Source organism: Paraburkholderia sp. Tr-20389 (assembly GCF_017104565.1).
In the GTDB taxonomy this organism is placed as follows: domain Bacteria; phylum Pseudomonadota; class Gammaproteobacteria; order Burkholderiales; family Burkholderiaceae; genus Paraburkholderia.
Window position 1 is genome coordinate 1 of sequence record NZ_JAAGPD010000031.1, and the last position, 57671, is coordinate 57671.

The 57671-nt window shown below is 62.0% G+C and carries 50 protein-coding genes and 1 pseudogene (1 of these 51 running past the window's edge); 25 read left to right on the plus strand and 26 right to left on the minus strand.

Annotated features, from left to right (window positions below):
- From G3N95_RS25775 to G3N95_RS25785, 3 genes and pseudogenes are all read left to right on the plus strand, one after another.
- Nucleotides 1-143 (plus strand): annotated as a pseudogene (locus tag G3N95_RS25775) (formyl-CoA transferase); the annotation flags it as partial.
- A 79-nt stretch (nt 144-222) separates the two neighbouring features.
- Nucleotides 223-1020 (plus strand): fumarylacetoacetate hydrolase family protein, encoded by a 798-nt coding sequence (locus G3N95_RS25780; protein WP_205972907.1) that lies wholly within the window; start codon nt 223-225, stop codon nt 1018-1020.
- 158 nt (nt 1021-1178) lie between these two features.
- Nucleotides 1179-2201, plus strand: coding sequence for a 2-dehydropantoate 2-reductase (locus G3N95_RS25785; protein ID WP_205972908.1), 1023 nt, complete (start codon nt 1179-1181; stop codon nt 2199-2201).
- Between the two features lie 79 nt (nt 2202-2280).
- On the opposite strand, the gene G3N95_RS25790 is transcribed toward G3N95_RS25785, so the two are convergent.
- Together G3N95_RS25790 and G3N95_RS25795 are read right to left on the minus strand one after the other, a co-directional pair.
- A complete protein-coding gene (locus G3N95_RS25790) occupies nt 2281-2466 on the minus strand; it encodes a hypothetical protein (protein ID WP_205972909.1) in 186 nt (61 codons plus the stop codon).
- A 366-nt stretch (nt 2467-2832) separates the two neighbouring features.
- Nucleotides 2833-3945 (minus strand): porin, encoded by a 1113-nt coding sequence (locus tag G3N95_RS25795; protein ID WP_205972910.1) that lies wholly within the window; start codon nt 3943-3945, stop codon nt 2833-2835.
- 305 nt (nt 3946-4250) lie between these two features.
- Here G3N95_RS25795 and G3N95_RS25800 point away from each other — a divergent pair, with 305 nt between their 5' ends.
- Together G3N95_RS25800 and G3N95_RS25805 are read left to right on the plus strand one after the other, a co-directional pair.
- The gene (locus G3N95_RS25800) at nt 4251-5039 is read left to right on the plus strand and encodes an SDR family oxidoreductase (protein WP_205972911.1); all 789 of its coding nucleotides are present in this window, start codon (nt 4251-4253) and stop codon (nt 5037-5039) included.
- Nucleotides 5040-5156: 117 nt separating this feature from the next.
- On the plus strand, nt 5157-5975 hold the full coding sequence (locus G3N95_RS25805) for a DUF72 domain-containing protein (protein ID WP_205972912.1): 819 nt from the start codon (nt 5157-5159) through the stop codon (nt 5973-5975).
- 16 nt (nt 5976-5991) lie between these two features.
- On the opposite strand, the gene G3N95_RS25810 is transcribed toward G3N95_RS25805, so the two are convergent.
- The 4 genes from G3N95_RS25810 to G3N95_RS25825 form a co-directional block, all read right to left on the minus strand.
- On the minus strand, nt 5992-6330 hold the full coding sequence (locus G3N95_RS25810) for a hypothetical protein (RefSeq protein ID WP_205972913.1): 339 nt from the start codon (nt 6328-6330) through the stop codon (nt 5992-5994).
- Between the two features lie 390 nt (nt 6331-6720).
- Nucleotides 6721-7020, minus strand: a complete 300-nt coding sequence (locus G3N95_RS25815) for a DUF4148 domain-containing protein (protein ID WP_205972914.1) — start codon at nt 7018-7020, stop codon at nt 6721-6723.
- Between the two features lie 217 nt (nt 7021-7237).
- Nucleotides 7238-8389 carry a porin gene (locus tag G3N95_RS25820; protein WP_205972915.1) on the minus strand — a complete coding sequence of 384 codons (1152 nt, stop codon included), beginning with the start codon at nt 8387-8389 and terminating at the stop codon, nt 7238-7240.
- A 305-nt stretch (nt 8390-8694) separates the two neighbouring features.
- Nucleotides 8695-9141 (minus strand): hypothetical protein, encoded by a 447-nt coding sequence (locus G3N95_RS25825; protein WP_205972916.1) that lies wholly within the window; start codon nt 9139-9141, stop codon nt 8695-8697.
- 371 nt (nt 9142-9512) lie between these two features.
- Between G3N95_RS25825 and G3N95_RS25830 the strand changes: the two genes are divergently transcribed.
- The 4 genes from G3N95_RS25830 (at nt 9513) to G3N95_RS25845 (ending at nt 13467) form a co-directional block, all read left to right on the plus strand.
- Nucleotides 9513-10385 (plus strand): TauD/TfdA family dioxygenase, encoded by an 873-nt coding sequence (locus G3N95_RS25830; protein WP_205973009.1) that lies wholly within the window; start codon nt 9513-9515, stop codon nt 10383-10385.
- A 45-nt stretch (nt 10386-10430) separates the two neighbouring features.
- Nucleotides 10431-11483 carry an ABC transporter substrate-binding protein gene (locus tag G3N95_RS25835; protein ID WP_205972917.1) on the plus strand — a complete coding sequence of 351 codons (1053 nt, stop codon included), beginning with the start codon at nt 10431-10433 and terminating at the stop codon, nt 11481-11483.
- Nucleotides 11484-11752: 269 nt separating this feature from the next.
- Complete coding sequence (locus tag G3N95_RS25840; protein WP_205972918.1) at nt 11753-12592, plus strand: ABC transporter ATP-binding protein; 840 nt, start codon at nt 11753-11755, stop codon at nt 12590-12592.
- Nucleotides 12589-13467, plus strand: a complete 879-nt coding sequence (locus G3N95_RS25845; RefSeq protein WP_205972919.1) for an ABC transporter permease — start codon at nt 12589-12591, stop codon at nt 13465-13467. The genes G3N95_RS25840 and G3N95_RS25845 overlap by 4 nt, the downstream gene beginning before the upstream one ends.
- A gap of 59 nt (nt 13468-13526) precedes the next feature.
- On the opposite strand, the gene G3N95_RS25850 is transcribed toward G3N95_RS25845, so the two are convergent.
- Nucleotides 13527-14069, minus strand: a complete 543-nt coding sequence (locus tag G3N95_RS25850) for a cupin domain-containing protein (protein ID WP_205972920.1) — start codon at nt 14067-14069, stop codon at nt 13527-13529.
- A 257-nt stretch (nt 14070-14326) separates the two neighbouring features.
- Here G3N95_RS25850 and G3N95_RS25855 point away from each other — a divergent pair, with 257 nt between their 5' ends.
- Nucleotides 14327-17161: an EAL domain-containing protein gene (locus G3N95_RS25855; RefSeq protein ID WP_205972921.1), complete on the plus strand. Its 2835-nt coding sequence runs from the start codon at nt 14327-14329 to the stop codon at nt 17159-17161.
- An 899-nt stretch (nt 17162-18060) separates the two neighbouring features.
- Here the strand turns inward: G3N95_RS25855 and G3N95_RS25860 are convergent.
- The gene (locus G3N95_RS25860; protein ID WP_205972922.1) at nt 18061-18744 is read right to left on the minus strand and encodes a TetR family transcriptional regulator; all 684 of its coding nucleotides are present in this window, start codon (nt 18742-18744) and stop codon (nt 18061-18063) included.
- A 117-nt stretch (nt 18745-18861) separates the two neighbouring features.
- Nucleotides 18862-20139, minus strand: coding sequence for an FAD-binding oxidoreductase (locus tag G3N95_RS25865; RefSeq protein WP_205972923.1), 1278 nt, complete (start codon nt 20137-20139; stop codon nt 18862-18864).
- A gap of 341 nt (nt 20140-20480) precedes the next feature.
- Between G3N95_RS25865 and G3N95_RS25870 the strand changes: the two genes are divergently transcribed.
- Nucleotides 20481-23540, plus strand: coding sequence for a transglycosylase domain-containing protein (locus G3N95_RS25870; protein ID WP_205972924.1), 3060 nt, complete (start codon nt 20481-20483; stop codon nt 23538-23540).
- Nucleotides 23541-24338: 798 nt separating this feature from the next.
- Here G3N95_RS25870 and G3N95_RS25875 read toward each other — a convergent pair.
- From G3N95_RS25875 to G3N95_RS25890, 4 genes are all read right to left on the minus strand, one after another.
- Complete coding sequence (locus tag G3N95_RS25875; RefSeq protein WP_205973010.1) at nt 24339-25562, minus strand: ROK family transcriptional regulator; 1224 nt, start codon at nt 25560-25562, stop codon at nt 24339-24341.
- A 30-nt stretch (nt 25563-25592) separates the two neighbouring features.
- Nucleotides 25593-26393, minus strand: coding sequence for an ATP-binding cassette domain-containing protein (locus G3N95_RS25880; RefSeq protein WP_205972925.1), 801 nt, complete (start codon nt 26391-26393; stop codon nt 25593-25595).
- A 23-nt stretch (nt 26394-26416) separates the two neighbouring features.
- A complete protein-coding gene (locus G3N95_RS25885) occupies nt 26417-27406 on the minus strand; it encodes an ABC transporter permease (RefSeq protein WP_205972926.1) in 990 nt (329 codons plus the stop codon).
- Nucleotides 27407-27526: 120 nt separating this feature from the next.
- Nucleotides 27527-28555, minus strand: a complete 1029-nt coding sequence (locus tag G3N95_RS25890) for a sugar ABC transporter substrate-binding protein (protein ID WP_205972927.1) — start codon at nt 28553-28555, stop codon at nt 27527-27529.
- Nucleotides 28556-29012: 457 nt separating this feature from the next.
- Between G3N95_RS25890 and G3N95_RS25895 the strand changes: the two genes are divergently transcribed.
- The 7 genes from G3N95_RS25895 (at nt 29013) to G3N95_RS25925 (ending at nt 35951) form a co-directional block, all read left to right on the plus strand.
- Entirely contained in the window at nt 29013-29936 is a 924-nt protein-coding gene (locus tag G3N95_RS25895) for a YihY/virulence factor BrkB family protein (protein WP_205972928.1), read from the plus strand.
- A 244-nt stretch (nt 29937-30180) separates the two neighbouring features.
- Nucleotides 30181-32571 (plus strand): MCP four helix bundle domain-containing protein, encoded by a 2391-nt coding sequence (locus tag G3N95_RS25900; protein ID WP_205972929.1) that lies wholly within the window; start codon nt 30181-30183, stop codon nt 32569-32571.
- 16 nt (nt 32572-32587) lie between these two features.
- Entirely contained in the window at nt 32588-33328 is a 741-nt protein-coding gene (locus G3N95_RS25905) for a methyl-accepting chemotaxis protein (RefSeq protein ID WP_205972930.1), read from the plus strand.
- Entirely contained in the window at nt 33325-33864 is a 540-nt protein-coding gene (locus tag G3N95_RS25910) for a hypothetical protein (protein ID WP_205972931.1), read from the plus strand. The genes G3N95_RS25905 and G3N95_RS25910 overlap by 4 nt, the downstream gene beginning before the upstream one ends.
- A 92-nt stretch (nt 33865-33956) precedes the next feature.
- Nucleotides 33957-34322, plus strand: coding sequence for a response regulator (locus G3N95_RS25915; protein WP_205972932.1), 366 nt, complete (start codon nt 33957-33959; stop codon nt 34320-34322).
- 212 nt (nt 34323-34534) lie between these two features.
- The gene (locus G3N95_RS25920) at nt 34535-34843 is read left to right on the plus strand and encodes a DUF4148 domain-containing protein (RefSeq protein ID WP_205972933.1); all 309 of its coding nucleotides are present in this window, start codon (nt 34535-34537) and stop codon (nt 34841-34843) included.
- 532 nt (nt 34844-35375) lie between these two features.
- Entirely contained in the window at nt 35376-35951 is a 576-nt protein-coding gene (locus G3N95_RS25925) for an H-NS family nucleoid-associated regulatory protein (RefSeq protein ID WP_205972934.1), read from the plus strand.
- A gap of 226 nt (nt 35952-36177) precedes the next feature.
- On the opposite strand, the gene G3N95_RS25930 is transcribed toward G3N95_RS25925, so the two are convergent.
- Both G3N95_RS25930 and G3N95_RS25935 read right to left on the minus strand, forming a co-directional pair.
- Nucleotides 36178-36438, minus strand: a complete 261-nt coding sequence (locus tag G3N95_RS25930) for a DUF1488 domain-containing protein (protein WP_012402896.1) — start codon at nt 36436-36438, stop codon at nt 36178-36180.
- A gap of 219 nt (nt 36439-36657) precedes the next feature.
- Complete coding sequence (locus tag G3N95_RS25935; RefSeq protein ID WP_205972935.1) at nt 36658-37536, minus strand: LysR substrate-binding domain-containing protein; 879 nt, start codon at nt 37534-37536, stop codon at nt 36658-36660.
- Nucleotides 37537-37661: 125 nt separating this feature from the next.
- Here G3N95_RS25935 and G3N95_RS25940 point away from each other — a divergent pair, with 125 nt between their 5' ends.
- Nucleotides 37662-39191, plus strand: coding sequence for an MFS transporter (locus G3N95_RS25940; RefSeq protein WP_205972936.1), 1530 nt, complete (start codon nt 37662-37664; stop codon nt 39189-39191).
- Between the two features lie 69 nt (nt 39192-39260).
- Complete coding sequence (locus G3N95_RS25945; protein ID WP_205972937.1) at nt 39261-40682, plus strand: PLP-dependent aminotransferase family protein; 1422 nt, start codon at nt 39261-39263, stop codon at nt 40680-40682.
- Nucleotides 40683-40686: 4 nt separating this feature from the next.
- Here the strand turns inward: G3N95_RS25945 and G3N95_RS25950 are convergent, their stop codons facing one another.
- Nucleotides 40687-40875: a DUF2970 domain-containing protein gene (locus G3N95_RS25950; protein ID WP_205972938.1), complete on the minus strand. Its 189-nt coding sequence runs from the start codon at nt 40873-40875 to the stop codon at nt 40687-40689.
- 271 nt (nt 40876-41146) lie between these two features.
- Here G3N95_RS25950 and G3N95_RS25955 point away from each other — a divergent pair, with 271 nt between their 5' ends.
- Nucleotides 41147-41614, plus strand: a complete 468-nt coding sequence (locus G3N95_RS25955; protein ID WP_205972939.1) for a PRC-barrel domain-containing protein — start codon at nt 41147-41149, stop codon at nt 41612-41614.
- Nucleotides 41615-41685: 71 nt separating this feature from the next.
- On the opposite strand, the gene G3N95_RS25960 is transcribed toward G3N95_RS25955, so the two are convergent.
- A complete protein-coding gene (locus G3N95_RS25960) occupies nt 41686-42567 on the minus strand; it encodes a fructose bisphosphate aldolase (RefSeq protein ID WP_241018952.1) in 882 nt (293 codons plus the stop codon).
- Nucleotides 42568-42729: 162 nt separating this feature from the next.
- On the minus strand, nt 42730-43137 hold the full coding sequence (locus tag G3N95_RS25965) for a PPC domain-containing DNA-binding protein (RefSeq protein ID WP_205972941.1): 408 nt from the start codon (nt 43135-43137) through the stop codon (nt 42730-42732).
- A gap of 177 nt (nt 43138-43314) precedes the next feature.
- Between G3N95_RS25965 and G3N95_RS25970 the strand changes: the two genes are divergently transcribed.
- Nucleotides 43315-43851, plus strand: a complete 537-nt coding sequence (locus G3N95_RS25970; protein WP_205972942.1) for an SRPBCC family protein — start codon at nt 43315-43317, stop codon at nt 43849-43851.
- A 7-nt stretch (nt 43852-43858) separates the two neighbouring features.
- Here G3N95_RS25970 and G3N95_RS25975 read toward each other — a convergent pair whose 3' ends face one another.
- A complete protein-coding gene (locus G3N95_RS25975) occupies nt 43859-44776 on the minus strand; it encodes a DMT family transporter (protein WP_205972943.1) in 918 nt (305 codons plus the stop codon).
- 461 nt (nt 44777-45237) lie between these two features.
- On the opposite strand from G3N95_RS25975, the gene G3N95_RS25980 reads away from it, so the two are divergent.
- The 3 genes from G3N95_RS25980 (at nt 45238) to G3N95_RS25990 (ending at nt 48767) form a co-directional block, all read left to right on the plus strand.
- A complete protein-coding gene (locus G3N95_RS25980) occupies nt 45238-45507 on the plus strand; it encodes a DUF1488 family protein (protein WP_205972944.1) in 270 nt (89 codons plus the stop codon).
- A gap of 331 nt (nt 45508-45838) precedes the next feature.
- On the plus strand, nt 45839-47332 hold the full coding sequence (locus tag G3N95_RS25985) for a SulP family inorganic anion transporter (protein ID WP_205972945.1): 1494 nt from the start codon (nt 45839-45841) through the stop codon (nt 47330-47332).
- Between the two features lie 31 nt (nt 47333-47363).
- On the plus strand, nt 47364-48767 hold the full coding sequence (locus G3N95_RS25990) for an MFS transporter (protein WP_205972946.1): 1404 nt from the start codon (nt 47364-47366) through the stop codon (nt 48765-48767).
- 10 nt (nt 48768-48777) lie between these two features.
- Here G3N95_RS25990 and G3N95_RS25995 read toward each other — a convergent pair whose 3' ends face one another.
- From G3N95_RS25995 to G3N95_RS26025, 7 genes are all read right to left on the minus strand, one after another.
- Nucleotides 48778-50340 carry a GGDEF domain-containing protein gene (locus G3N95_RS25995; protein ID WP_205972947.1) on the minus strand — a complete coding sequence of 521 codons (1563 nt, stop codon included), beginning with the start codon at nt 50338-50340 and terminating at the stop codon, nt 48778-48780.
- A 154-nt stretch (nt 50341-50494) separates the two neighbouring features.
- Complete coding sequence (locus G3N95_RS26000) at nt 50495-51505, minus strand: DUF2891 domain-containing protein (protein ID WP_205972948.1); 1011 nt, start codon at nt 51503-51505, stop codon at nt 50495-50497.
- A gap of 132 nt (nt 51506-51637) precedes the next feature.
- Complete coding sequence (locus G3N95_RS26005) at nt 51638-52942, minus strand: FAD-dependent oxidoreductase (RefSeq protein WP_205972949.1); 1305 nt, start codon at nt 52940-52942, stop codon at nt 51638-51640.
- Entirely contained in the window at nt 52939-54231 is a 1293-nt protein-coding gene (locus G3N95_RS26010; RefSeq protein ID WP_205973011.1) for an FAD-binding oxidoreductase, read from the minus strand. Before G3N95_RS26010 ends, G3N95_RS26005 begins: the two co-directional genes overlap by 4 nt.
- 48 nt (nt 54232-54279) lie before the next feature.
- Complete coding sequence (locus tag G3N95_RS26015; protein ID WP_205972950.1) at nt 54280-55854, minus strand: DUF3138 family protein; 1575 nt, start codon at nt 55852-55854, stop codon at nt 54280-54282.
- Between the two features lie 38 nt (nt 55855-55892).
- Nucleotides 55893-56810, minus strand: coding sequence for an ABC transporter permease subunit (locus G3N95_RS26020; protein ID WP_205972951.1), 918 nt, complete (start codon nt 56808-56810; stop codon nt 55893-55895).
- Nucleotides 56807-57671 carry the 3' portion of an ABC transporter permease subunit gene (locus G3N95_RS26025; RefSeq protein ID WP_205972952.1) on the minus strand. Its footprint extends 113 nt past the window's final position, so only the last 865 of its 978 coding nucleotides appear in the window; its start codon lies beyond the right edge, outside the window; it ends in the stop codon at nt 56807-56809. Before G3N95_RS26025 ends, G3N95_RS26020 begins: the two co-directional genes overlap by 4 nt.

The window sequence follows — 57671 nt, forward strand, 5'->3', positions numbered from 1 at the left end:
TGGGCAACCCGATCAAGCTGTCGGACAGCCCGACGGAAGTCACACGTTCGCCGCTGCTCGGCGAACACACCGACGAAGTGATGGCCGAACTCGGCTACTCGTCCGCACAGATCGAAGCGCTCAGGACCGCCGGCGCTATCTGAAGATTTGGAAGATTCAAACTCGTGACGCGGGCGTATTCACCGTGTCGGTCGACAAAAAATCATTGTGGAGACAGTTTCGATGACATCGTGGATACGCTTCAGGCAACCGCAAGGTCATATCGGTTTCGGCGTGCTCGCTGACGGCAGCATCGAAGAATTCGAAGGCGATATGTTCGGCAGTGCCACAGCAAGCGGCAAGCAATGGAAACTCGACGACGTCGAATTGCTGAGCCCCTGCCTGCCGACCAAGGTCGTCGCGCTCTGGAACAACTTTCACGCGCTGTCGCAGAAGCTCGGCAAGGCGGCACCGTCGCATCCGCTGTTTCTGATCAAGCCGCCGATGTCCGTGATCGGTCCGGGCGCGCCCATTCGCCGCCCCAAAGGCTATAGCGGCAAGATCGCCTATGAAGGCGAACTCGGTATCGTGATCGGCAAGCGTTGCACCAACGTTTCGCCGGAAGAAGCAGATGAGTACATCTTCGGCTATACCTGTATCAACGACGTCACGGCAGTCGACCTGCTGAACGAAGATCCAAATTTCGCGCAATGGTGCCGCTCGAAGGGCTTCGATACGTTCAGCTGCATCGGCCCCGCGATCGAACAGGATTTCGACTGGCGCAATGCGAATGTCGTCACGCGCCTCGACGATGTCGAGCGGCAGAATTATCCGCTCTCCGACATGATCTTCACGCCGGCGGAGCAGGTCAGCATGATCTCGCACGACATGACACTGATGCCCGGCGACGTGATCGCGTGCGGCACGTCAGTCGGCGTCGGCTCGATCAAGGACGGCGCGACTGTCATCGTATCCATCGACGGTATCGGCGCATTGCCGAACCAGCTTGCGGTTGCGCGCCAACTCGAACCGGCCGCGTGATGTCAGCACGCTAGAGAACACGCACTGAGCATGCAAATGAGAGCCGGACGCGTCATCGCCAATGAGTCGACCATGCATCGACAATGACGATTGCGCAATGCGTCCCGGGACGCCCGGCTCGATCTCACTGATCACTTCTTGAGAATGGGAGCAGATAGATGAAGATCTGTGTTTATGGAGCGGGCGCCATCGGCGCTTATGTCGGCGCGCAACTGGCGCTTGCGGGCGCGGACGTCAGTTTCGTCGCGCGCGGTCCGCATCTGGCAGCGATGCAGAAGAACGGCGTGCGTCTGCTTATCGACGATACGGAGCGTCTCGTCAACGTGCGCTGTTCGTCGGACCCACGCGAACTGGGGCCGCAGGACTACGTGATCATCGCGTTGAAGGCGCACTCGGTACCGGGTGTCGTCGATGCAATGCAGCCGCTGCTCGGGCCGGAAACGGCCATCGTGACGGCCGTCAACGGCATTCCGTACTGGTACTTCTACAAGCATGGCGGCGAGTTCGCGAACTCGACACTGGAAAGCATCGATCCGGGCGGCACGCAGTGGAAGAAGCTCGGACCGGAACGCGCGATCGGCTGCGTGGTGTATCCCGCTGCGGAAATCGTCGAGCCGGGCGTGATCAAGCATGTGTACGGCAAGAAGTTTCCGATCGGCGAGCCGGACGGCACGCGCACGCCGCGCGTCGAAGCGCTTTCGCAGATGATGGTCGCGGCGGGGCTCGAAGCACCCATTCGCGACAACATCCGCGATGAAATCTGGCTGAAATTGTGGGGCAATCTCTGCTTCAACCCGATCAGCGCGTTGACGCATGCGACGCTCGATGTCATCACGAGTCACGTCGGCACGCGTGCCGTCGCGAAGACGATGATGCTCGAAGCGAAGTCGGTGGCCGATCGTTTCGGTGTGCATTTCCGCGTCGATGTCGAACGGCGTATCGATGGTGCGGGCGCTGTCGGCGCGCACAAGACGTCGATGCTGCAGGATCTCGAAGCGGGACGTCCGATGGAAATCGATCCGCTGCTGACCGTCGTGCAGGAAATGGGGCGTCTGGTCGGGCATGAAACGCCGACCATCGACACCGTGCTGGCGCTGATCAAGCTGCGCGAGGACATTGCGCAGCACAGGGATGTTGCGCCGGCTGCAAAACAGGCTGAGCCGAGCGCGAAAGCCGCATAAATAACGACGTTGCTGCACGAGAGCGCGCGGCCGCTGCTTCATCGATGCTTCGAAATTCGAAGCACGGCCCGCGCGCCATTCAATTATCTGCGAGACAGGCTTCTTCACCCCGGCCGACGCTGTGGCCGACCCACAGCCCGGCGTCATAGGCCGCTTCCAGCGCGGCAAGCACGCGGGGATGCTCGTTCAGATCCTCGATGCCGAGTGCTTCGCTCGCGATCAAGCCAAGCAGTTCGAGACGCTCTTCATGGACTGGGCTTTTCATGGCACCTCCTTCAAGGTTGAAATCGCTATGGCAGCCGTTGCTTTCTCATTGCCCGTATTGGACTGAACGCGGCCCGGAAGCATGCCCGTCAGCGGCAAGAGTGCGAGTGCTGCGATCGAAATCGACCTGGAGAGATGCGGTGTGCGCGCATGATCCGCGCGTGTTGATCTCTGGCTTCCGTCTCAGGTTGAATCAGTGTGTGATTCAATCTTAAGGGAGTGCGTGCTGCGACGTGCGTGGTCTGCCGTCGCATATTGAAGTACTACTCGAATGGCGTGACAACGCCGCGCATTCCGGCAATAGCATGAAGCCGATGCCAAAGTGGAATGCGAACAGGCTATTGTTCAGATGGATCGTTGGGCGCAATCAGAATACGTGCATCACACCCACATACGCGCCTGTCTGCGATTCGCCCGGCAGCGGATTCGTATTGGCGCTGCCCGTCGCATCGCGCGCGTTTGCGAGCAGCGAGAAATTCGACTGGCTGCTGTTGCGCAGATAGGCGACGGTTCCGTACAGAAACGTGCGCTGACTCAGGTGATAGGTGGAGCCGAGCACGAGCATCGTCGCGTGGCCGCCGGGATCGTGCGACGCGTCTCCCGCGCCTTCGTTCAGATGCACATAGAACGCGGCCGCCGTCACAGCAAATTGGTGCGTAGCGTCCCACGTCGCGCCGAGCCAGTAGTAGTCGGCGCTATCGGCCTGGCCCGCGGGTGTGTCGGGCGCGGAAAGGTGCGTATAGGCGCCCTGAATCTTCACACTCGACACGCGCACATTCGCACCGACGAAGTACTCGCGCGAACTCGTGAACACGTTCGTCATGCGGCCGTTCACGTCGCGCAGTTCGTCGTAGATGCCGCGCACGTCGAACAGGTCCGAGTGATACGTCAGCATGATGCCGTCCGAACGGCCGAACTCGCCGGGCGCGCCGCGGTTGAATCCGTCAGCCTGATTGCCGAACGCATATTGGCCTTGCACGTCAAAGCCGTAAAACACGGGGCTGTGATACTCGACGTTATTGCTCGTCTGCTGCCAGTTGCGGCCGCGCACGAGCGAGGCCGACGCGAATGCCTGCTGCACGAACGGATCGAACTCCCACACGCCGTCGCTATCGATGAACAGATTGCGGCCCGCCTGAATCTGGCCAAAGCGTTTGTCGGCGAGTCCGGCATAGGCTCGGCGCGAGAACAAACGGCCGCCGCCCGTCGTGCCGTTCATCACCTGGAATGCCGTCTCCAGGTCGAACACCGAGGACATCCCGCCGCCGAGGTCTTCTGAACCCTTGAAGCCCAGCATGCTGGTGCCCCAGTCGCCGCCTTCCGCCGTCCAGCTGGAGGTGCTGCCGCCCGACGGCGTGGCGATGTGGTTCAGATACTGGACGCCGCCGTCGACGCGGCCATAGAGGGTCACGCTGTTTTGTGCGAATGCGGCGGGGCAGGCAAACGCGAGTAGCGCTGCAAGCTGGGTGGAAGCTTTCATGAGCGTCTCTTCGTATCCTCGATTGGGTGGATAACTCGTTATGGGTACATGACGCCGGCATGCCAGGCGTTTTGCATCGATATGCGCTCACGCGTGCGGCGGATGTCCGACGGATGCTAGTACCGTTTGAAGAATCCTGCTCGCATAGTGCGTGTTCTGCGAGGCATGCACAGCGTCTTTCGTCCGCCTGACTGCACGAATCGTTCTCCGGTTCTACACTCGCGAATGCCGTGTCGTGACCCGCGCAAGCGGAAACACACGCGCCTCGACCAGAACGCAGTGCCGCACTTTTCAAAGGAACCCAGATGGATCTCAAGATCAAAGGCAAGCTCGCACTCGTGACGGGCTCGACGAAAGGCATTGGCCATGCGATTGCCGTTGGACTCGCGCGCGAAGGCGTGCACGTGATCGTCAATGGGCGTTCGCAGCAGTCAGTCGATCAGGCTCTAGGGACGCTGCGTGCTCAAGTGCCTGACGCTACCGCGCAGGGCTTCGCGGGCGACGTGTCCGACCCTGCGCAGGTCGAACGGCTCGTCGGGCAGTTTCCGCACGTCGACATTCTCGTCAACAACATGGGCATCTTCGATCCCAAGCCGTTCGAAGAAATCTCCAACGAAGAATGGCTGCGCTTCTTCAACGTGAACGTGATGTCGGGCGTGCAGCTGTCGCGCGCGTATCTGCCGAAGATGAAGCAGAAGAACTGGGGCCGCGTCGTGTTCATCAGCAGTGAAAGCGGCATCCAGATTCCGACTGAAATGATCCACTACGGCTTGACCAAGACGGCGCAGCTCGCGCTGTCGCGCGGTCTCGCCGAAACCTGTGCGGGCACGGCCGTGACGGTCAACTCGGTGTTGCCGGGGCCGACCAGTTCGGACGGCGTCGAGGAATTCGTCGAGAAGCTGTCGGGCGGCGCGAGCTTCGAGTCATTCGAAAAGAAGTTCTTCGAAGAGGCGCGTCCCAGTTCGATTCTGAAGCGCTTCACCACGCCCGAGGAGATCGCGAACATGGTCGTGTACGTGTGCTCGGAGCTGTCGTCCGCGACCAATGGCGCGGCCTTGCGTGCGGATGGCGGCGTCGTGCGCTCGGCGTTCTGAGCGTTCGCGCTTGTACGCGTCGCAGCGATAAGGCGCACGCCTTCGTTGCGACGCAGGCCGCGCGCATCGGCTATTCTGTGCATCATTGCTCCCGCGCGGCCCGCGAAGGCGTGAACCATGACCACCCGAAAAAAGACGGTAAAGGCAACGCGCATTCGTGTCGGCATTGGCGGCTGGACGTTCGAACCGTGGCGCGGCGTGTTCTATCCGAAAGGGCTCGCGCAGAAGCGCGAACTGGAATACGCGAGCCAGCATCTCACGACGATCGAGATCAACGGCACGTTCTACGGCTCGCAAAAGCCTGCGACGTTCGCGAAGTGGCACGACGAAACGCCCGACGAATTCGTCTTTGCGCTGAAAGCGCCGCGCTTCGCGACGCATCGGCGAGTGCTCGCGGAAGCGCGCGACTCAATTGATCGTTTCGTGGCGAGCGGTGTGCTCGAACTCAAGGACAAGCTCGGTCCGATCAACTGGCAGTTCCCGCCGACCAAGCAGTTCGATGCCGACGACTTCGGCGGCTTTCTGGCGTTGCTGCCTGCCGAGGTCGATGGCCGGGCCTTGCGGCATGCCGTCGAAGTGCGCCACGAGAGCTTCTGCGACGAGGCATTCGTCGCGTTGGCGCGCAAGCACAATGTCGCGATCGTCGTGGCAGGCGACTCTAAATATCCGCAGATTGCCGATCCGACGGCGCCGTTCGTCTACGCGCGCATCATGGGCACGGAAGAGGCACAGCCGCTAGGTTATGCAAAGAAGGCGCTCGATCAGTGGATCGAGCGGGCGCAGACATGGGCGTCGGGCGGCACGCCCGACGATCTGGACAGCTATGGCCGCGCTGCGCCGAAGAAGGCACGCGACGTCTTCCTGTTTGTGATCAGCGGGCACAAGGCACACAATCCCGCCGCCGCGATGGCGCTCATCGAGCGCATCAACGCATAGCTGCTCGAAGCGCGGCTCAGCGCTCGGGCGCTTCGAGCGTGCATGACTCGTCGGAAAACGGTGCGGGCGCGTTCGCTGTGTTTCGAGCGGGTGGTTCGAACGCGGCCCATTGCGTCCAGTCGGGCGTCGCGCCCGGCGTTTTCAGACGCAGCGCGCGCGAACCGTCGACGAATTCGAGCGATTCGAGTTCGAAGAGACTCGCTGACGTGACGCCGCCTGGCGTCACGCTTCCCATCTGATGGGTGAAGTTCAGATTCCCCTCGCGCAGCAGATCCAGATAGCTGTCGCGATGTGCGGCGGGCGGCTTGACCGCCCACCGGTTCAACAGTGTTGCGGCGATTTCGGCATCGAACATCGTGATCTCTCCTCGCCTGAGCGCCGCGTGCCCTGGTGGGGCCGCAGCGGGCTGGTGTCCGCTTCGGGGCGGACTATCCGTCAATAGTTACCGCTTTCGCAGACGCGAAAGACATGTCCACCCACCACTATAGTCAAAATCATGGTGCGATGCACAAATCCGGATCGAGTTCGAGGTCTAATCGTTGTTTTGAGGCCAACGCGGCGCGCCGCCGCGTGATTAAGCGCTATACGTAAGCGAAAAGATGCGCGCTGTTGCACGTGAAAAGGCGTGAGTTGCACGGGTTTTCGAATGATGGTCGTGCGATCTCTGTTTTGTCAGACGTGCGGCCGTTCGTACTCAAATGGTGTGATGAAATGCCGCGCTCGCACGCGGCTTCGAGCGGTTGCATTACTGCGCGGCAGAATGTCCCGCGCCCGCCTGCGATGAACCCGATGCGCCCGCGCCATACGCCGACTGTGCGGCGCGTTTGGCGGCGAGCCGCTGCATCGCTTCCTGCGCTTTCGCTGGATAAGTGGGATCTTCGCCGCCGCCGGCGTTGTAGCCGACGGAAGCGAGATCGGCGAGTTCCTGGCGTACCTGCGCGCGCGTCAGGCGCGTGCTGGGTTCCTGCGCGTGCACCAGTGCGGGCGCGGCGGCAAACAAGGCCGCGGTCAGCGTGGCGACGGCGGCGACAACGGTGGACTTCAAGACGTTCTCCCAATGACATTTCGATGATTGCCGGCGGTGTTGCACGAGCCGGCAAGAGAAAGTCTACGGATCGCACCAATTGGGAAAAACCGTCGAGTCAGGAAGGCAGCCTTGCGTGTGGCAGAAAGATACGAACGCCGTGCGCAACAAAACCCGCCGCACGAATGCGGCGGGCTTCCAACGCAGTTCCCGGAAGTACGAAGCGCTGTCGTGCCGCTTAGAAGCGGTGACGCATGCCGATCGTCGCAACCACCTGGTTGGCCGTCGACGACGCGCCGCCCGAGGTATTGATGAACGCGACGTAGCCGTGTCCGATCGCGTGCTGATACATCGCCTCGGCATACACGTCCGTGCGCTTCGAGAAAGCGTAGACAGCCTGCGCGTTGACCTGGTTGAACTTCGGATCGGTGCCGAACGTACGCGAGCCGCTGGTATGGCCGTCGGTGTATGTGTCGGTGATGCCGAACGAAATGGCGGGCGTGAACGCGTACTTCGCATTCAGTTCGTAGTTGTCGAAGCGCATCGAGCCGTTCGTCATGCCGAATGCAGCCGACTGCTGATAGTGGCTGTTCGTATAGACGAAGCCGACCACGGCGGGACCGAACGCGTAGTTGATGCCCGCGCCGATCACGCGCTGGACACCCGCGCCGACCTGGAAGCCGCCAACGCCATTTGCCGACGACTCAGCCGTATCGATCGCGCCGCCCGTGTTCGTCGTGCTGTTCGAACCGTTGATCTGCAAATAGCCGGCCGCGACGTTCAACGGACCCCACTGGTAGCTCGCGCCCGCGCTGTACGCACGGTTGATCGCGAAGTCGGTGCTGTTCGAGAACGCGTACAACGCGCCGAACTTGAAGCCCGCATAGTTGGTGCTCGTGTACTTGACGGCATTGCTCATCCGCACCGAGTGGTTGAGGTTGTCGTTGTCGAACGGGTGAGCGAAGCCCGTGTCGCCGAACGTGCCGGCCGTGCCCGACAGCGGTGCGACGAAATCGACGAGCGTGTCGTACTGGCGGCCCAGCGTAATCTGGCCATAGTTGCTGCTGGCGAGACCCACGTAGGCCTGACGGCCGAACAGACGGCTGTGCTGGCCAAGGTTGCCGTTCTGCACGTTGAAGCCGTTTTCGAGCACAAAGATGGCCTTGTAGCCGCCGCCCAGATCTTCAGCGCCGCGCAAGCCGAAGCGGCTGCCGTTGATGGTGCCGCTCGTCGCTTGCCACAATGCGCCGCTCGTGCCGCTCTTCTGCACGTTGTTGGTGTACATGAGACCTGCGTCGATGATGCCGTACAACGTGACCGAGCTTTGCGCGTGTGCGGTCGATGCGGCGAGCGCGCCGAGCACCGCAACCGCGGCGGGAATTCTTTTCATGGTTAAGCTCCAGCGAGTCCAGACAGTGAGTGAAAAAACAGCCTGGCGAGTATAGGAAAACGCGGGGTCCGATTTAACGCGGTGTTGCTGCAGCAGACTCTTGCGTGCTGCGGCATGAATACGTCATCAAATCGAAACAATCGCCGGAAAGTTCGCCCTGACGCGGCGCGCGATCAACCCGCAACGCATGAACTGCGCGGGAGAGATTACCTGGAGGGGGATTTCTATTTGATGGCAGCGTGCACCGTTTGAGCGAATAACAACAGTGAGGTCTCTTTGCAAAAAAACATGCATGCAAAAAGACCTTAGCCTGCGCTGCACACGATAGCGGTCAGAACGAAGGGCAGAATCTGCTTGACCGTCGCATCGCTGCCCGCTTGCTGCACGCGTACGCGTACCGACTCCGAAGGGCCGGACACGACCACGCCATAGATCGAATCGGCTTCGACCTTGCCGCTGCCTTGCCGGAAGATGGCGTCGTCGCGCTGATAGCCGAGCACGGCATACACGTGAAAGCCGAATGCGGTGAGATCGCGGCCGCGCTTCGGACGGAAAGCATTCACCGAATTGGCCTCGACGCGCATCGGATTGGGATCGATGTACTGGTCGTCGAGCAGTGGCTGAATGAATGTGTGCGCGTCGGTTTTGCAGACGAGCTGTCCGTCGAGTTCGAGCGCAATGGCGGGCTCGCTGCAGAGTCCCGCTCCAACGGCGGCCAGCACGGTAATCGAGTGGATGAAGACCTTTGTCATGGCACTGGCGCGTGTGACCGTGAGACCGCTAGCCGGCAAACGCCGGTACCCGATGTTAGCCCGAACTTGTCACGCGCGTCAGCGAACGTCTGTGCGCTAGCGAGCGATGCCCCGCGCGTGTGCAAAGCGCGGCCATCTGGTTTAGCAAATAGCGTGCGCACGTGGGTCTGCGTGCGTGGCATGCGAGGTCAGGATCTAGGATCATCACGTCCAGGCTAGCGAGACGTTTATCGTTAAAGCAGATATGAGTATGGGATTTGCTTCGTTGACGGGCCGAAACGCCGGCCTTAGATTGGTTCCATCGTTGCAACCAACAAAGAACATTCAGCGTGACAACCACCGTTTCGTCCCATCGCCGTCCGGCGCCGCACGTGCAATCGTCCGGCGCGCGCCAGACACTCGACATCGTTCCGTTCGATGCACCCGTCGGTGCCGAAGTGATCGGACTCGACCTGAACGAGCCGCTTTCCGCCGACGATTTCGCGCGTATTCATCGCGCGCATCTCGACTATCACGTGCTCGTGTTTCGCGACCAGCGAATCACGCCCGAACAGCATGTCGCGTTCAGCCGCCGCTTCGGGCCGCTGCAGATTCACGTGCTGCGTCAGTTCCAGCTGCCCGGTCATCCGGAAGTGCTGATCGTGTCGAACATTCGCGAGAACGGTCAGCCGATCGGACTCGGCGATGCGGGCCACTTCTGGCATTCGGATCTGTCGTACAAGGAGAAACCGAGTCTCGGCTCGCTGCTGCACGCGCAGGAACTGCCTTCGGAAGGCGGTGACACGCTGTTCGCGAACATGCATCTCGCGTGGGACACATTGCCCGAGCAGTTGCGCAAAGCCGTCGAAGGACGCACGGCGGAGCACACGTACCTCGCGAAATATGCGGAGCTGCAAAAGCGCAGTCCGTGGCGGCCGAATCTCTCGGCTGAGCAGATCGCCGAAGTGAAGCCCGTCGTGCATCCCATCGTGCGTACGCATCCGGAAACGGGCCGAAAGGCGCTCTTCGTCAGCGAGCATTTCACCACGCATATCGTGGGTCTGCCCGAGGACGAAAGCCGCGACCTGCTCGAAGCACTCTTTGCGCACAGCGTGCGCGACGAACATACCTATCGTCATCAGTGGGCGGAGCACGATCTCGTGTTCTGGGACAACCGTTCGCTGATGCATCTCGCCGCGGGCACGCCCGATCATCTGCGCCGCAAGCTGTATCGCACGACGATCGAAGGCGACGTGCCGTTCTGAGCCGCACGCATTCTTCATTTTCGTTCTACGACTCGCGGAGTTCCCATGCTGTTTTCAATTCGCCCGGCTGCGGCGCGGCCGTCGCTCGCTCGCCGTTTCGTTTCATCGCTGCTTGCGTTGTCGCTCGGTGCGGCAGGACTCGGCGCGTCGCACGACGCGCACGCTGAAGGGCACGTTCGCGTCGCCGAACAGTTCGGCATCGTGTATCTGCTGCTGAACGTCGCGCGCGATCAGCAGTTCATCGAGAAGGAAGGGCGCAAGGAAGGACTCGATATCAAGGTCGACTGGGTGAAGCTGTCGGGCGGCTCGGCCGTGAACGATGCGCTGCTGTCGGGCTCGATCGATGTAGCGGGCGCGGGCGTCGGTCCGCTGCTGACGATCTGGGACCGCACGCATGGCAAGCAGAACGTGAAGGGCGTCGCGTCGCTCGGCAATCTGCCGTACTACCTCGTGTCGAACAATCCGAACGTGAAGACGATTGCCGACTTCACCGACAAGGACCGCATCGCGCTGCCGGCCGTGTCGGTGTCGGTGCAGTCGCGCGTGTTGCAGTTCGCGTCGGCGAAACGCTGGGGCGACAAGGAATACAACCGGCTCGACAAGATCACGCAGGCCGTGCCGCATCCCGACGCAGCCGCGGCCATTATCGCGGGCGGCACGGAAATCACCGGGCATTTCGGCAATCCACCGTTTCAGGAACAGGAGCTTGCTGCGAATCCGAAAGCGCATATCGTGCTGAACTCGTACGACGTGCTCGGCGGACCGAGTTCGGCAACCGTGCTCTATGCGACGGAGAAATTCCGCAATGAGAACCCGAAGACGTATCGTGCATTCGTGAACGGCCTTGCCGATGCGGCGCAATTCATCACCGCGAATCCCGAGGCCGCCGCCGATATCTACATTCGTGTGAATCAGGCGAAGACGGACCGCAATCTGCTGCTGTCAGTGATTCGAAATCCGCAGGTGCAATTCAAGGTTGCGCCGCAGAACACGTTCGCACTGGCGCAGTTCATGTATCGCGTCGGCGCGATTCGCAACGAGCCGAAGTCGTGGAAGGATTACTTCTTCGACGATCCCGAGACCGCTTCCGGCAGTTGATCTGCGCATACCAGAAGCACAAGAAAACCCGCTATTTCGGCGGGTTTTTTGCTTTTCAACACATGCAATACCCATTGCAGATGCCGCCGCTAAACAAGACGCACATGCGGTCATAGCGCGATTTACGGCGCTTATGCATCACACAGCATTGAATATGCACATTCATTGGTTGGTTCTGACGGATGCGCATTTTATGGTGTGGTTTTGCTCAACCGGTGTCTCATCGTGAAAGTCATTTCGCACGCAATTCACATCGCAGGAGCGCGCTGATGGTCGCGAATCCTTCCGTGCTTTTCCCCGACCATGCCGCGACGGATTCAGCGCGCGAGGCAGCGCATTCGAACCGCCTGCTTGCCGTCGATCGCGTGAGCCTCGAATACCGCACACGCGAGCGCGTCGTGCGCGCGACGCATGACGTCAGCTTCGACGTGTATGGCGGCGACCGTTTCGTGTTGCTCGGACCTTCGGGCTGCGGCAAGTCGACGTTGCTGAAAGCCGTCGGCGGATTCATCAAGCCCGTCGCGGGTACGATCACGCTCGACGGCGAAACGGTGCGCGAGCCGGGCTCTGATCGCATCGTCGTGTTCCAGGAGTTCGATCAGTTGCCGCCCTGGAAAACCGTGCTGGAGAACATCGCATTTCCGTTGCGCGTCGCGAAGAAGCTGAGCCGCGCCGAGGCGAAAGAACGCGCGCAGCACTATCTCGACAAGGTCGGTCTTGCATCGTTCGCCGATGCGTATCCACACACGCTGTCGGGCGGCATGAAGCAGCGCGTCGCGATTGCGCGCGCGCTCGCGATGCAGCCGCGCGTGCTGCTGATGGACGAACCGTTCGCCGCGCTCGATGCGCTTACGCGCCGCAAGATGCAGGAAGAGTTGCTGCGTCTGTGGGAAGAGGTGCGCTTCACGCTGCTGTTCGTCACGCATTCGATCGAGGAAGCGCTGATCGTCGGCAATCGCATTCTGCTGCTGTCGCCGCATCCGGGGCGCGTGCGCGCCGAACTCAACAGCCATCAATACACCCAGGACAGCTTCGGCCGCAGCGACTTCCAGCATCGCGTCGCGCAGATCCATCGCCTGCTGTTCGAAGCGACGGAGTCCAGCCGATGAGCACGCCTTCCACCTTGCTGCCGCCCGTGCGCGCCGAATACGAGCGGCCGCTCGAACCCGTCGGCGACATAGCCGTCGAAGCGCCGTTGCCGCTCACGCGGCGTCTCGCGAACCAGTCATGGCTCAGCAAGACGATCATTGCCATCGTGCTGATCGCCGGCTGGGAACTCGCCGCGCGCATGATCGACAACGATCTGCTGCTGCCCACATTCGGCGCCACCTTCACCGCGTTCGTGCAGGGCATCGCATCGGGCGAACTGCTGCAGAAGACGGCCGTCTCGATGTCCGTGCTGTTGCGCGGCTATCTGCTCGGCGTCGCGCTGGCGTTCCTGCTGACCTCGCTCGCGGCATCGACGCGCATCGGCCGCGATCTGCTGTCGATGCTCACGGCGATGTTCAATCCTTTGCCGTCGATTGCACTGCTGCCGCTCGCGTTGCTGTGGTTCGGTCTCGGCACGGGCAGCCTGCTGTTCGTGCTCGTGCATGCCGTCTTGTGGCCGCTCGCGCTCAACACGTACGCCGGTTTTCGCGCGGTGCCCTCAACCTTGCGGATGGCGGGGCGCAACTATGGTCTGACGGGGTTGCACCATGTGGTGCTGATTCTCGTGCCTGCCGCGCTGCCGTCGATTCTGGCGGGCCTGCGCGTTGGCTGGGCATTCGCATGGCGCACGCTGATCGCGGCTGAACTCGTGTTCGGTGCGAGCAGCGGCAACGGCGGACTCGGCTGGTATATCTTCCAGAACCGCAACGAGCTTTATACCGACCGCGTGTTCGCGGGACTCGCCGCCGTGATCGCAATCGGCCTGCTCGTCGAGCATCTGGTGTTCGACACGCTGGAGCGCGTGACGGTGCGCCGCTGGGGCTTGCAGCACTGACGCTGCACCATGGTGAAGCAGCGCGCCGAATCAACGCCCTGATAGCGCGCCGCTAAAGATCACACTGGCTTCAGCCAGTTGTCCAGCAACGGACCCTGCGCGCCGCGCACCGGGTCGCTCTTGGGGAACGGCAAAGCTTCCATCGCGGCCCGCTCCGCTTCCGTCAACGCGCCGCGCCGGATATCCCATTGCTGGCCCGGCGGATAGGCGCCGACCACTTCGAGCGGCCCGCTCGACGATTCGAGGCAGTGCCCCGTGCCCGCCGGCAACAGCAGCACGTCGCCCGCTTCGAGATGCACGACGCGGCCGCCCGGCCCGCCCACGATCACATCCGCCGCGCCCGCAGCGATACCGAGCACCTCATGTGCCGAGGAATGAAAGTGGTGATAGTCGAAAATGCCATTACGCCATTTCGGCGGCCAGCCGTTGCGGCTGAACATCGCTTCGAACGTTTCGGCAAGTTTGTCGCTGTCACCGGTGCCTTGGGCGTCCAGCACATCGCGATACAGGATCACGGGGAGGTGCGCGTTGTTCGGCACCCAGTCGCGCGGGCCGAGCCTGAAAACGTCGGCACGCACGGCGCCCTTCGTATGAGCTTGCATGTTGGCTCCTCGAACTGATGCGCCGCGCAAGCGAAGCGAAACCAGGCATCGCCTGAACGGCGCAAACCTTAGCTAAACAGCAAGTGCCGTTCCGCAGCAATCAGGGCAAAACCGGGTTGGGAAAATCTTCAGGCAAACGTTTTCGCCCCTGCCGAGGTATTTTTTTTGCGGGCCAGATACATTAAGTTTGCTCTCGCTTACGTCGATATAACAGGTCGAGGGTGAGAACAATCATGAGACGGCTCGGGGGCTGATTTATGTGGAATGCCGATCTGTCGGCAGACGGTACGGAAGCGCAGTCGATCGACCACGCGGCGCGCGCGGTGGAGGCCGCCGGCGCGCCGTGGGCGTGGTATCGGGCGGGCCAGCATCTCGAACTCGTGCGCGAAGGCGCAACGCGGTTCGACTGGCCGCGCTCGATCGTGCCCGCGATGCTGCACGACGCCTGCGTCGAGTACGGCTGGTTCGCATGGCCGACGGGCCGCAGCGATCTCGCGCTCGGATGGCTGCTTGCACCCGTGTCGTGCGCGGCCGACCCCGCTTTCGCCGCGCTGGCGCGCGTGATCGGCGAACAGATGCAGGCCGACGCGCTGATGCGTGCGCAAAACGTGCAGCGCGTGCTGTACGACATCGCGTATCTCGCCAGCTCGATCAGCGAGCGCGGCGAATTCCTGCAGGCGATTCACGAGCGTCTCGGCACACTGATCGACGCGGAAAACTTCTATCTCGCGCTCTACGACCGCGAAACGGGCGCTGTCACGTATCCGTATTACATCGATCTGATCGACACTGAGGCCGTCGACACGAATCACATGGACATGGTCAACCCGGAGCGGCTGTCGCTGACGGGTTATGTGCTGACGACGGGCCAGCCGCTGCTGATCGACGAGAAGGGCATCATCGAAGCGTCCGCGACGGGCCGCTTTCATTGCGTCGGGCATCGGCCGAAGTTCTGGATGGGCGCACCGCTGAAGAACGCATCGGACGAAGTGTTCGGCATGGTGACGATGCAGGTGTACGACGCGTCGCGCATTTACAGCGCCGAGGACCGTGCGCTGTTTCTGGTCGTTGCGCGGCACGTGGCGATGGCGCTCGACCGCATTTTGCATCGCGTCGGGCTCGAGGCCGAGGTGGCGCGCCGCACGGCCGAGCTGTCGCGCCTGAACGACACGCTGCGCGCGGAGATTGCCGAGCGCGAGCGTGCGCAGCATTTGCAGGCGGCGCTGTTCGAAATCGCGGAGCTGTCGAGTCAGTCCGTCGAGATCGGCACGTTCTTTCGCAGCCTGCATGAGATCGTCGGCGGGCTGTTGTACGCGAAGAACTTCTACGTCGCGCTGTTCGATCCCGCGACGGCGGAGGTGTCGTTTCCCTATTACATCGACGAGACGCAGCACGAAGTGCCGACGTCGCGCCGCCGCGAGCGCGGTCTCACCGAGTATGTGATTCGTCAGCGCGTGCCGTGTCTGCTCGATACGAATGCTGCCGTGCGCCTTGTCGAATCAGGCGAGATCAAGCTGGACAGCGAGAACATCCGCTTGCGCTCGTGGCTGGGCGTGCCGCTCTTCGACGGCAGCGTGGTGCGCGGCGTACTGGTCGTGCAGAGCTATTCGTCGAGCGTGCGTTACGACAGGCGCGATCAGGAGCTGCTGACCTTCGTGTCGCGCCACATCGATACGGCGTTGTCGCGGCGGCGCGTTGCGGAAGCGCAGCATGCGGCGAATCTCGAACTCGAAGCGCGCGTGCTGGTTCGCACGCAGGAACTCGATGCCGCCAATGCGCGGCTGTTGCACGAGAACTATCACGATGCGCTGACGGGCTTGCCTAACCGCTCGCATCTGTACGAGCGGCTGGCAGCCGCGTGGCTTGGCTACAGCAAACGTGGCGAGCCGCTTTCCGTGCTGTTCATCGACCTCGATCGCTTCAAGGTCGTCAACGACAGTCTCGGCCATCTGTTCGGCGATGCGTTGCTCGTCGAAGTGGCGGGGCGTCTGCGCGAATGTTTGCGACGCGACGATCTGCTTGCGCGACTGGGCGGCGACGAGTTCGCTGTCGTCGTGCCGGGGGCGAGTCTGCAGACGGTGTTGTCGCTGGCGGAGCGCATTCTTGCGGCGTTCGATACGCCGTTCAACATTGGCGAGCAGACGGTGTTCACGTCATGCAGCGTCGGCGTGGTGAGTGCGGACAGCGCGCATCACCGGGAGCCGGCCGATCTGCTGCGCGATGCCGATGCCGCGATGTATCGCGTGAAGAACCGGGGGCGCGACAGCTTCGCGGTGTTCAACCAGCAGATGCGACGCGAGCTGTCGGACCAGATCGAAACGGAGGGCGCGCTGCGCAATGCGCTGAAGCGCGACGACGAGCTGGTGCCGTATTTCCAGCCTATCGTCGATATCGCCAGTGGCGAGCTGGTCGCGCTGGAAGCGTTGATTCGCTGGCAGCAGCCGAATGGGGAAGTCTGGGCGCCGGGTCGCTTTCTGCCTGCCGTGGAGGGATTGAAGCTGATTGGCCGGCTCGACATGTACATGCTGACGCGTGTGGCCGAGATTCTGGCGCAGCCGGAGCATATCGACTGGCCTGCCGTGCAGGTGAATCTGTCGAGTTACAGCATCACGCGTCCCGAGTTCGCGGACGAGTTGCTCGAACTGTTGAAGCGCTATGGCGTGCATCCGTCGCGCATCTCGCTGGAACTGACGGAGGGTGCGCTCGTTGCCGAGCCGGATCTTGCGCGCAATACGATGCAAAGTCTGGCTGACAACGGCATGAGTGTGGTGCTCGACGATTTCGGCACGGGTTTTTCGTCGTTGAGTTATGTGCATCAGTATCGGTTTAGTGGCTTGAAGATCGACAAGTCGTTTGTGTTCGAGCTGACGCAGAGTGCGCGGAGCAGGGCGATCGTCAGGGCCATCGTGCGGATGGCGGAGTCGCTGGAGTTGACGGTGGTTGCCGAAGGCATCGAGGATCAGGCGACGCTGGAGTTATTGCGGACGATTGGTGCTGCCCACGGGCAGGGGTATCATCTGGCGCGGCCGATGTCGCTGGAGGCTTTGATGGGGTCGGCGTTGGCACCAAGGTTGAAGGCGTTAGAGCAATAACGCGATTTGCTTTTTTTTTTGTCTGCGACGCTAGTCGCCATTCTGGTTTTTTTGCTGGCGAGCGCCTTTTTTTCGCTGGCATCCGCGGTTTCCAGCGCTGGCATCCGCGCTTTCGTAGTGGTAGTTCATGCGTTGCCCCTGTGCGGGGCGGCACTTACTTTCTTTGCCGCCGCAAAGAAAGTAAGCAAAGAAAGCGGGCTAACCCCGCCAGTGCTTGTTCCTGCCTGCGGGCCCCCAACGGGTCCCGCGCTCCAGACGGCATCGCGCTATTTCATGCGCGTTGCCAGCGTGCTAACTGCACGCCTCACCCACTTCTCACTCTCGCGTCACGGATTGCGTTACCAAACGTCCGCCGCCGCCCAGGTGGCAAACTGTGTGTAGGCTGTCGCGATGGAAGTGCATCACTCCGGACTGAAAAGCGGATCGGTGTCGTAGTATCGCCAACGCAGACGGCGCGACAAGGTACACACAGTTTGCCACCTGGGCGGCGCGGACGGGTCGCTGCCGCTGGCTGCCTGCGGGTGATTGGAGTGGGTGATGCGTCTGTTCGAGGCGCTGGCAACGGGCGCAAAACAAAGTGTTGCCGTGTGGAGTGCGGGACCTGCTGGGGGCCCGCAGGCAAGAACACGGGCTAGCGGTGTGAGCGGCTTTCTTTTGCCTACTTTTCTTTGCCGCTGCAAAGAAAAGTAGGTGCCGCCCCGCACAGGGGCAACGCCAGCAAACCAAAGACATAGCGCGGATGCCGGCGCAAAAGACATAGCGCGGATGCCAGCGCAAAAGACATAGCGCGGATGCCAGCGCAAAAGACATAGCGCGGATGCCAGCGCAAAAAACCCGAACCAGGAAGGCACCGCCAGCAAAAAAAACCAGAATGACGACTAGCGTCGCAGACAAAAAAACTACTTCTTAACAAACCTCAAAGTAGCATCAACAATCATAGCGCGATGCCGCGCCCTCAACCTGATGTGAGACGGATCACGCCCAAACGCCGTACCGAAGGTATGCCGATTCGCGATCCGATGAAAGCACAATGAGCTAATGAGCAGATGGAGATCGATCGCATCGATATCCTCGCGAAAATCCCCCGACGCGACCCCTCGCGTCAATAGATCTTCGATAGTATGAATCACCGTCGCATTGCGATTCTTGAAAGTCTTCACCTGCTCGATATACTTCGCGCCGTGAATGTTCTCGATCGTCACGAGACGCACGAAATCCCGATGCTTGTCGTGATAGTCGAACGTAAACTCGACGAGACTGCGCAGCCCATCCATCGGGCTCATGTCGCTGACCTTCAGATCCTGCTCGAGCGCGCGAATGTCGCCATACACTTTTTCGAGCACGGCCTCGTACAACCCTTCCTTGCTGCCGAAGTAGTAGTACAGCATGCGCTTCGTGGTATTGGTGCGCTCGGCGATCGCGTCGACACGCGCGCCCGTCAGTCCCATCGACGAAAACTCCTGCGTAGCTACTTCGAGGATGTTGCGCTTCGTCTCTTCGGGATCGTATTTGCGCCGTGGTTCGGAGGTCTCGGTCGGGGTCTCGATTTGCTCGGGCACGGTTGCTCGGCTTCCCTTTTTCATTGTGTATTCCGGCGGCGATGACGTTTCATTCTAGCATGCCGAAATCGCCAGCCGGCGCGGCCTGGCGGCATGTCCGGACGTGCCGCCGGGCCCTCTCAGGCGTGCCGCGCAATCCGTTCAGTCCGGGCGCCGCGGACGGTCCGCGAGCGCGTCGCGTGTCTGCATCGCCGTGTAGGTCAGCTGCGCGGCGGCGAGCCCCAGCGCGCCGAACGTGTGCGTGAGACCGAACGATGCGAATGCGTCGGGCACGGGGCGTTCGCCCGCGATGGCGGCCGCCAGCAGTTCGCCCGATACCGTGGTCGGCGCCATCCCATGTCCGCCGAAGCCGACCGCGTACCAGACTCCGTCCGCGCTCTGGCCGATCTGCGGCATCTTGTGCCGCGCGTAACTCATCAGGCCACCCCATGCATGCTCGATGCGCACGTCGCGCAACTGCGGATACACCTTCAGCAGATCGCGGCGTAACAGCCGCGCAATGACTTCGGGCTCGCGTTCGAGAATCGAAATGCGACCGCCCCACAGGATGCGCGTGTCGGGCAGCGGCCGGTAGTAGTCGAAGGCGAAGCGCGTGTCGTACACGGCGGAAGGGCAGTCGATCGCGTCCGCCAGCCGCGCGCCGAGCGGCTCGGTCGCCATCACGTAGGTGGCGATCGGCAGCACCGCGCGCTCGACGCGCCGGTAGACGTTGCGCGCATAGCCGCCGCCCGCCATCACGACGTGCCGGGCGTCGACCGTCCCGTGCGCCGTATCGACCGCAAACCCCGCGCCTTGGCGGCGCAGCGACGTGACGGGCGACTGCTCGACGATCCGCACGCCGGCCGCTTCGGCGGCACGCGCGACACCGAGTACATACTTCAATGGATGAAAGTGAAATGCGTTGCGCTCGAAGAGTCCGCCGTGATAACGCGTGGTCTTCAGACGCGCGCTCAGCTCGGCGGCGCCCAGCGGTTCCCATTCGACGTCGAAGGCGTCCTTCATCAGGCGGCGCTGGCTGTCGAGCCGCGACGGATCGTCGAACCAGTTCGCGAGGATCACGCCCGCGTCGGTCGCGTCGCAGGCGATTGCGTAACGCTGGATCCGCGCGCGCATCAGATCGACCGCGTCGATGGTCAGCGCGTAGAGTTCGCGGGCACGCGCCGGCCCGAGAATCCGCAGCAGGTCCGCGCAATCGAGGCTGTAGCCGCCGAACACGAAGCCGCCGTTGCGCCCCGACGCGCCGTAGCCGACCTGCTTCGCTTCGACCACGACGACGTCCCGCACGCCGCGCTCGGCCAGTCCGAGCGCCGTCGACAGGCCCGCCAGCCCGCCGCCGACCACGCAGACGTTCGCGCCCAGCTGTCCGGTTAGTTCGGGGCGCAGGGGACGCTCGACGGTCGCTTCGTAGTAGCTATGCATGCGGTTTGGCACAAAGGCGCGTAGTGTTTCGGGGGCGCGGATATATTACGCAACTTCGCCTGCATGTCGTATCCGGTATTTCAGGGGTGGTTTCACGTTCGGCAAGCGTGCGCCGCAGGTTGCATCGGCATCGAATGCGGTCTGCTTTACCCGGCTGCGCGGGACTGCGCGTTGCAGTCCGGCAAAAAATGCGCGCTTGTCGTATCTCCGTGACGACTGTGTTGCGTGGCGTACTCACCCGCGCAAGTCCCGGCGATTCCGACCCTCGCAAACGCGCGTTCCGCGCTAGACTGACAGCAGTCGACGTGAATGTGGTTAGGCATCTGCAAGGAGACGCCGCCATGAATCGGCCACTACGGTTTCCGCTACGCGCAATCGGCACCACGCCCGTCTGGAAGTGGTTCAAGTGGCTCTTTTTCGCCGCGTTTCTCGTTGCCGTCGCGCTCGGCGTGCGTTTCATCCAGATCGAAATGGACACGTCGCGATTGCAGGCGCGCTATCTGTCCGAACTCACGCGCGACGTCGGCTTCACCGTGTCGGAAGGCCCGAGCGACAATATCCGCTTTCCCACCGACGGCCCGTACGACATCCGCCTTGGCTACGCCTTGCTACCCGCATTCGAACGGCGTTTGAAAGAGCGCGGGTTTTCGGTGGCATCGCAGGCACGCGATTCGGAACGGATGGCGTCGCTCGCCGACGACGGACTTTTCATTCCCTACGAAGAAAAGGATCAGGCGGGCCTGACGCTGTATGACTCGACGGGCACGCGCCTGTTCGGCTCGCAGTATCCCGCGCGCGTGTATGACGATTTCGAGGCGGTGCCGCCTCTTGTCGTGTCGGCGCTGCTCTTTATCGAAGACCGCCATCTGCTCGACACCGACGAGCCGAACCGCAATCCCGCGATCGACTGGGGGCGCTTCAGCCGCGCGCTGATGGATCAGGGGCTGCGGGTTTTCAACCATAGCCAGCCGCAGCCCGGCGGCAGCACGCTCGCCACGCAGATCGAGAAATTCCGCCATTCACCCGGCGGCCGCACCGCGACACCGAAGGAAAAGCTCCGGCAGATCGGGTCGGCGTCCGTGCGCGCGTACCTGGACGGTCCGCGCACGATGCCCGCGCGCCAGCAGATCGTCGTCCGCTATCTGAATTCGGTGCCGCTTGCAGCGCAGCCGGGTATCGGCGAAGTGAACGGCATCGGTGACGGACTCACTGCCTGGTACGGCCGCGATTTCGCCGAAGTTAACCGTGTGCTGAAAGCGCCGCCGACGCCCGAGAATCTCCCCGAGCAGGGGCTTGCGTTCCGTCAGGTGCTGTCGCTGATGATCGCGCAACGCGGCCCGTCGCATTTCCTGCTGCGCAAGAACGATGAACTCAATGCTCTGACGGAAAGCTATCTGCGGATCTTCGCGACGAACGGCGTGATCACGCCGCAACTGCGCGATGCAGCGCTCGCGCAACAGCTCGTGCTGACACGCTCGAAGCTCGCGACGCCCGAGGGCTCGTTCATCGAACGCAAGGCGGTGACGTCGTTGCGCACGCATCTGCTGTCGTCGCTTGGCGTGTCGAATCTGTACGATCTCGACCGGCTCGACGTTCGCGTCACGTCGACGATGAACAACAAGGTTCAGCAGGCCATCAGCGATCGCCTCGCTGCTGCCACGACGAAGGACGGCGCGCAGGCAGCGGGACTGTACGGCTTCAACATGCTGCAGCCGAAGGACGATCCGTCGAAGATCGCCTTCAGCTTCACGCTGTTCGAAAAGCGCGACGGCGCAAACCTGTTGCGCGTGCAGACGGACAGCGTGAACCGCCCGTTCGATATCAACTCGGGCGCACGCCTGAATCTCGGTTCGACGGCGAAGCTGCGCACGATCATCACGTATCTGCAGATCATGTCGGAACTGCATGCGCACTATGGTCAAATGAGCGTCGATGAACTGCGCGCGGTGAAGCCCGAGCGCGAAGACGCGTTGACGCGCTGGGCCGTCGATTATTTCATGCACACGAACGACCGCTCGCTTCCGGCGATGCTCGATGCGTCGGTGGAGCGCAAGTATTCGGCCAATGCGGGCGAAACGTTCTTCACGGGCGGCGGCGCGCAGACCTTCACGAACTTCGAAGCCGACGAGAATTCGCGCATTCTCACCGTGCATCAGGCTTTTCAGCATTCGGTGAATCTGGTGTTCGTGCGGCTCATGCGCGACATCGTCCACTACGAGACGATCAAGACGTCGGGCCCGTCGTCGCAATGGCTCAGCGATCCCGACACGCGCAAGATGTACCTGACGCGCTTCGCCGATCAGGAAAGCCGCGTATACATGAACCGCTTCTACACGAAGTATCACGGCAAGACGCAGGACGAGATGCTTGCCGTTCTTCTGCATGGCGTGCGCAAGTCGCCGCCGAAAGTAGCGACCGTCTTGCGCAGCGTGCGGCCCGATGCACCGCAGGCGTGGTTCAACGAGCAGATGCGTGCGGCGCTGAAGAACACGCCGAAAGCGAATCCACCCGACGATGCGCTCGCGGAGCTTTATGCGAAGTACGCGATCGACAAATTCAACCTGAACGACCGCGCGTACATTTCGAGTGTTCATCCGCTGGAACTGTGGCTTGTCGATTATCTGCGGGAGCATCCTGAGGCAAGCGCGAACGATGTAATGGAGGCAAGCCACGACGTGCGCGCCGAATCGTACAAGTGGCTCTTCAAGACGCGCTATCACGCCACTCAAGATCGTCGCATTCGCCGTATGGTCGAGCAGCATGCGTATGACGCGATCGGCAAATCGTGGCAGGCGCTTGGCTATCCGTTTGCGCATTTGACGCCTTCGTATGCGGCTGCGATTGGAGCATCGGGGGATCGGCCGGCGGCGCTGGCGCAGTTGATCGGTGTGATTGCGAACAAGGGGAATCAGGCGCCGACGCAGAGCTTGAGCGAGCTTGAGTTCGCGAAGGGCACGCCATATGAAACGCGCTTCGTGCGCGCAACGCCGCAGCCGAGCGAGGCCATTTCGCCGGAGATTGCGCGGGTCGCGCAGACCATGATGCGCGATGTCGTTGCTGGGGGGACGGCTAAGCGCCTTGCTGGTGGGATGACGTTTCCGAACGGGACGACGCTCGAGGTTTATGGCAAGACGGGGACTGGGGATCAGCGGCTCAATATTTACGCCAAGGGGCGGCGTCTGATCGAGTCGCGGAAGGTTAATCGTACGGCGACGTTTGTTTTTGCTATTGGCGATCGGTTTTTTGGTACTTTGACTGCCGTCGTGCATGAGCCTTATGCCAAGCGGTATGACTTTACCAGTGCACTTGCAGTGCAATTGCTGAAGTCGATGGCTGCTGAGTTGCAGCCGTTGCTGGATCGAGATTCCGATCAGGGTGGCAGTTACACTGCGGCTAGGTAGGTTTTTTGCTGGCGAGCGCCTTTTTTTCGCTGGCATCCGCGGTTTCCAGCGCTGGCATCCGCGCTTTCGTAGTGGTAGTTCATGCGTTGCCCCTGTGCGGGGCGGCACTTACTTTCTTTGCCGCCGCAAAGAAAGTAAGCAAAGAAAGCGGGCTAACCCCGCCAGTGCTTGTTCCTGCCTGCGGGCCCCCAACGGGTCCCGCGCTCCAGACGGCATCGCGCTATTTCATGCGCGTTGCCAGCGTGCTAACTGCACGCCTCACCCACTTCCCACTCCGGCGTCACGCTCCGCGTTGCCAGAAAGTCCACCGCCGCCCAGGTGGCAAACTGTGTGTAGCTTGTCGCATCGCATGCGTTGGCGATTCTACGACACCGATCCGCTTTTCGGTCCGGAGTGGTGCACTTCCAGCGCGACGGCCTACACACAGTTTGCCACCTGGGCGGCGGTGGACGGTTGCTAAGGCAGTTAGTGACGCGGACGTGTGAAGAGGGTGATGCATGCGGTTAGCACGCTGGCAACGGGCATGGAATAGCACGTTGCCGCGCGAAGGACGGGGACGTTGGGGCTCCTGGGCAATCAAGTGGGCTAGCGGTGTGAGCGGCTTTCTTTTGCCTACTTTTCTTTGCCGCTGCAAAGAAAAGTAGGTGCTGCCCCGCACAGGGGCAACGCCTGCAAACCAGAAGCAAAGCGCGGATGCCAGCGAAAAAACCCCCAACCAAAGTCAAAAACAGCGACTAGCGTCGCAGACAACAAAAAAGCCCAGGAATGGCGACTAGCGTCGCAGACAACAAAAAAACCTCAAACGACAACACCCTCGGCAGGCTTCAAAAAAAGCTCATGCACAGGCGCAAAGTGCGCATATAAAGGCAAAATCGCGCCGCCCATCGCGCGGGCATCGGCACCAATGGTGCCTTCGAGCAACTGAGGCCTGACAATCCCTTCCCACTCAAAAGAATCGAGCACCCGCTCGGTGCGACGAATAATCTCGCGCACGAGCTGGCGATCAACTTCGCCGTCAATAACGACGGCCTCAAGATCAAGCAAAGCAGCAGCATTAGTCAACGCGCCGGCAATGGCAGGACAAGCAGTATCGAGCCATTGCTCGGTAAGCCGCCACAAATCAGCCGACAACGCCCGATGATCATGCGCCGCGGCAGCCGGCGCCCCTGCATCGACGAACAGCTTCTCGAGCACGAAGCCCGACGCCGCATGCAGCAACTGTCGAGCAGGCTGCCGCGCGTTGCCGCTCATGATCGGAATCGAGCCGACCGCACCCGCGTTGTCGTGCGGCCCGCCATGCAGGCGCCCATCGATCACCAGCCCACCACCGATGAACGTGCCGACGAACAGATACAGAAAGTTGTGGATGCCCCGCCCCTGGCCCATCACGAGTTCGGCGGCACACGCGGCCGTCGTGTCTTTCGCGAACTCGATGGGCAAGCCCGTCATCGAAGCGATGCGAGCGCGAATGTCGATGTCGTTCCATGCATCCAGCGCTTCGGGCGGCGCGCCCAGAAAATCGCGCCAGCCGCCAAGCCACAGCGGCGCGGCAACGCCCATGCCGACCACTTTCTCGCGCCGCGCGCCGAGCGCATCGTTGATGCGCGCGAGCTTGCTGTCGAGCGACGCAAACAGCGTGCGCGGATCGGGATACGCGTACTCCTGCACTTCACGACAACACACGCGACCAAGAAAATCCATCGCGAGCACGTCGAGACTGCGCCGCCCGACCTTCACGCCGATTGTGTACGCGCCTTCCGCACGCAACGCGATGGGCACGGAAGGCTGCCCGATGCGTCCGCGTACGCGCGCCTGTTTCTCCAGCAGGCCGTCGTCGATCAGCCGCTCGACGATCATCGACACGGTCTGCATCGACAGGCGCGTGAGCCGTCCCACGTCGGCCTTCGGCAAAGGTCCATGCAAACGGATCGCCTGCAGCACGATGCGTTCGTTGAACTGCCGCATGCCGACCTGGTTCGAACCGACCGTGCGTTTGAGCGGTGAACGAGTACCCGTATCCATCGACGTATTCTGGCTAGTGGTGCTCATGCATCACGCGATCGCTCGCACATCGGCCTGCTTCGCGCCCGTCATGATCGCAACGGCATCCGACATGTGGATGTCGTTCTTGTTCACGAGCGCCGCACGCCTGCCGAGCCGCTGAATATGAATGCGGTCCGCGATCTCGAACACGTGCGGCATGTTGTGGCTGATCAGAATGACGGGCAAGCCGCGATCGCGCACACGCCGGATCAGTTCGAGCACCATGTTGCCTTCCTTCACGCCGAGCGCCGCCGTCGGTTCGTCGAGAATCACGACGTGCCGCGCGAACGCCGCGCTGCGCGCCACCGCGACGCCCTGGCGTTGACCGCCCGAGAGCGTTTCGACGGCCTGACGCATCGAACGGATGCCGATCTGCAAGTCCTTCATCGCGTTGGTCGCTTCATCGAGCATGCGGCGCTTGTCGATGATCTTGAAGATCTTGCCGCGCCAGCCCGGCTTCACGAGTTCGCGTGCGAGGAACAGGTTCTCCGCGATGCTCATCGCGGGCGCAACGGCGAGATCCTGATAGACGGTTTCGATGCCTTGCTGGCGTGCATCGATCGGGCTGCGGAACTTGACGGGCTTGCCGTCGAGCAGCAGATCGCCTTCATCGGGGACCAGCGCGCCGGACAGCGCCTTGATCAGCGACGACTTGCCCGCGCCGTTGTCGCCGATCACGGCCATGATTTCGCCCGGCATTACTTCGAAGTCGCAGCCGTCGAGTGCGGTGACCTGGCCGTAGCGCTTGATCAGTCCACGTGCTTGCAGAACAGCGGTCTTGCCGTTGGCGGAAGAGGGGGATGTCGACATGACAGGCTCCTTCAGATATCGAATCAACGTGCGCCACGGCGCGACAGCTTGTCGGCGGCGACTGCGAGAATCACGAGAATGCCGGTGATCAGCACCTGGTACACCGACGACACACCCATCAACGTCAAGCCATTGCGGAACACGCCGACGATCAATGCGCCCAGTAGCGTGCCTGCAATCGAACCGCGTCCGCCGAACAGGCTCGTGCCGCCCAGCACGACAGCCGTGATGCTGTCGAGGTTTTCCGTCTGGCCCGCTTGCGGATCGCCGACGCCGGTACGCGACACGGCCAGCAGCGCGGCGATACCGTAGATCGCACCCGACAGCGTGTAGACGGTGATCAGGATGCGTTGTGCGGAAAGACCCATCAAACGCGCGGCTTCGGGGTTGTTGCCGAGTGCGTAGAGATGCCGGCCGGGCACGGTCTCGCGCAGCACGAACCACGTCGCGAGATACATCAGCAGCGTGAGCACGGTGCCGTACGTGACGGTTGCCGGTCCGAGATTGAACGTGTTGCCGAAGAACATGATCGCGTCGGGGAGATTCGATACGCTCTCTGCGTTCGAATAGATCTGCGTGACGGCGAATGCGATATTCAGCGTGCCCAAGGTGACGATGAACGCGGGCAGCTTGATGCGCGTGATGAGCACGCCATTGAGCAGGCCGAACAGCGTGCTCGCGCCGACGCCGCATAGGATCGCGATCACGGGCGGCACGCCCATCACGACGGCGAACTTGGTCATCACGATCGAGCCGAGCGCCATCACCATCCCGCACGACAGATCGATGCCGCCCGTCAGCACGATCAGTGTCTGGCCGATCGCGATGACGGCGACCACCATCGTTTGTTGAAGGATCAGCGACAGGTTCTGGAACGATAGAAAGCGGTTGCTCTGCGAGATGAAGAAGATGCACGCGATCACGAGTGCGATCAACGGGCCCGCTTCTGCAAGCGTCGGCAGATGATCCGCGAACCGGCGGTGGCTGTGAGCGGGAACGGAGGGAGTCGACATGATGTGTTTCCTCGAAGCGATGCATGATCCGCACATGGCGAAGTTCATGCGGGAGAACTCGCGGAGATGCGCGCCGTGCGCATCTCCGTTTGCTGCACGATTACTGCATCAATTGCGCGCTTACTTGTTGCCCCAACAGTTGTCGAGGCCGAACTTCGTGTCCTTGCTGTCGACGCCGGATTGCGCCTTGTCGGTGATCAGCGTGACGCCCGTGTCGTGATAGCCGGTGGCCTTCTTGCCCGTCTTCGCGTACTCGACGCCGGCTTCGACGCCGAGCGACGCCATCTTCAGCGGATACTGCTGCGACGTCGCGGCGATCGCGCCTGCCTTCACGTTGCGCACGCCTTCGCAGCCGCCGTCGATGGACACGATCATCACGCTCTTGTCCTTGCCCGCGCTCTTGAGCGCGCGATACGCGCCCGCTGCGGCCGGCTCGTTGATCGTGTAGACGACGTTGATGTCGGGTGACTTCTGCAGGCAGTTTTCCATCGCCGTCTGCCCCTTCGACTGATCCCCGCGCGTGTCCTGGCTGCACACGATCGACGGATCCCCTTCCTTCACGCCCATGCCCTGCAGGAAGCCGTTGTGACGCAGCACGCCGACGGAGACGCCGGGCGCGAGATCGAGCGTCGCGATCTTCGCGGGCTTGCCGCCGAGCGCGGCCTTCGCGTACTGGCCGATCAGCACGCCCGCCTTGAAGTTGTCGGTGGCGAAGAGGGCGTCGGTTGCGTCCTGCGGATCCGTCGGCGTGTCGAGTGCGATCACGAGCGCGCCTGCCGCGCGTGCCTTCTTGATACTCGGCACGATGGCCTTGGTATCGCTCGGCGTGATCAGGATCGCCTTCGCGCCCGCCGTGATCATGTTCTCGATGGCCGTGACCTGCGCCGCGTTATCGCCGTCGAACTTGCCGGCCGCCGTCAGCAGCTTCGCGCCGTCTTTCTGCGCGGCGGCTTCCGCGCCTTGCTTCATCTTGACGAAGAACGGGTTGGTGTCCGTCTTCGTGATCAGGCCGACGACGGGCTGGTCGGCGGCGAGACTCGTGCCGGCGCACCACAGCGCGGACGCCGCGATACACGCAGCGGCAACGCCCTTGGCGACGGGCTGCAGGTGGGACGCGCGGCGCTGTGGCCTGCGGGAAATCGGGTTCATGGGACGCTCCTCCGGATGATTGGCAACGACGTTGTCTTCGGCAGTCGATTCAGCGGCTTGCGTGTGCGCTGATCGCGCCTTCTTGTGCGTTTGCCGGACATCGGGATGCCGGCGACGCGGGCCTTACTAAATCAAGTTGTTTTAGTTAGTACAGCAGCGACGCTCTCGAAAATCAAGGCCGGGTTTTGATGCGGTGCATGCAGAGCGGCGTCGATGGATGGCGCGCAAAGCCATGCCAGGAAAGGGTTTCGGCTGCTAATACGGGCGTTTTCCGGGGGCGCGCGATTGGGGTAAATCAGGAGTGCGTCCATCCGTCGATTAAGTTCTTTTGATCTGGTAATGAGCAAATGATCTGCTAATTTGAATTTTTGCTTTCAGTATTGGCAGCGCCGTCGGGACCGCTGCTTGCTCTATCGTTGCCGAGGGTCCGAGCGCAACGACGCGAGCGGAGGTGGACGTGGAGAGCGTGAAGAGGGCACGAAATCGGTCGAACAATCGCGCGCTGGTTTTCGTCGCTACGCATCCCGCGCGGTTCGCGCTACAGGTCGTCAAGGCCTTCCGCAGGAACCAGGGGCTGCTGCTCGCGGGCGCGATTGCGTACTACGCGCTATTGTCCATCGTGCCGCTACTGATTCTCGTCGCGATCGCGTTCAGTCATTTTGTGGGCGAGAAGCTCTTGCTCGATACGCTGACGCGTCTGCTCGAATGGCTGGTGCCGGGGCAGTCTCGTGCGATCGTCAACGAGCTGGCCAACTTCCTTGCGCATCGCTCGGTGATCGGCTGGTTTCTCGTCGTCACGATGATCTTCTTCAGTTCGCTCGCGTTCACCGTGCTTGAGAATGCGCTGTCGATCATCTTCGTGCATCGCGTGGCGATCCGGCGCAGGCATTTTCTTCTGTCGGCGATCCTGCCGTATCTGTTCAGTCTGTCGCTCGGTATCGGCGTGCTGCTCGTCACGCTCGTGTCGAGCAGTTTGCAGGCTATCGCGAGCGACAGCGTCGTGCTGTTTGGTCACGCGATTCCGCTGACGGGTGCCACGCGCGTCGTGCTCTATCTGTTCGGTCTCGCCGGCGAGATCTTCGTGCTCACCGCGATCTATCTGGTGATCCCCGCAGGCCGCACGACCTTGCGGCACGCGCTCTTCGGCGCCGTCGCGGCGGCCGTGCTATGGGAAGTCACGCGGCGTGTGCTGGTGTGGTACTTCGCGACGCTCTCGCAGGTGAGCGTCGTGTATGGGTCGCTGACGACGGCGATCGTCGTGTTGTTTAGTCTTGAAGCGCTGGCCACGCTGATGCTGTTCGGCGCGCAGCTGATCGCCGAATACGAGCGCCTCAATGCGAGTCCGAAAGAGCCTGCCGCTCAGCCGTTCGTCACGAGCTAGATAAGGACAAGAAAGAACATGTCGGGGCCGCATCGTAAGAATGCACGCCGGTTAACGGCAGTGAATGCGCGAACTTTAGCCTCGTTAGCGGACATGTTCTATTGTGCCTTTCAATCAGCAGAAGAATGCGCGGCGGTCACAGCTTCGTCATGAGCCGCCGACGATAATCCCGTCGCCCGCCAATTTGACAAATCAGAGCGGGCAGCACTGCCGCATAGCAGTGACAGACCACGGGGAATACCACATGACCATCCGTCACCGCATCACTCTACTGGTGGTGTTGATGCTGGTCGCCTTGTCGGCGATCGGTGGATACGCTGTCTATCAGACTCGCGGCAGTGCCGCCGACGTCAAGCAGGTTACGCAGGGCGTCGTGCCGAGCGCACTGGCTTCCGCCGATCTCGTCTCGCAGGTCAAGGACGTGCAGCTCGCTACGATGACGCTCGTCTACGCGCCCGACGCAAACATGGTCGAGCAGGCGCAAAAAGAACTCGCGACAAAAGAGAAGTCGCTGAGCACGGCACTCGACGTGCAGGCCAAAGCCGCCGCGAGCCATGCGCAGGAAGGGCTCGTCACGCAGGCCCGCGACAGCCTCGCGAACTACTTCTCGGCGATCAACGACACCGCGAAGATGAAGGCCGAGGGCAAGAACGATCTCGCGCAAGCCTATCTGTTCGCGAACGTCGCGCAGTATCGCGACGAACTGGAAGGCATCGTCGAAACGTTGCGCATCGAGAAGAACCGCCAGAAAGACGAAGCCATCGATGCGCTCAACACCGGTCTCGCGACGACGACGACGGCGATCGGCAGCGCCTCGGGCGCAGCGATTCTCGTGCTGATCGCGATCGGCTTGCTGCTGTACCGCCAGATCACGCGGCCGCTGTCGCGCATGCAGGAAATGATGAGCGAGATCGCATCGAGCCAGGATTTCACCCGCCGCGTGCCCGTGGGGCGTATGGATGAAATCGGCCATTCGATCGTCGCGTTCAACGGCATGATCGAAAAGATCCAGCAAAGCTCCGCGCAGCTCAAGCAGAAAACAGCCGACATTCAGGCGATGTTGCAGAACATGCAGCAGGGCATTCTGACCGTCGTCGACGGCGCGGTGATTCACTCGGAGTACTCGGCTTATCTGGAAGCGATCTTCGAAACGAAGGACATTGCGAACCGCTCGCTGATGGATCTCGTGTTCGCGGGCAGCGACCTGGGCTCGGATACGGTGTCGCAAGTCGAAGCGGCCGTGCTCGCGTGTATCGGCGAAGACAGCATCAACTTCGAATTCAACCAGCATCTGCTCGTCAACGAATTGACGCGCGAGATGCCCGATGGACGCGAGAAGACGCTCGATCTGAGCTGGTCCGCGATCACCGACGAAAGCGACACGGTGATGCGCCTGATGCTGTGTGTGCGTGACGTGACGGAGTTGCGCCAGCTTGCCGCCGAAGCGGGCGAGCAGAAGCGCCGCCTCGAAATGATCGGCGAAATTCTCGCGGTCAACGAAGAGAAGTTCCATCATTTCGTCGACAGTGCGACGGGCTTCATCAACGAGAACGAGCGCATCATTCGCCAGCACACGCAAGCCGACGGGTCGGCCGTTGCCGAACTGTTCCGCAACATGCACACGATCAAGGGCAATGCGCGAACCTATAGCCTTCAGCATCTGACCAGCATCGTTCACGAAACCGAGCAGCGTTACGATGCGCTGCGCCGTCCCGAGTCGGCGCACGAGTGGGACCAGGAACAATTGATGGCCGAGCTGGCGCGCGTGAAAGATGCGCTGCAGCACTACGCGACGATCAACGAAGTGAGCCTCGGCCGCCGCAAGGCGGGGCGTGTCGACAGCGCGGAACGCTATCTGGTGGTGGACCGCGAGCACATACAGGAAAGCCTGCGTCTGCTCGATGCAGCGAATCCCGCCGACATGCGCGATCTGCTGATGGCGCGCGATTCCGTGCGCAGAACCTTGCGTCTGCTCGGCACCGAGAAGGTGGAAGACGCGCTCGCGGGCGTGCTTCAATCGCTGCCGTCGCTGGCCGCCGAACTCGGCAAGGCAGCGCCCGCAGTGCGCATCGACGACAACGGTTATCGCATCCGCTCGCAAGCGGGCACCACGCTCAAGAACGTGTTCATGCACCTGCTGCGCAATTCGGTCGATCACGGCATCGAGTCCATCGAACAGCGCGTCGAACTCGGCAAGCCGCATGCGGGCGTGATCGATATCGAAGTGGGCGTCGCGGAAGGGGCGTTGCAGATCACGCTGAGCGACGATGGACGCGGCCTCGCGCTGTCGCGCATTCGCGGCATCGCCGCCGATCGCGGCTGGCTGCAGCCCGATTCGCAATTGAGCGACGAAGCCGTGGCGGAGTTCATTTTCCGTCCTGGCTTTTCGACCGCGCAGAACGTGACGGAAATCTCGGGTCGCGGCGTCGGCATGGACGCAGTGCGCGATTTCATCCGGCGCGAAGGCGGCCGCATCGAGTTGCGCTTCACGGACGATCATTCGGGCGCGGACTTCCGCCAGTTCCAGGCGATCGTTTATCTGCCGGAGAATTGCGCGGTGGATAGCGTCGGCACGTCGATGCAGGACGCCGCTAAGACAGTGAGTTCGATTCAGGCGAACGCACATTTCGAATAGCACGACGGGGACAGTTGTGGTCGATCAGTATGTGATTGCGGCAGCAGTGGCGGGCAGCGCGGTCGGTGCGCTGGCGGCTGTGTTCGCGCATCGGTGGTGGTATGGACGAAGGTCCGTCGCGCAGCAGGCGACGGCGCTCGACTCACAGAACAAGGCGCTCGCGCAGGCCGAAGAGCGGCACGCGGCCGAGATACGCCGGCACGAGCAGCAGGCGCGCGAACTGCATGCGCTCGTCGAGACCTTGCGCGGCGACGTGGCGCAGCAGTCGTCGGCGGCGGAGGAGGCGCGAACTGCACTGCATGCATTGCAGCAGCACAAGGACGAATGGCTGCAGCAGGCCACGCGCCTTGCGACGGAAGCGGGACGTCTGCGGCATCTGTCGGCCACGTTCGAACGCTGGCATGAACAGATGATCTCGCTGATGGCGCAGAACCACGACATGCACGCGAAGAACAATGAGCTGTCGTCGATCGTGCGTCATGTGCTGATCGTGTCGCTGAACGCGTCGATCGAAGCCGCGCGCGCGGGTACGGCGGGGCGCGGGTTCTCGATCGTCGCAAGCGAAGTGCGCACGCTCGCGGCGCGCTCGCAGGAACTGTCGAAGAGCTATCACGACAGCCTCAATCGCAACGACCTCATCACGACGGCCACGTTTCAGGACATTCAGGCAGGCGGCAAGATGATTGCAGCGTCGCTGGCGAGCGTGGAGTCGCTTGCCGGTCAGATTCAATCCCGGTTAGAGCAGGCGTCGACGTGATCAGTCAGCAAGCGAAAGACAGTATCGAGCGGATCTTCATTCATTCCGCGCGCGCGCGTTTGCCGATCGATTCCGCCGACGCGTGCGATATCGAATCGCTCGATACACAGCATGCGAATGAGGCGCTGGCGGCCCATATCGTGGTGTTGACCATTTCGTCGATCGCCTTCCGCTTTCTACTCGTGCTGCATTTCGACGACGACCAGACGACACGCGATTACTACGTGCGCGAGTCAGAAGGTCGTTCATTGGCGGACGCACTGATGGAAGTCGGCAATCTGTGCTGTGGCGCGATCAACCAGAAGTTGGTCGAGTTCTTTCCGGATCTCGGCATGTCGACGCCGTATCAGCTTAGTGGTGCGTGCGTGCCGTATCTGACGGAGTTGAAGCCTGACTATCTCGCGGCCTTTCGCGTGAGCATCGGCGCAAACGTACAACTGGGCGCGACGCTGTGCGTCTGCGCAAGCTCGCCAGTCGATTTCTTCGCGCATATCAACGAGGCCGAAGAAAGCACGGGCGAACTCGAACTGTTCTAACGTGCTTCAACACTCTTGAACGCTTCTGACGCAACGCGCAGAAAGCGTATTTTCAATCAATGCGCCGCTCGACAGGCGCTATGGGGTAAGCAATGGCAAAGGTTCTGGTAGTAGACGATTCGAGCACCGTTCGCGATGAAGTCGCGGGTTTTCTGAAGAAGAACGGTCTCGATGTCGATACGGCCGTCGACGGCAAGGACGGTCTGGCGAAGCTGAAGGCGTCGCCGGGCATTCGTCTCGTGGTCAGCGACGTCAACATGCCGAACATGGACGGCCTGACGATGGCCGAGAAGATTCGCGGCGAACTGGCCAACGCAAGCGTCAACATCATCATGCTGACGACGGAAAGCAGTCCCGCGATGAAGGAGCGGGGCAAGGCAGCCGGCGTGAAAGGCTGGATCGTGAAGCCGTTCAAGGGCGATGCCGTGCTCGAAACGTTCCGCAAGCTGGCCAGTTAATCGACGCTAAAGACATTGTGCGGTAGCGTCAGGGCCGTCGCGTCGGGGGGCGCGGCGGCCCTGTTTGCTTTGGCCGGATTGTAACGATTCTCTGAAAGATCTATTCAAGCCTCGTGTATTTGTCGGCTGCGGCCTCGCCTCTACACTTTGTTCAACGGTTGCAGAACACAGGTTCTCACGCAGCCCAACAGACAGAAACGGAGGTAGTCGCCATGAAATCGCTCGGTCAATTCGTTATCGTTGCTGCTCTTCTCAGCGCTCCCCTTGCCGCATTGGCGCAGAACAACCAGCCCGTGACGCGCGCGCAGGTTCGCGAAGAACTCGTGCAATTGCATAACGCTGGTTATAGCCCGCTCGACGATCGCAATAGCTACCCGACACATATTCAGGCGGCCGAAGCGCGTATTGCTGCGCAACAGGCCGCGTCGTCGCAGCAAAGCGGATATGGCGGCGCGTCGAACGGCGCATCGCAGACGGGTGTGCGCGCCGATGCGAGCGGCATCACGTTCTCGCATCATTGAACGCTCGCCTGGTTGACGCATGAGCTTGCATTGCGAATGCGCCGACTGAAAACCATACCGATTCAAATGAGAGCCGGGGCTGCCGAGTGCAGCCCCGGCTCTTTCTTTTGTGCGTTCCGTTCTGCGTCGACATGCTGCGTGGGTCATTCGGGTCATTCGGGTCATGCGGATCTTCGGGCGAGTGCCGACATTTGGGATAAAAAGAAGCGGCTGCTATGAATTTTTATCTTTCACCTCTATTGTGATCGACCATCTGGAAATAGAAGCCAGGTACTCTATTCTTGTATATGTCAGTGCTCTCTGACTGTCGAGAACGATAATGTCTTATGGATAGCGTGAGTAGTTGGATATTCAACGCCGATGCAAGTCTTTTGACATTTGCGGTATTCGATCTGAAAACCCGGCGTGGGTCGCCGGCTCGCGGTCTCCGGTCGGACAATGGAAAGCGCCCGTCTTTTCATGTAATAGTTGAACTCTAGCCATATATCACTGGTCCGTGGCATAGTGCCGGTATCTTCAAAGGAGTTTCAATATGGCTACACTCGAAGCACTTCAGGCAAGGATAAAAAAGCTTCAGGCCCAGGCGGAAGCCATCTTGTCGAAAAAGTCGACGGCGGCGCTCGAAAGTATTCGCGCGCTGATGGCAAAGCACGATCTGACTACTGCTGATATCGACGCGCATTTGGGCCACAAAAGGCGTGGCCGCCCTGCGCTGAAATCGGCAGGCGTGCAGAAGAAGGGCGTAGCCAGGTATCTCGATCCGAAAACGGGTGCGACCTGGACGGGGCATGGGCGCGCGCCTGCATGGATCGCAGCTGCCAAAGACCGTTCGAAGTACCTGGTTGCCGGCGCATCGGAACCGGTTGCGACGCGTGCTGCCGTGAAGGGCGGCACGGGCAATGGCCAGCCCAAGGGCCCGCAACCCGCGAAGTACCGCCATCCCGACACGGGCGCGACGTGGAGCGGCCGCGGTCCCGCGCCCGCATGGCTGGCAGGCGAGAAAGACCGCAGCAAATATCTGATCGCGGGTGCCAACGCTGCCGGCATGAATGGTGTTGCGCGTAAGAAGACGGCTGCCAAAAAGGCAGGCAGAAAAGCGCGCGCCTAAGCGCCGAGAGCAGGCAGAAAAAGAGGCGAGTTGCTTCTCGCCTCTTTATCCTTTGCTTTTCGTCTTGCAGTGACAATGCCGATACGGCTTCGATGTCCCTGCGCTGCGGCTCATGCAGCGAGGCAATTCGACGAATGAAGCATTCTCCATGTGCCTGGCGTTCGTTTGCGGCATCAGGCGCGCCGTCCTTGCCATCCGGCGCACGTAATACCTCTTTCAACGCCGCTCAATGAAAGTCGCGAGTCTCCAGCTCGACCGACTGTCCCCCATTTCGTTGCAGCACGCGCCGCGCTGCATCTTCGATCTTCCTTCGATTACCTTCGAACGCCGCGATCAGATCGTGCGACGACGTACCCGTGTTGCCAAAATGGTCGTTCAGGGCGTCGATTGATACGCTGCACCATACCTCTTTTCCTTCGACGGTCGCTTCGAATGCGACTCGCGATGCGGCCACGACGTGCCGGCGGCTGGTGAATTCGATGGTCATTTGATTTCTCCGTGAGTGCCAGATGAAATTCACGAACGCTCGCTGGCGCCTGCCTTCCGGGCGATAGTCTCGCGGTCCTGGGCCAGGCGGCCCGGTATGGGGCGTTCGCTTCGGTGCTGTGGAGCAAGGAACGATCCAGTCCGCTGCCGGCGAAACGTGTCGGGAGCGAGGGGACCGTTATCCCATGATAGGTCGCGAACGGCGCAAAAGCCCGGGAAACTACTGATCCCGTGCGCCTGTGATCTGCGCGATCAGTTTTTTCGTCGCGGGCGAGTGTTCGAATTTGCGGTAGACGGCCGCGACTTCCGAAACGATCGGCTCGCCCGCGAGCGTCTTGAAGACCACGTTCGGCAGATTGACGACACGCGTCAGCAGATTGGGCACGACGGCGACGCCGACCCCCACGGAAACCTGCGTCAATACGGCCAGCAGCGAACCGGGCGCGCTGACGATACGCGCGCTGAAGCGGCCGCGCCGCGCGATTTCCCGCGTGCCCAGATCCTGTTCCGGCACGACGAAGCTTTCGCCCGCGAGCGCGCGGGCCTTGATCGATCCGGGCACAGCCGCCAGCGGATGCTCGGCGGGCAGGGCTACGCAGAATGCATCGCGTACCAGCACGTGGGTGCGCAGCGACGGCGGCAGATCGACGGGCAGACGCACGAACGCGACGTCGACACGACCTTCTTCGAGCAAGGCAGGCAGTTCGCCCATCGGATGTTCGGTTGCCTGCACGAGTACGTTCGGCCGCGACTTGCGGAACGCCCGTAGCTGTTTTTGCAACACACCGGAAAAAGCCGCCGAGCCGACGTAGCCGATATGAATACGCCCCAGTTCGCCGCGCCCCGCGCGCTGGCCGACGTTCAGCGTGCGCTCGAACTGCGCGATGGTCTCGCGCGCTTCGGCAAGAAATGCTTCGCCGGCGGAGGTCAGCGCGACGGAGCGGCGGGTGCGCCGAAGGAGCTGCGCTTGCAATGCGCGTTCCATTTCCTGAATTTGCACGGTGAGCGTCGGCGGTGCGATGCCGAGTGCTTCCGCGGCCTGCGCGAAATGCAGCCGTTCGGCGACCGCGATGAAGTAACGAAGATGCCTCAGTTCCATCGGATGCCCATGCTGTGTATTAGGTTAAACCTAATTATATCGATCTGATCCGGCAATGAACGGAACAGGAAAAGCTGGTGGAATACAGCCTTTCGTTGCGTCGGCTTTCCCGCCAACCCCGTCCGATGAGTTCGATTTCCGCTACCCGCTCTGTTTCCCGTGGCACGCCGCTGCTGCTCATTGCGTCGATGGGGTGCGCGATGACGGTGCTCGACACCAACGTGGTCGGGATCGTGCTGCCCACCATCGCGCGCGACCTGAACGCTTCCTTCGCCGATATCGAATGGGTGATCAGCGCCTACGTACTGTGTTTTGCCGCGCTGTTGCTGCCGGCCGGTTCGCTTGCCGACCGTTATGGCCGCAAGCGCGTGTTTCTGCTGGGCATTGCGCTGTTTGCCGTGGCTTCGCTGGCATGCGGCGTCGCGCCGAGCGCGACGATGCTTTACGTCGCGCGTGCCGCGCAAGGCGTCGGCGCTGCGTTCCTGCTCGCACCTGCACTCGCGATCATCGGTCACGCGTTTCATGACGAGCACGAACGCGCGCGGGCGTGGGCCGTGTGGGGCGGCATCATGGGACTGACGATGGTGCTGTCGCCGCTGATCGGCGGCGTGATCAGTGCATGGCTCGGCTGGCGCTGGGCATTCGCGATCAACGTGCCCATTTGCGCGCTGCTGGCAACGGGCGTGGTGCGCATCGTCGACGAATCGCGCGATCCGACGCCGCGCGCGCTCGATCTGCCTGGTATCGCGCTATTCGCCGCCGCGATGTTTTCGCTGACGTGGGCGCTGATTCTCGGTCCCGAGCATGGATGGTTCAGCGCAGCAGTTGCGTTGCGCGCGTGCGCAGGTGTCGTTCTGTTCGCGCTGTTTGCATGGGTGGAAAGCAGGCGTGCACATCCGATGCTCGATCTTGCGCTGTTCCGTTCACTGCCTTTCGTCGGCGCGATCGTCGCGATGTTCGCGTATGCATCGTCCGCGCAAGTGATGGCCTCGCTGTTGCCGCTATTCCTTCAAAATGCGCGCGGCGAGAGCGCGCTGGGTGCCGGCGCGGGCATGCTGCCGTTTGCGCTGGCGATGCTGATCTTGCCGCAGCTGGGACGCAAGCTCGCGGCGTGGATGGACTCGCGGCAGATTCTGACGCTCGGCCTCGCGGTCGTCGCGTGCGGCAATCTCGCGATGATGCTTGCCGCGCGCAGCACGGATCACGCATGGCTGATCGCCGCGATGGCCTTGCTCGGCAGCGGCGGTGGCTTGCTGAATGGCGAAACGCAAAAGGCGATCATGGGCACGGTGCCGCGCGACCGTGCGGGCATGGCATCGGGCATCAGTACCACGTCGCGCTTCACGGGCATTCTGCTCGGCTTCTCAGGACTCGGCGCCGTGCTCGCCGAGGGCGTCCGTTCGACGTTGACGGCGCGGATGGCGCAGACGCATCTGCCGTTCGTGCAAGGCTTCGCGGAGCGTGTGATGGCGGGTGACTTCGCGCGTGCATTCGCGCTGTATCCGCCGGCCTCGCTCGATGCACTCGTCGCGGTTGCGCGTTCGAGCTACGGCGAAGGCTTTGCGCATGCATTCTCGGCTGCGGCAAGCGTGGCGGCTGTCTCCGCAACGATCGTATTTCTGTCGATGAGGCGCAAGACGCGTCGATCGGGTTGATCGAGCAGGCGTGGTCCGATTAGTATAAAAAGCTCTCCGTCATGAGCGCCCGGCTACGCGCAATCCTCGATGAACCGATATGAAGCACTCGCCAATACGATGGCGGCCGAAATCCGCTCGGGCAGCCTCGCGGTCGGCGCGCGCATGCCTTCGTTGCGACAGGTAATCGCGCAACATGGCGTGAGCCAGTCGACGGCGTTTCGTGCGTATTATCTGCTCGAAGAGTGGGGACTCATCCGTGCGCAGGAACGCTCGGGCTATTACGTCACGCCGGGCGCGGCCGTTCGCGACAAGCGCGAAGCGAGTGCGAAACGCGCGCTGGCGGAGTCCTCGAAAGTCGATATCAGCGAGCTTGTCTTCAGCGTGCTCGAAGCGGCAAAGCACACGAGCGTGGTGCCGCTGGGCTCGGCGTTTCCTTCGCCCGTGCTGTTTCCGTTACAGCGTCTTTCGAAGTCGCTGGCGCAAACCGCGCGCACGATGAACCCGTGGAGCACGGTGGTCGATCTGCCGCCGGGCAACGAGGCGTTGCGTCAGCAGATCGCGTTGCGATATCTGGGCATGGGTTTGTCGCAACCGCTCGATGAAATCGTCGTCACCAATGGCGCGCTCGAAGCACTGAATCTTTGCCTGATGGCCGTGACGCGTCCAGGCGACGTGGTGGCCGTCGAGTCGCCCGGCTTCTATGCCGCGCTACAAGCCATCGAAAGACTCGATTTGCGCGCCGTCGAAATTCCCGTCGACCCGCAAACGGGACTCGATCTGGATGCACTCGCGCAGGCACTGGAAAAACAGCCCATTCGCGCTTGCTGGTTCATGACGAACTATCAGAACCCGACGGGTGCGACGATGCCGCTCGACAAGAAAAAGGCGCTTGTCGAATTGCTCGCGCGACATGATGTGCCGCTGATCGAAGACGACGTGTATGGCGAGCTGCATTTTCAGGCGGAGTATCCCTTGCCTGCGATTGCCTTCGACAAGAAAGGGCTTGTGATGCATTGCAGTTCTTTCTCGAAGACGCTCGCGCCCGGCTATCGGATCGGCTGGGCGGCGGCGGGACGATTCGCGGAGAAAGTACAAAGGGCGAAATTGATGACCACGCTGTCGGCGAGTATTCCCGCGCAGGCAGGCATTGCCGATTATTTGCAGCACGGCGGCTATGACAGGCATCTGCGCAAGCTGCGCACTGCGTTGCGCGCGCAACTCGATGCGATGAATCTCGCGCTACGTCGCACGATGCCTAAAGGCGTGAGATGGACGATGCCTTCGGGCGGCTATTTCGTGTGGCTCGAACTGCCCGAACACGTCGATGCATTGGCGCTTCACAGGCAGGCGATCGAGCAGGGCGTGAGCCTCGCGCCAGGGCCGATCTTTTCCGCGTCGCGCCACTTCCGCAACTGCGTGCGCCTGAACTTCGGGCATCCGTGGAATCCGGATATCGAACGCGCGATTCGCGTGCTGGGCGATTTAATTACGCAGGCGGCGCCGCAATAAGACCTTAATGCACGACCGTCACGGCGATCCTGGCAAACGCAAACAGCAGCCCACCGAAGCACAGCGCGAGCACGACGGCCATCACGGGCAGCAGCGGCAGTTTGACGGTCGCAAGATCGGCTTCGTGCCCGGCGCCGCGCCGCACGCCGAAGAAACTCCACAACACCATCCGCATCATGTTCAGCAAGGCCATTTCGGTTCTCCCGCAACGCGCGTCGGTCGCGCGTTTTCATGTGTTCATCGTAGGGGCGGCAGACGAGTGGCGTAAGAAGCAGATGCGGTCTATTCCAGCGCAGCAGTGGCGCGGCGTGCTGTCGCATGGCCGATGTCCGATGCGGAAAAATCAACCGATGTCCCGCACTAAAGGGTAAAGATTGCCGCAGCATGCGGATTGCCAGTTTGCCGCGATGCAGGAACAGCCATTGCGCGCCTTCCCAGCGCTCACTTTCACAAGGAGGCAAGCAATGGGCTCAATCAATCCGCAATCGCGCAAGTCGGGTGGTGCAGGCATCGTCGGTGGCGGCGTCGGTGAAGGTCCGGGGCCGGAAGTGATGGCGGCGGCGACGCTCGACGGAACCAAGGTGTATTCGTCCGACGCGGAACATGTCGGCAAGATCGCCGACATCATGCTGGACGTGCGCAGCGGGCGCATCGCCTATGCGGTGCTGTCCGAAGGCGGCTTTCTCGGCATGGGCGCGAAGCTGCATGCAATTCCGTGGAGCGCGCTCACGCTCGATACCGAGCAGAAGTGCTTTCACGTCGATATCAGCGCACGTCGTCTGAAGGACGAACCGGGCTTCGACAAGGATCACTGGCCAAGCATGGCCGATTCGAGGTGGGGTGAATCGCTGCACACGTATTACAACCGCGATCCGTACTGGATTTCGCGCAGCGACTATGTGGACCCCGATGTCCCGCCGACCGCGCATTGACGTCTTTCACTGAGGCATAAAGCGCGAGGCCGCACACCCGAAGGTGCGCGGCCTCGCTTGCTTCATGCCGCTCAGACCTTGACGGCCGAGGCGTCGTAAATCTCGTCGATGGCTTCAGCCAGCTTTGCATCGAACTCGCTGTCGCTCATCGGTTTCTTCAGGTCGTTGATGAGCGCGCGGGAGAAGCTCGCGATCATGCCGTGATTCTTCTCGAGCAGCTTGCAGGCTTCCGTGCGCGTATAGCCACCCGACAGCGCGACCACGCGCAACACGCGCGGATGGTCGATCAGCGGTTTGTAGAAGTCGGCGACGTCGGGAATGGTCAGCTTGAGCATGACCTGTTTGTTGGCGGGCAGCGCATCGAGGCCTTTGAGAATCTCGTCGCGCAGCGTCTTTTCGGCGCCGGCTTTGTCCGGCGTCTTGATCGACACTTCGGGTTCGAGGATCGGCATGAGGCCGCCCGCGTCGATCTGCGCGCCGTATTCGAACTGCTGTTTGACGACGGCGGCAATGCCGGCCGGGGAGTTCTGCTCGATGACCGAGCGCATCTTCGTGCCGAAGATGCCGAGCTTGCCCGCACGTGCCAGCAACGCGTCGAGCCCGGGAATCGGCTTCATCAGACGCACGCCGTCGCTTTCTGCTTCGAGTCCCTTGTCGACCTTGAGGAACGGCACGACGCCGCGGTCTTCCCATAGGAACGAAGGCACGGGCTTGCCTTGAGCCTGCCCATCCATCGTGGCTTCGAAGAGAATCGCCGCGATGACCTTGTCGCCCGTGAATGCCGGGGCGGTGATGATGCGCACGCGCATGTCGTGGATGAGCTTGAACATTTCGGCGTCGCCGTTGTAGGCGTCGTCGGGAACGCCGTACTGCCGCAATGCGCCAGGCGTGGAACCGCCGCTCTGGTCGAGCGCGGCGATGAAGCCCGCCTTCTCCGAAATCTGCGCCAACATTTTTTCATTTGCCACGGACGTTTCCCTCCTTGAACAACTGATTGATGAGCATGCAATTCCGATCCAGCAAGTGTAAGGCATTGCGGCGCGCGCTCCTACAGCGTGCAGACTGTGGCCAATCCAGCAGACAAGCGAGGAACGTTCCAGGCCTGAAAACGACCGTTATTCGCGGTGCGCCGCGCTGCGGATGAACAGTTCCATGAAGCCCGTTTGCGGATCGGGCTCGCGCGAGAATGCCTGCTCCGGCAGGAGCGCGAGCAGAATTTCAACGGTCGTTCGTACGATGCAGCCGCGCGCGACATGTCCGCCGAACACGCGGCCATCCGCGTCGGACACGGACATATGCAGATGTGCGCCGTTGGACGCCATGGAGCCGGCGAGCGTCAGGATCTCCAGATCGGCGCGCAACTCCGTCGGCTGTTCGACGCCGGCGAATCGCAACTGCGCGACGCTGAGGCTGCCGATGCCCTGAACGACGAACGCTGCCGTCGCGTCGAGCTGGTGCAGCGTCTGTTCGAGTGCGTCCCGCAGATCCTGTCCGGGTTGAAGGCGTAGAGGATGGGCTTGCATCGATCGTGTTCCTGTCGTGTTCCGGCGGTGTTCCATGAGCGTGACAGCATGCAACGTGTGCGGCGACGCCGCCGCTCCCGTACGGTAGCAGTAAGATCGTGACGCAGGCCGCTTTCATGTGTGCGGCGGCCGGCATCCTGGTTCATTTGGACGCGGCCGGCTACGGCGCGAACAGCGATGAGAACGCTACTGCGGGCGATCGTGACAGTGGCATGCGTGGCGGCCGCGATCGGTGTTCTATTCATTCCGCTGCCGCGCGCAGTCGATCTGTCGACGAGCATTGTCACCGTTATGCCGATCGCCCGGCCGCCCACGACCGTTTTTGACTACGTGACGACGCCTGCGCACTGGCCAGCCTGGCATCCGTCTTCGCTGTCCGTGACGGGTGCGATCGATCACTCGCTCGACATCGGCGAGCGGACCACGGAAGAATTTCGCGTCGCGGGGCGGCGCGGGCACGTCGTGTGGACGGTGGTCGAACGCCGGCGCCCTGAGAAATGGACGATCGACGGCACGATCGAGGGCCGTGCAGCCGGCACCGTCAGCTACGCGCTGACGGCAGACCCCGACGGTACGCAGTTCGAGCGCACGTTCACGTATCGTTCGCCGACGCTCTGGTTCGCGCTGCTCAACGCCGTGCTGCTGCGCGCGAAGATCCAGGCCGAGTCCGACGAAGCCGTCGAGCGGCTCAAGGACGTGCTCGAACAGCCTTAGCGCACGATCATTCGGTTTGCGTCTGTGCTTGCGTTTGCGTGGTTGCTTGCGGCGCCTTGCGTCTCAGTGCGAGCGCGACGCCGCTCAGCGTGAGCGCCATCGCGACGGCTTCCTTCCAGCCGAGTGGCTCGCCGAGCGCGAGCGCCGCCGCGACGATGCCCATGATGGGCACGAGCAGCATGCCGATCGACGCAATCTGCGGCGGCAGATGCCGCAGCGTCGCGAACCACGCGAGGTAGCACACGCCCATCGGCACGAGCGTCATGTAGACCAGCACGGCCCAGCCGTCCGCGTGCAGCGAGGCGAGGACGGGATGCTCGATCAGCAGGCCCGCAACGATCATCGGCGCGCAGCCGAGTCCGACCTGCCATGCGACGAGGCTGATCGGCGCAACGGGAATCGGCGTGCGCGCGATCACGGTGCCGAGCGCGAACAGCACGGCCGCGAGCAGCGCGAAGGCGATACCGGCGATCTTGCCCGCGTCGAACGCGACGCCGCGCCCGCCCAGCAGCACGACGACGCCCGCGAGGCCGAGCAGTAGCGCAAGAAATTCGACGGTGGACGGCCGGCGCGACAGGATCGGCCACGCGAGCAACATCGCCCAGATGGGCATCGTGTAGACGAGCAGCGCGCCTTCGCTGACGCTGAGCCATTTCATCGACAGCGTGGAGAAGCCCATCCATGCGAACACATTGGTGCATGCCGCAAGCAGCAGGCGGGGCACGTACTGGCGCGGCACGCTCGGCCGTTCGCCCGCGCATACGGCGACGACCCCGAGCAGCACCGAAGCCGTCACGCCTGCGACGCCGCGCGAAAAAAGCGGCGGCCATTCGCGCAGCAGCACTTTCATGGCGGGCCAGTTGAGCGCCCATCCTGTTGCGGTGATCAGCAGATAGATGAGTCCCGTCCAGCGCGGATGCTTCATCGACGATTCGTATGAGTTCTTTTAAGAGCCTCGATCATACGAGGTTCTGCAATCACATGGATTTCTCCATTACATGAAACGTGACATATGCCGCAAACGATTGCGTTGTATCCTTCAAAACGAGAACACGCCCGAAGCGCGAATTCGTTCGCGCGCAAAGTTTCGTCAGATGGAAAACGCGGCGGCGCGTGGCGCAACTACGCGAGAAAATGGCGGTCTCACAGTGGGCTGATCTGCACGAAAGCCTTCAAAATGCGAACATGCCGGGCGTTTTTTATCGTCGCCCGTCGGCGACGCCATGTGTTCCCGGTATGAAAACGTTTGCCATCAGGCGTTTCAAGGGTTCGCCCGAAATGATCGATGCCGAACGGAATGAGATAGTTTGATTGCGGGAATATCGGCGCATGGTTCACGAAAGCAACACGCAATACTGATAGATCGCAGTTCAAGAGAGGCTGAAAATGGAACAGTCCTTACGCAACTTCGCCCTTTCGCATAACGGTCAGTCGGTGAATTTCGATATCGTCGTGCAAAAGCGCGCAATAGGGTGCTCGATTACGCGCGACGCGCTCGAGCGGCATTTTTGGCTGGAGCGCGGGGCAGACGAATCACACCTCTCGAAGGCGTTCGGCAACGGCGAGCGCCGGATTACCGCTGTCGCTGAGCGCAAGGCGCTGGCGAAGGGGGCGTCGCACGTGTTGATTACCGCAGACGATTTCGAGTACCGGTAAAAGTCCGGCCACCTATCGCCACCGCGCGCCGTCCGTTCAGGTGAACACGCGGCGCGCCATCCCCAGCGTCCTTGCGCGTGTCACTGCGCGCGAGCGGCGGACCATGTAAAATCGCGTGCGCTGCGCGAGAGCCGCGCACGGCAATCGGTCCAGCCGGGCAGGCTGCCTCGGCCCTGTCCTTGTTCCATCCATTCGCCTTCGTGCCCAGCCGCCCGTCACCTGGCGAGCGAGCCGGTTCACGATGCTGGCCTGCGTGCATCGCAATCCGTCCACTTGTCATCGACGCGCGTGAGTGTTGTCCCACGCGCGCCCGATCCGTTCGAACAACAACATGCAAGACCGCCGTTCCCACTTTTCTTCGCTGCGCGGCGATGTGCTCGCCGGCCTCACGTCGTCGTTTGCGCTTGTCCCCGAGTGCATCGCGTTCGCGCTCGTCGCGCATCTCAATCCGCTGATGGGCCTGTATGGCGCCTTCTTCATCTGCACGATCACGGCGCTGTTCGGCGGGCGGCCCGGCATGATCTCGGGGGCCGCGGGCTCGATGGCCGTGGTGATCGTTGCGCTCGTCGTGCAGCATGGTCCGCAGTATCTGTTCGCAACGGTCGTGCTGGGCGGCGTGCTGATGATGCTGTTCGGCGCACTGCGCCTCGGCAAGCTGATCCGGATGGTGCCGCATCCCGTGATGCTCGGCTTCGTCAACGGGCTGGCCATCATCATCGCGATGGCGCAGCTCGAGCACTTCAAACAGGCGACGCCGCAGGGTGGCGTGTGGCTGCACGGCCAGGCGCTGTGGCTGATGTGCGGGCTCGTCGCGTTGACGATCGCGATAGTGCACGGCTTGCCGCGCATCACCAAAGCGGTGCCGCCCGCGCTCGCGGCAATCGTCGGTGTCGGCGTGCTGAGCGAGCTGCTGCATCTGCCGACGCGCACGCTCGGCGACATGGCGCACATCGCGGGCGGGCTGCCCGAATTCAGCCTGCCGGGCGTGCCGTTCGACGTCGACACGCTGCGCATCGTGTTTCCGTACGCGGCGCTGATGTCGATGGTCGGTCTGCTCGAAACGCTGCTCACGTTCAATCTCACGGATGAATTGACGGAGTCTCGCGGCCGGCCGAATCGCGAGTGCATTGCGCTGGGTGCGGCCAATATCGTGTCGGGCTTGTTCGGCGCAATGGGCGGCTGCGCGATGATCGGCCAGACCATGATCAACCTCAGTTCAGGCGGACGCACGCGTGTATCGGGCGTCACGAGCGGCGTGATGATCCTGCTCTTCATCCTGTTTCTGTCGCCGCTGATCGAACGTATTCCGCTCGCCGCGCTGGTCGGCGTGATGTTCGTCGTCGCGCAGCAGACGTTTTCGTGGGGCTCGCTGCGTGCGCTGAAAAAGGTGCCGCGCAGCGACGCACTCGTGATCGTTGCCGTCACCGCGATCACCGTGTTCACCGATCTCGCGACGGCAGTGCTCTGCGGCATCGTGATTTCGGCGCTGAGTTTCGCGTGGCAGCACGCCAACGAGATTCATCGCGAAACGACGGAAGGCGCAGCGGGCGAAACCACCCACGCACCGCGCGGCACGCTGTTCTTCGCATCGACGACGCATTTTCATGCGCTGTTCGAGCCGCATAACGACCCGGCAGACGTGACGCTCGATTGCCGTCATCTGCATTTCGCGGATCATTCGGCCATCGCCGCACTCGAAACGCTGCACGAACGCTATGCGAAGCTCGGCAAGCGTCTGAGGCTGACGAATCTGTCGACGCGCAACCGCCGTCTGCTGCTGCGTGCCGATGCGAGTGTGGTGATGGACACGACGCCTGCCGCATAGCTCGTCCGCAAGCCTTTTCGGGAAAACAACGATGAATACGACACACTCGAATACAGATAGCCTTCTGGACGCAGGCTCGATCTCCGCGCGGCTGGACCGATTGCCGCCCACCAGGACGATCTGGAGGCTGGTGGTGCTGCTGAGCCTGGGCTTCTTCTTCGAACTGTACGACCTGCTGTACAGCGGTTATGTGGCGCCCGGCCTCGTAAAAAGCGGCATTCTCTCGACTACGACGCACGGTCTGTTCGGAATGACGGGCGTGGCGAGCTTCATCGCGGCGTTGTTCGCGGGCCTGTTCATCGGCACGATTGCGTGCGGTTTCCTCGCCGACAAGTTTGGAAGGCGATCTGTTTTCACTTATTCGCTGCTCTGGTACGTCACCGCCAATGTCGTGATGGCGTTTCAGCACACGGCTGAAGGTCTGAACTTCTGGCGCTTTCTGGCAGGCGTCGGCATTGGTGTCGAGCTGGTCACCATAGGAACCTACATTTCGGAGCTTGTTCCCAAGCAGATTCGCGGTCGAGCTTTCGCGTGCGAGCAAGCCATCGGTTTCATGGCCGTGCCCGTGGCGGCGTTTCTTTCGTATTTGCTGGTGCCGCGTACCGTGCTTGGCCTGGAGGGCTGGCGATGGGTCGTGCTGATCGGTGCACATGGCGCGATATTTATCTGGTGGATCCGCCGCGAGTTGCCGGAGAGTCCGCGTTGGCTTGCGCAACAAGGGCGCCTAGAGGAAGCCAATCGCGTGATGACCGATCTCGAAGCGCGAGTGCGCCGGGAATATGGTCGCGAGCTGCCGCCCGTGGCACCGCCTGCACCGGTCGCGCCGAATGGCAGCTTCCGCGACATGTGGGTGCCGCCATACCGTCAGCGCACGATCATGATGACCATCTTCAACATATTCCAGACGGTCGGTTTCTACGGTTTTGCGAACTGGGTTCCCACGCTGCTGATCAAGCAGGGCATCACGGTCACGACGAGTCTCATGTATTCGACGGTGATCGCGCTGGCTGCACCCGTCGGCCCTGTCATCGGGCTGTTCATCGGCGATCGCTTCGAACGCAAGAGTGTGATCGTCGCAATGGCTGCGTTGATCATCGTGTGCGGGCTGTGGTTCAGCCAGACTACGGATGCAACGCTGCTCGTGTGCCTGGGCGTCGGGCTGACTCTGGGCAGCAACATCATGTCGTACAGCTATCACGCGTACCAGGCCGAACTCTTCCCGACGAGTATTCGTGCGCGCGCTATCGGCTTTGTTTATTCGTGGAGTCGTTTCTCAGCGATTTTCACTTCGTTCATTATCGCGGCGGTATTGCAAGGCCTCGGGACGAGCGGCGTATTCGCATTCATCGCGGGTGCGATGTTCATCGTGATGCTCGCGATCGGGCTCATGGGGCCGAAAACGAAGGGTATCGAGCTGGAGAAGATCTCGCACTGATTGCGAGTCGTCATGGCGTGACGACGTCAGCGTGACGCTGAGCGTCTTCATACATGTCGGCAGTCGCGACGCTGACGCGATTGCGGCCGCGATGTTTCGCGATATACAGTGCGCGGTCCGCAGCACGCACAGCCGTCGCCATCGTCGCGCCTTCCGCAGGCGTCACGACAGCGCAACCGACGCTTACGGTGACGGGCGACAAGCCGTTTTCCGTCGATGCGATCGTGCCGCGCTCGACGCTTGCGCGGATGCGTTCCGCCGCTTCGACGGCAGCGGACAACGCGGTGTCCGGCAGCACGACGACGAATTCCTCGCCGCCATAGCGCGCGATGACGTCGACGCCGGCACGCACCTGCGACTTCAGGCAGTCGGCGATATAACGAAGCGCATCGTCTCCCGCTTCGTGTCCGTGCTGGTCGTTGTATTCCTTGAAATAGTCGGCGTCGACGAACAGAACCGAAAGCGCTTTGCCGTCCTGGCGGTGCGCATCCCATATCTGCCTGAGCGACTTTTCCAGCGAGCGGCGATTGGCCACGCCCGTGAGTGGATCAGTGTCCGCCATGCGATTGACCTGCGTTTGCAGCGCGATCCGATACTGCAGCCCGAAGACGAGTGCCCACACGACATACGCAAAGGCGCCGCTTAGCAGTATTGAAAGCACGCCGATCACAGTGGAGCGTCGGCGCCAGTCGGCCAGCAGGTCGTCGTAAGAGGGCGCGACGATCGCGATGAGGTTGGAGCCAGGCACATGAGCGAACGCATAGAGTCGCCTGACGCCGTCGACAGGCGAACGTGTCACATAAAAGCCCTGATCGTTCGCCTGCATTCGCCCGAAAGTAGGAGACTGCGCGACGCTGCGAGGTTCGTCGGTCTTCAATGGCGGATTGCGGGCCACGACGGTGCCGTCCGTCTGAATGATGATGGCTGCGCCGCGCGGGCCGATCGATACTTCCTTGAGCATCAGCTCGAAGTAGTCGAGGTTCGCCGCGAGCGCCGCGATGCCGCCGAAGCTGCCGTCGGGCAAGCTGATGCGGCGGCTGAGCGCAATCGATTGGGCGTTGTCGCGCGCTCTCGATGCATAGGGTCTGGAGACGAACAGGCCACTGCCACCCCGTGCCTTTTGGGCGACGAAGTAATCGCGATCGGCGACATTGACGTGAAAGATGCGGTTATCGCGGCCAATCGTTATGTTGCCGTTGCGATCGACGACGAACACACCGCTGACATAGCGTGCCGCAGTGGAGCGATCGAACAGGATTTTGCGCCGCAGATCGTCGGGTAGCGCGCTGACGCGCGGGTCGATAGCCGATTCCGCGACTGCCTGCAACGACAGATCATAAAGCTCGACGTTTCGCCCGATCTCGCGGCTGAGTGCAACGGCGAGGTCCGTGGAAGTCGCGAGGCCGCGATCCAGTGCTTGCTGGCGACCCGCGAGAAGAACGACGAGCGTGAGAACGACGACAGCGACGCTGATGCTCGTGCCGAGCAGTCCCGCAAGCAGCGGCCGTCTTCCCGCGAGGCGACTGAACGCGCGCAGGCGGGGAACGGGAACGCTGGACTCAAACGGTGACATTGGGCGGGGGGCGGCGAGGCAGGCTGGCTGGCGATGAACGGCAGATAGTCGCCGCACTGTCACGGATTACGGCACGGTGCGCGTTTTCTTTAGTCTGCGAGCCGTCGTGGCGTCGAGTGCCGGTGCAGCCTCTTTGGCCAGCGCCCGCTTGCTGCTAGGCCTCGAGTGCAAGCGTCGCAAAAGTAGCGAGCCAGTGCTCGCCCATATAGTCGCCCGCGACATGCTGCAACGCGCTTTCCAGATGCATGTCGGCGGCTTCGAACAGCACCGCGCGGCGCGGGTCGTCGTTCGACAGCGCACGCGCCAGCGACCGCTGGCACCACGCGCGGCTCAGGTTCAGTCCGTCGAGATGCGCGATCTTGCCGTCGCTGCGATCCGTGACGGTAGCGGGGACGAACAGCGTCGCGGGTTGCCGTTGCGCCAGATCGGGCAGAAAGCGCGTGAACCATCCTTCGAACTCGGCGGGCGGCAACACGCGGCGCATCAACTCCGCTTCCATCAACGCAGGCGACAGAAACTCGTCGCCCGACGGCTCCCATGCCTGGCATCCCGCATCGTTCAGATACCAGCGCTTTGCCGTATCGACGATCAACTTTGCAAGCGCATCGCGTTGCGTGCGATGCGCGAAATCGAGCGTGAGCGCCAACGCGAACGCCGTGTTGAAGTGCGTGCCGACGCGCAGCGGATACGTCGCCATGGGCAAGAACGTCTCGAAGCGATCGACGAACGCTTCCGTGAGCGGCTCGATGGTCTGGGTCCAGCGCGCGCCTTGCGGCAGTTTCAGCGCCGCGACCTGACCCGACAGCGCCAGCAGCCACGCCCAACCGTAGGGGCGTTCGAAGCCGCGGTTGTGCGGCAGGTCGAGATAAGCGCGCTCGCCCGCCACGTTGTGCTCCGTGAAGTGCTCGTCGACGACGGCAACGATGCGCGGCGCTTCCGGCAATTCGGGAAAGCGCTCGATCAGATGCAAAAGCAACCAGTAGCCATGCACGCACGAGTGCCAGTCATAGCTGCCGTAAAAGATCGGATGCAGCGCACGCGGACCTTGCACGTCTTGCGGACCGGCGAGGGAATGCGTGAGCTTGTTCGGGTACTCGCGCGTCAGATGGTCGAGCGCGAGGCCCGCGAATTTCGATGCGATTTCAGAAGTGAGCAGGGCAGTCATCGACGCCTCGTCGCAACGGACAGTGGGTTACGGTAAGCCTTCAGCGCAGCTTGCCTGGCGCGTCGAAGGCGAGGTGCCCATTTTGCCGTTTCGAGTGGCTCCTGTCATGTGCCGCACGTGTTGCAGCGCGGCTTAGAACAGCTCGCGAATGCGGTGATACAGCATGCCCAGCTCCAGCGCGGGACCGCGCAGCGCTGGGCCGCCGGGGAAGCGTGCATGCCGGATTCGCTCGAACAGATCGAGCGCGGCGGTATCGCCCGTGATGGCTTTCGCGATGATGCGCCCTGCCATGCCCGTCAGCGCGACGCCATGACCCGAGAAGCCTTGCACATAGAAATAGTTCGGATCGATCGCGCCGAAGTCGGGCGCGCGATTGCGCGTGACGTCGACGAAGCCGCCCCATGCGTAGTCGATGCGCGTATCCGCGAGTTGCGGGAAGACGCCGAGCATGCGCTTGCGGATATCGTCGGCGAGTTGCGCGGGCGATGCGCCCGTCGAACTCGCGCGCCCGCCGAACAGCACGCGGTGATCCGCCGACACGCGGAAGTAGTGCAGGAAAAAGTTGTTGTCGCAGATCGCGGTGCGGTCCTTGATCAGCGCATCGGCGCGTTCCTTGCCGAGCGATTCCGTTGCGACGATATACGATGCGATCGGTGCGATGCGCGCGGCGATCGCCGCGGGCAACACGTTGCCGAGCGTTGCGTTGCCGCATGCCGCGACGAAGCGGCAGTGCACTTCGCCCGTCGCGGTGCGCACGATGGGCCGCGCGCCGCGCACGACTTCGAGCACGGGCGAATGTGAGAACAGTTGGGCGCCTTCGCGCCGCGCGGCTTCGGCGAGACCGAGGCAGTACTTGAGCGGATGCAGGTGGCCGGAGAGCGCATCGTAGACGCCTGCCAGATAAGACTCCGACGCAATGCGTCCGCGCATTTCCGCGGCATCGACCCACGACAGGTGCGGATAGCCCCAGCGGTTCGTCGCGGCATCCATCCATGCGCGCAGATCGGGGACGCGCTTCGCCTTGGTCGCGACCGTCATGAAGCCGGGCGTGAAATCGCATTCGATCCCATAGTGATCGATTCTTTCACGCACGAGCTTCACGGCATCGACCGATAACGCCCACGCAGCGCGCGCGCCTTCCAGGCCGAGCTGTTTCTCGATGATCTCGTCTTTCGCGAAGCCGGCGAGCATCTGCCCGCCATTGCGCCCCGACGCACCCCAGCCAGGACGGTGCGCATCGAGTACGACGACGGAAAGCCCGCGCGCACGGCATTCCAGCGCCACCGACAAACCCGAGAAGCCCGCGCCGATCACGCACACGTCGGCATCGAGCGTACCTTCGAGCATCGGATCGTCCGCAAGCGGACGCGAAACCGTGGCTTCATAGTATGAGTTGCGGATCAGCGCATCCGCGCGGCGGTCGAGTGTTTCTGTCACAGCAGATCCTTCATCCGATACCAGGCCATTGCAAGCACGAGCGCCGGCGTGCGCAGCATCGCGCCGCCGGGAAAGTCGCGATGGCGGATTTTACCGAACAGATCGAAACGCGATGCCTGTCCGTCGATCGCTTGCGCAATCAGCTTGCCCGCAAGACCCGTGGTGTTGACGCCATGCCCCGAGAACCCTTGCGCGAAATAGATGGTCGGCGCGAGCCGGCCGAAATGCGGCGCGCGATTCATCGTGATGTCGACGAAGCCGCCCCATGCGTAGTCGACTTTGACATCGGCGAGTTGCGGGAAGGTTTTCAGCATGTCACGACGCATCGCTTCGCCGAGATTGTGCGGAACAAACGTGGAATAGCTGACCTTGCCGCCCCAGAGCAGACGGTTGTCGGGAGAAGGGCGGAAATAGTCGAGCACGAAACGGCTGTCGCAGACGGCGGCGCGTGCGGGCATCAAGGCGGCGGCGCGCGACCCGTCGAGCGGCTCCGTCGCGATCACGTAAGTGCCGACGGGCATGATCTTGCGCGACACATCGGGCGCCAGCGCGCCCAGCCACGTATTGCACGCGAGCACGACATACGACGCGCGTACCGTACCGCGCGCGGTTTCGACGACATGTATGCCGTTTTCGCTGCGAAACGCGGTGACGCAACTGTCTTCATAGATGCGTGCGCCGCTTTCGACGGCCGCGCGCGCGAGTCCCAACGTATAGTTGAGCGGATGCAGATGACCGCTGTCGGGATCGAACAGACCCCCAAGGTAGCGGGACGATTGCACATACTGATCCATATGCGCGCGTTCGACGTAACGAAAACGCTCGTATTTGAAGCGCTTTTTCGCATCGTCGCGCCAGCTGCGCAACGCATCGGCGTGAGAGGGCTTGTTGGCGGCCGTCAGATAGCCCATCGTCAGATCGCAGTCGATGCGATGCTTCGCGACGCGCTCCTTCACGATATCGAGCGTTTCGAGGCCCATTTCCCAGATGCGCTGCACGTCGCCTTCGGGCATGTACTTCGCGAATGTGTCGATATCGCACGCAAAGCCGCCGATCAACTGACCGCCATTACGTCCGCTCGCGGCCCAGCCTACTTTCGACGCTTCGAGCACCGCCACCGTATGCCCGCGTTCGGCGAGATTGAGCGCGGTGGAAATGCCCGTCAGTCCCGCGCCGATCACGCAGACGTCGACACTGATGTTGTCGTCCAGCGGCGGGTGACGGGTGGAATCGTTGACGCTCGCTGCGTACCAGGACGCGGCATGAGGCTGGTTGGCGAATTTGAGCATAGGCAGTGTGAGAGAAGGGAGCGGCACACGCCGCTCCCGCGCTGCGTCTTAGAACGAGTAAATGAACTGCGTGGCCAGCAGATCGTTCGACTTGCTATACGAACCATCGTTGCGCAGGAACACGTTCTGGTTGGCCCAGTCGTGACGATATTCGATCTTGACCGTGATCTGCTGCGTCGGGAAGAACAGCAGATCGAGCGCGATGTCCTGACGGTTTGCGCCCTTGCATTCGAAGCCAAGTCCGCCATTCGCCTTCGAGTTCGCAAGACAATCGGCGCCGATACCGAAGCCGTTGTTCACGTCCATGCCGTTCGAGTTCAACGCAATGCCGCCACCGCCGCCGCCGTTCTTGCTGTTGACGAGCAGGTCATAGCGCAGCGTTGCGCCCATGCGGCCGACCACGGGCATGTTGAACTTGCGGTGCGCCAGCAGTGACAGGCCATACCATTGCGCCTGACCGCCGTTGAACGCGGCGTTCTGCTGCTGGCCGTAGTCGAGTTCGGCGTTGTACTGCACGTCGGCGAGCAGGTAGGTCGCGTCCATTTCGGCGAAGAAGAACGTGCCGCCCGAACTTGGCGCCTGACCGCCCACACCGTAGGTGACGTTGCCCGTCGTCGCGTCGACCGCGCTCGGCAGCGTCTGACGGCCGATGTTGAACGAACCGCCGATATCCAGCGCGCTCGACCACGTATAGTCCGCGCGCGCCGTGAAGGTCGGAATCTTGTTGCTCGTCGTAATCGGATCGCCCAGCGCATTCGTACCCGTCTGCGTGACGGCGCCATACGTGCGGTACTGTTCGTTGCCGAGGAAGAATTTCCACGCCCAGTTGCCCTTCGTATAGTTCGCACCGACGCCGACATAGCTGCCCGGATCGGAGAAGTCGTACAGCAGGTTATGCGTGAGCGTCAGCATCTGGTTAGACTGCTGCACTTCGTAACCGCCGAAGCTCGGGATCAGGCCGGCGACGAAGGTCGTCGAACCCGTCAGCGGCACGTTGACCACGGCCGTATTCAGGATGTTGTTGCCGATCTCGCCATGCGAGTTCTGCAGCAGCGTGATGCCGTTGCCGCGGTTCGGCATCAGCGTGATTTCCGCCGACGGCGCCATCGGGCCGACACCGAATGTCTTCTTGATGTCGAGATACAGATCGCCGAACGTGCTGTTGTAGTAGTTGTAGGCGCTCTCGTGGTTCGCGAACAGGAACGACGAGGAACTCTGCGCGCGGTTGTAGATGTACGTCGGGTCGATATAGCCCGTCACCGAGAGACCCGCGATCGGCCCCGTCTGCGCGGCGTCTTCCAGCGAGTCCACCTTCAACTGCTGATTCGCGATCTGCTGCTTCATCGCGGTCACGTCGTCGTTGGAGAGCCGCGCGGGTGCCTTGCCGTAATCGGGTGAAGAAATATCGACCACGGGCGCGGCCGCCAGCGCCGGCGTGGCGGCCGTTCCCGTCGCGGGCTTCGCGGCAGGAGCGGACGCCACTTGCGCGCGCAGTTCCTTCACTTCCTTTTGCAGCGCATTGAGCTGTTGCTGAAGCGCCTTGATCTGTGCGCTGGTCGAGTCCGCGAATGCGGCACCCGGCAGAGCCCCCGCTACCAGCAGACAGATAAGTTTCTTTCTCATGCAATTTTCTCCTTGTTTGTCGTATTGCGAAGAACTTCTTATGCGTTGGCCGTATCGAGTTTGTTTGCCGCAAGGGCAGAGCGTGTGGTAGCCATTGGCGCGTCGGCGTCCGCTGCATCTGCAAGCGCGAACGCCATTTGCATGTCGCGGGTGCGCTTGCGGTCGCGCATCAGCATCCATTGATTGACGGCGATCACGCCGATCGTCACGGCCGTGATGAAGAGCGTCGCGAGCGCATTCATTTCCGGGTTGAGGCCGAGACGCACGCGCGAGAACACGACGAGCGGCAGCGTCGTCGAGCCGGGGCCCGAGAGGAACGCGGAGAGCACGAGATCGTCGATGGAGAGCGTGAACGACAACATCCAGCCGGAGAGCAGCGCCTGCGAGATCAGCGGCAGCGTGATCACGAAGAACACCTTGAACGGCGTCGCGCCCAGATCGAGCGCGGCTTCCTCGAGGGACTTGTTCAGTTCCTTCACGCGCGACTGCACGATGATCGCGACATACGACACGCACAGCATCACGTGGCCGATCCACATCGTCAGCACGCCACGCCCCTTGGGCCAGCCGATCATCTGTTCCAGCGCGACGAAGAGCAGCAGCAGCGAAATGCCCTGGATCACCTCGGGAATCACGAGTGGCGCGTTGATCATCCCCGCGAAGAACGTGAAGCCGCGAAAGCGCCCGAAGCGCGCGAGCACGAAGCCCGCCCACGTGCCGATCACGACCGACGCGCATGCCGTCATCAAACCGATCTTCAGCGACAGCCACGCGGCCGTGAGCAGTTCGTCGTCGTGCAGCAGCGCGCCATACCACTTGAGCGAGAAGCCCGACCAGACGGTGACGAGTTTCGACTCGTTGAACGAGAACACGACGAGACTGATGATCGGAATGTAGAGGAACAGAAATCCGAGCGTCAGCACCGTCGCGGATAAAGGTTTGTTCGGCTTGATCATTTCGCGCCCTCCAGTTCCTTGACCTGGTAGTACTGGAATACGGCCATCGGCACGAGCAACAGCAGCACCATCGCTACCGTCACGGCGGATGCCATCGGCCAGTCCATGTCGTTGAAGAATTCATCCCACATCACGCGGCCGATCATCAGCGTGTCGGCGCCGCCGAGCAGTTCGGGAATCACGTATTCGCCGACGGCAGGAATGAACACGAGCAGCGAGCCCGCGATGATCCCGTTCTTCGACAATGGCAACGTGATGCGCGTGAACGCGGTCCACGGCTTCGCGCCGAGGTCGTAAGCGGCTTCGAGCAGCGTCAGGTCCATCTTCACGAGATGCGCGTAGAGCGGCATCACCATGAACGGCAGATACGAGTAGACCATGCCGATATAGACGCCAATATCCGTGTGATAGAGACGGAAAGGCGTGTGAATCACGCCGAGCGCGATCAGCGTGTGATTGAGCAGGCCGTCGTCCTTCAGAATGCCGATCCACGCATACACGCGGATCAGGAACGACGTCCAGAACGGCAGCATCACGCCCATCATCAGCAGGTTGCGTGTCGCGGGTGCGGAGCGCGCGATGTAGTACGCGATCGGATAGCCGATCAGCAGGCAGCAGATGGTCGACATGGCCGCCATCTTCAGCGAGCTGAGATAGGTCGCGACGTACAGGCTGTCCTGCAACAGGAACGCGTAGTGGCTCAGTTGCAGCGCGAAATGCACGACGCCGTCTTTCACGCTCAGCAATTCCGTATAAGGCGGAATGCCGAGGCGCAGATCGGCGAAGCTGATCTTCAGCACCAGCACGAACGGCAGCGCGAAGAACACGGTGAGCCAGATGAATGGAATGCCGATCACGGTG

What these genes read in the sequence shown, in the direction of transcription:
- G3N95_RS25810 (WP_205972913.1), bottom strand. Translation starts at nt 6,330, where the DNA reads ATGTTCGATGCCGAAATCGCCGCAACACTGTTGAACCGGTGGGCGGTC.
- G3N95_RS25855 (WP_205972921.1), top strand. Translation starts at nt 14,327, where the DNA reads ATGTGGAATGCCGATCTGTCGGCAGACGGTACGGAAGCGCAGTCGATC.
- G3N95_RS25850 (WP_205972920.1), bottom strand. Translation starts at nt 14,069, where the DNA reads ATGCAAGCTCATACGAAGGGCGCCGTGCGTGCCGACGTTTTCAGGCTC.
- G3N95_RS25975 (WP_205972943.1), bottom strand. Translation starts at nt 44,776, where the DNA reads ATGAAGCATCCGCGCTGGACGGGACTCATCTATCTGCTGATCACCGCA.
- G3N95_RS25875 (WP_205973010.1), bottom strand. Translation starts at nt 25,562, where the DNA reads ATGGATACGGGTACTCGTTCACCGCTCAAACGCACGGTCGGTTCGAAC.
- G3N95_RS25835 (WP_205972917.1), top strand. Translation starts at nt 10,431, where the DNA reads ATGCTGTTTTCAATTCGCCCGGCTGCGGCGCGGCCGTCGCTCGCTCGC.
- G3N95_RS25825 (WP_205972916.1), bottom strand. Translation starts at nt 9,141, where the DNA reads ATGACAAAGGTCTTCATCCACTCGATTACCGTGCTGGCCGCCGTTGGA.
- G3N95_RS25920 (WP_205972933.1), top strand. Translation starts at nt 34,535, where the DNA reads ATGAAATCGCTCGGTCAATTCGTTATCGTTGCTGCTCTTCTCAGCGCT.
- G3N95_RS25970 (WP_205972942.1), top strand. Translation starts at nt 43,315, where the DNA reads ATGAGAACGCTACTGCGGGCGATCGTGACAGTGGCATGCGTGGCGGCC.
- G3N95_RS25945 (WP_205972937.1), top strand. Translation starts at nt 39,261, where the DNA reads ATGAACCGATATGAAGCACTCGCCAATACGATGGCGGCCGAAATCCGC.
- G3N95_RS25965 (WP_205972941.1), bottom strand. Translation starts at nt 43,137, where the DNA reads ATGCAAGCCCATCCTCTACGCCTTCAACCCGGACAGGATCTGCGGGAC.
- G3N95_RS25880 (WP_205972925.1), bottom strand. Translation starts at nt 26,393, where the DNA reads ATGTCGACATCCCCCTCTTCCGCCAACGGCAAGACCGCTGTTCTGCAA.
- G3N95_RS25785 (WP_205972908.1), top strand. Translation starts at nt 1,179, where the DNA reads ATGAAGATCTGTGTTTATGGAGCGGGCGCCATCGGCGCTTATGTCGGC.
- G3N95_RS25940 (WP_205972936.1), top strand. Translation starts at nt 37,662, where the DNA reads ATGAGTTCGATTTCCGCTACCCGCTCTGTTTCCCGTGGCACGCCGCTG.
- G3N95_RS25935 (WP_205972935.1), bottom strand. Translation starts at nt 37,536, where the DNA reads ATGGAACTGAGGCATCTTCGTTACTTCATCGCGGTCGCCGAACGGCTG.
- G3N95_RS25995 (WP_205972947.1), bottom strand. Translation starts at nt 50,340, where the DNA reads ATGTCACCGTTTGAGTCCAGCGTTCCCGTTCCCCGCCTGCGCGCGTTC.
- G3N95_RS25950 (WP_205972938.1), bottom strand. Translation starts at nt 40,875, where the DNA reads ATGGCCTTGCTGAACATGATGCGGATGGTGTTGTGGAGTTTCTTCGGC.
- G3N95_RS25890 (WP_205972927.1), bottom strand. Translation starts at nt 28,555, where the DNA reads ATGAACCCGATTTCCCGCAGGCCACAGCGCCGCGCGTCCCACCTGCAG.
- G3N95_RS25990 (WP_205972946.1), top strand. Translation starts at nt 47,364, where the DNA reads ATGAATACGACACACTCGAATACAGATAGCCTTCTGGACGCAGGCTCG.
- G3N95_RS25860 (WP_205972922.1), bottom strand. Translation starts at nt 18,744, where the DNA reads ATGAAAAAGGGAAGCCGAGCAACCGTGCCCGAGCAAATCGAGACCCCG.
- G3N95_RS25820 (WP_205972915.1), bottom strand. Translation starts at nt 8,389, where the DNA reads ATGAAAAGAATTCCCGCCGCGGTTGCGGTGCTCGGCGCGCTCGCCGCA.
- G3N95_RS25800 (WP_205972911.1), top strand. Translation starts at nt 4,251, where the DNA reads ATGGATCTCAAGATCAAAGGCAAGCTCGCACTCGTGACGGGCTCGACG.
- G3N95_RS25955 (WP_205972939.1), top strand. Translation starts at nt 41,147, where the DNA reads ATGGGCTCAATCAATCCGCAATCGCGCAAGTCGGGTGGTGCAGGCATC.
- G3N95_RS25885 (WP_205972926.1), bottom strand. Translation starts at nt 27,406, where the DNA reads ATGTCGACTCCCTCCGTTCCCGCTCACAGCCACCGCCGGTTCGCGGAT.
- G3N95_RS25930 (WP_012402896.1), bottom strand. Translation starts at nt 36,438, where the DNA reads ATGACCATCGAATTCACCAGCCGCCGGCACGTCGTGGCCGCATCGCGA.
- G3N95_RS26020 (WP_205972951.1), bottom strand. Translation starts at nt 56,810, where the DNA reads ATGATCAAGCCGAACAAACCTTTATCCGCGACGGTGCTGACGCTCGGA.
- G3N95_RS25845 (WP_205972919.1), top strand. Translation starts at nt 12,589, where the DNA reads ATGAGCACGCCTTCCACCTTGCTGCCGCCCGTGCGCGCCGAATACGAG.
- G3N95_RS25960 (WP_241018952.1), bottom strand. Translation starts at nt 42,567, where the DNA reads ATGTTGGCGCAGATTTCGGAGAAGGCGGGCTTCATCGCCGCGCTCGAC.
- G3N95_RS26000 (WP_205972948.1), bottom strand. Translation starts at nt 51,505, where the DNA reads ATGACTGCCCTGCTCACTTCTGAAATCGCATCGAAATTCGCGGGCCTC.
- G3N95_RS26010 (WP_205973011.1), bottom strand. Translation starts at nt 54,231, where the DNA reads ATGCTCAAATTCGCCAACCAGCCTCATGCCGCGTCCTGGTACGCAGCG.
- G3N95_RS25865 (WP_205972923.1), bottom strand. Translation starts at nt 20,139, where the DNA reads ATGCATAGCTACTACGAAGCGACCGTCGAGCGTCCCCTGCGCCCCGAA.
- G3N95_RS25805 (WP_205972912.1), top strand. Translation starts at nt 5,157, where the DNA reads ATGACCACCCGAAAAAAGACGGTAAAGGCAACGCGCATTCGTGTCGGC.
- G3N95_RS25925 (WP_205972934.1), top strand. Translation starts at nt 35,376, where the DNA reads ATGGCTACACTCGAAGCACTTCAGGCAAGGATAAAAAAGCTTCAGGCC.
- G3N95_RS25870 (WP_205972924.1), top strand. Translation starts at nt 20,481, where the DNA reads ATGAATCGGCCACTACGGTTTCCGCTACGCGCAATCGGCACCACGCCC.
- G3N95_RS25790 (WP_205972909.1), bottom strand. Translation starts at nt 2,466, where the DNA reads ATGAAAAGCCCAGTCCATGAAGAGCGTCTCGAACTGCTTGGCTTGATC.
- G3N95_RS25900 (WP_205972929.1), top strand. Translation starts at nt 30,181, where the DNA reads ATGACCATCCGTCACCGCATCACTCTACTGGTGGTGTTGATGCTGGTC.
- G3N95_RS25780 (WP_205972907.1), top strand. Translation starts at nt 223, where the DNA reads ATGACATCGTGGATACGCTTCAGGCAACCGCAAGGTCATATCGGTTTC.
- G3N95_RS25985 (WP_205972945.1), top strand. Translation starts at nt 45,839, where the DNA reads ATGCAAGACCGCCGTTCCCACTTTTCTTCGCTGCGCGGCGATGTGCTC.
- G3N95_RS25795 (WP_205972910.1), bottom strand. Translation starts at nt 3,945, where the DNA reads ATGAAAGCTTCCACCCAGCTTGCAGCGCTACTCGCGTTTGCCTGCCCC.
- G3N95_RS25915 (WP_205972932.1), top strand. Translation starts at nt 33,957, where the DNA reads ATGGCAAAGGTTCTGGTAGTAGACGATTCGAGCACCGTTCGCGATGAA.
- G3N95_RS25980 (WP_205972944.1), top strand. Translation starts at nt 45,238, where the DNA reads ATGGAACAGTCCTTACGCAACTTCGCCCTTTCGCATAACGGTCAGTCG.
- G3N95_RS25840 (WP_205972918.1), top strand. Translation starts at nt 11,753, where the DNA reads ATGGTCGCGAATCCTTCCGTGCTTTTCCCCGACCATGCCGCGACGGAT.
- G3N95_RS26015 (WP_205972950.1), bottom strand. Translation starts at nt 55,854, where the DNA reads ATGAGAAAGAAACTTATCTGTCTGCTGGTAGCGGGGGCTCTGCCGGGT.